This is a genomic window from Pseudomonas sp. HMSC063H08 (assembly GCF_001813645.1).
Taxonomy (GTDB): Bacteria; Pseudomonadota; Gammaproteobacteria; order Pseudomonadales; family Pseudomonadaceae; genus Pseudomonas; species Pseudomonas aeruginosa.
The window spans coordinates 37591-94649 of the sequence record NZ_KV813429.1 but is presented as its reverse complement, the minus strand read 5'-3'; the positions used below and the strand labels follow the sequence as shown (position 1 = coordinate 94649).

Sequence of the window (57059 nt, the reverse complement as noted above, 5' to 3'; positions counted from 1 at the left end):
GTAGAACTCGCCGTCGAAATCCACCGGTCCCGTGGCGGTCCAGATAGCACGCAGGGCTTGCAGGTATTCATCGGTACGGGCGTAGCGGCGGTCATGGTCGAGGTAGTCGCCATCGCGCGCGAGGTCCTCGTCGTTACCACCACTGACTACGTTCAGGGCCAGGCGGCCCTCGCTGAACTGATCCAGGGTGGCCAGTTGGCGTGCCGCCAGCGGCGCTGCGATCACCCCCGGGCGATAGGCCAGGAGAACGCCAAGGCGCCGGGTGGCAGCGGCGACGAAGGAACTGACCACCGCGCCCTCGGCGGCATTGCTGAAATACCCCACCAGCACCCGGTCGAAGCCGGCGTCCTCATGGGCCTGGGCGAAACGCCGGACGAAACCGGCGTCCACAGCCTCCCCCAACGGCTGGTCCACCTCGGAACTCGGTGTGGCGGTGATCATGCCGAGAATTTCCACGCTCACGCTGTTGCCCTCGCCTGGGCCGCTCGACTGATAAGGTTGGCGGCTGTCGTTATAAGAAAAACATCTGCATGGGTGCTTTTCTTAGAAGCTACAGGCTGAAACTACATGATGGAAATTCATTTTTGTCATATCTTAATATGCTAAACACGCATATTTAGCTTTTCCGTCTTTGCGTTTCCCAAGGCGGACACTATGCGTAGCCGCCCTCGCTCCCTCTTCCCTCTGAAGCGAAAAGGGGCTCGCAGGGGAATGTTGATCCCGACTGCAGCCCCTTCTCATTCACGCTCCCGTCTCCCGGGGATCTCCCGGCGCCGCTACTCAACCGGCTTGCATATCCAACCCCTCGGCCACCGCCCTGCCGAACAGCCGTGCCGGCGTCTCCAGATTGCCCAGCAGGCGCGGACGCACCAGCCAGAGCTGGATCAGCGGCTGGAAATCCTCCAATTGCAGCACCTGCAACTGATCGCGGTAGCGGCTACGCGCCAGGGCCGGCGCCGGCACCAGGCCGAGACCCCGGCCCGCGGCGACCAGGCCCAGTTGCAGCTCGCTGCCGAAAGTCTCGAGGTTCAGTTGCAGGCCCAGGCCCTGATCGGCCAGGGCCCGTTGCAGGCCGGCACGGAAGCCGCAGCCATCGGGGTTGAGCACCCAGCCATGGTGGTAGCAATCGAGCAGGCGTCGCGCCTGGATGGCACTGTCGCGGGCGACCACCACGCAGAGTTCCATGCGCCCTAGGGGCGTGGCGCCGAGTTCTTCGGGGAACACCTTGCTTGGCGGAAACAACACCACTGCCGCGTCCAGTTCGGCATTCTCCAGGCGCGCCAGCAAATGGCTGCCCCAGCCAGTGCCGACCTGCGCGCGCAGCTCCGGGTACTCGTCGGCCAGCCGCCGAAGGGCATCCAGCAACACCACCTCGCCGATACTCTGCGGCACGCCCAGGCGCAGCACGCCACTTGGTGTGGCGTCGCCGGCCACCAGTTCGCGCAGGCCATCCACCTCGCGCAGCACCCGCCGGCACTGTTCGTAGACCCGCAGTCCGCTGGCGGTGGGTTTGAGCGGCTTGGTATTGCGGTCCAGCAATGCCACTCCGAGGGACTCCTCCAGGCTCTGTACCCGCCGGGTGATCGCAGACTGGGTCAGGCCCAGGCTCTCGGCGGCCTGGCTCAGGGAAGCGTTGCGGATCACCGCGACGAAGGCGTCGATGTCATCGATTTTCATGGGGCCGGCACCAATTGCATTTCTCGCATATTAGCTTAGATTCAAAATGCATTTCAGGAATAAAAAAGCGTTTGCTACCGTACCGCCAGAACTTCCCGGAGTGAATCCCCGCATGTCATCCATCCTGCGCCTCGACCGCCTGCGCCAGTTCATCGGCGAGCTGGCGACACTGCTCGACAGCCGTCCCGACGAATCCACCCTGCTCGCCCAAGCCCACCCCCTGCTGGCCGAGCTGGTGCGCCAGGACGACTGGCTGCCGGAAGACTGCGCCCGCCCCGATCCACAGCGCTACCAACAGTACCTGCTGCATGTCGACTCACGGCAGCGCTTCTCGGTGGTCAGCTTCGTCTGGGGGCCGGGCCAGATCACACCGGTACACGATCATCGGGTCTGGGGCCTGATCGGCATGCTCCGCGGGGCCGAATACTCGCAGCCGTACGCCTTCGATGCGGGGGGGCGTCCGCATCCCAGCGGAGCCCGTCGACGCCTGGAGCCCGGCGAGGTCGAAGCGCTGTCGCCACGCATTGGCGACGTGCACCAGGTGAGCAACGCCTTCAGCGACCGCACATCCATCAGTATCCACGTCTACGGCGCCAATATCGGTGCGGTACGGCGTGCCGTGTTCAGCGCCGAAGGTGAGGAAAAACCCTTCATTTCCGGCTATTCCAACAGCCGCTTGCCCAATATCTGGGACCTGTCGAAAGAGAACCCCGCATGAGCCAGATCGCCGTACGTACCTTCCACGATATCCGCGCCGCTCTCCTCGCCCGCCGGGAGCTGGCGCTGCTCGACGTGCGCGAAGAGGACCCGTTCGCCCAGGCCCATCCCCTGTTCGCCGCCAACCTGCCGCTGTCCAGGCTGGAACTGGAGATCCATGCCCGGGTGCCGCGCCGCGACACGCCGATTACCGTCTACGACGACGGCGAAGGCCTGGCGCCGGTCGCCGCGCAACGCCTCCTCGACCTCGGCTACAGCGACGTGGCCTTGCTCGATGGCGGCCTGTCCGGTTGGCGCAACGCCGGCGGCGAGCTGTTCAGGGATGTGAACGTGCCGAGCAAGGCCTTCGGCGAACTGGTGGAGGCCGAGCGCCACACGCCATCGCTGGCCGCGGAGGAAGTACAGACTTTGCTCGACGCCAGGGCCGACGCGGTGATCCTGGATGCCCGTCGTTTCGACGAATACCAGACCATGAGTATCCCCGGCGGCATCAGCGTGCCCGGCGCCGAACTGGTGCTGCGCGTCGCCGAACTGGCGCCGGACCCGCGCACCCGGGTGATAGTCAACTGTGCCGGGCGCACTCGTAGCATCATCGGTACCCAGTCGCTGCTCAACGCCGGCATCCCCAACCCGGTGGCGGCATTACGCAACGGCACCATCGGCTGGACGCTGGCCGGTCAGCAACTGGAACACGGCCAGACGCGACGCTTCGGTGCGATCTCGCAGGACACTCGCAAGGCCGCCGCCCAGCGCGCCCGTGCCGTCGCCGACCGCGCCGGCGTCGAACGCCTCGACCTGGCCGGTCTGGCCCAATGGCAGGACGAGCACGACCGCACCACCTACCTGCTCGACGTACGCACGCCCGAGGAATACGAAGCCGGTCACCTGCCTGGCTCCCGCTCCACGCCCGGTGGCCAGCTGGTTCAGGAAACCGACCATGTCGCCAGCGTGCGCGGCGCGCGCCTGGTACTGGTGGACGACGATGGCGTACGCGCCAACATGAGCGCCTCCTGGCTGGCCCAGATGGGCTGGCAGGTCGCGGTACTGGACGGACTCTCCGACGCCGACTTCAGCGAGAGAGGCGCCTGGAGCGCGCCGCTGCCGAGGCAACCCCGGGCCGACACCATCGACCCGACCACCCTCGCCGACTGGCTGGGCGAACCGGGCCCCCGGGTGCTCGACTTCACCGCCAGCGCCAACTATGCGAAACGCCACATCCCCGGCGCCGCCTGGGTATTGCGCAGCCAGTTGAAGCAGGCACTGGAACGGCTGGGCACGGCCGAGCGCTACGTACTCACCTGCGGCAGCAGCCTGCTGGCGCGCTTCGCCGTGGCGGAAGTCCAGGCACTCAGCGGCAAGCCAGTGTTCCTTCTCGACGGCGGCACCAGCGCCTGGGTCGCCGCGGGCCTGCCGACGGAAGACGGCGAAAGCCTGTTGGCGTCGCCGCGCATCGACCGCTACCGCCGCCCCTACGAAGGTACCGACAATCCGCGCGAAGCGATGCAGGGCTACCTGGACTGGGAGTTCGGCCTGGTGGAGCAACTCGGTCGCGACGGAACCCACGGCTTCTTCGTGATCTGAAGCCATTACCCGACGAAATCGGAGAGTCATCGAATCGACGCCGGGCAGGCTGCGGAAACGATCCGGAAGTGCGGAAGAGCAGCGCCCCGAAAATGCAAAAGCCCCGCTCAGCGGGGCTTTTCAGTACGCGGATATGGCGGAGGCGGTGAGATTCGAACTCACGGAAGAGTCTCCCCTTCGACGGTTTTCAAGACCGTTGCCTTAAACCACTCGGCCACACCTCCGCATCGCGGGGCGCCATAGTACCGGATAGCAACACACTGTCAAACTCTATCGATTGGCCCTGGCAGAGGCTTTGCTATCATGCCCATCAGTACGTCATGGACCCGTTCCCGTTAAGGAGTACCCACACCATGCAAGAACAGCAATATCAGCTGAACTCCGCCGTCGCGGAACAGCGTGAAGTCAGCGGCGTTCTGCGCAATACCTACGGCCTGCTGGCACTCACCCTAGCCTTCAGCGGCCTGGTGGCCTACGTTTCGCAGCAGATGCGCCTGCCCTATCCGAACGTGTTCGTGGTGCTGATCGGCTTCTACGGCCTGTTCTTCCTCACCGTGAAGCTGCGCAACAGCGCCTGGGGCCTGGTCAGCACTTTCGCCCTGACCGGCTTCATGGGCTACACGCTCGGCCCGATCCTCAACATGTACCTCGGCCTGCCCAACGGCGGCAGCGTCATCACTTCGGCGTTCGCCATGACCGCCCTGGTGTTCTTCGGCCTGTCCGCCTATGTGCTGACCACCCGCAAGGACATGAGCTTCCTGTCCGGCTTCATCACCGCCGGCTTCTTCGTCCTGCTGGGCGCCGTGCTGGTATCGCTGTTCTTCCAGATCAGTGGCCTGCAACTGGCGATCAGCGCCGGCTTCGTCCTGTTCTCCTCGGCGATGATCCTCTACCAGACCAGCGCGATCATCCACGGCGGCGAACGCAACTACATCATGGCCACCATCAGCCTGTACGTGTCGATCTACAACCTGTTCATCAGCCTGTTGCAGATCTTCGGCATCGCCGGCGGCGACGACTGATAGAAAGCGCCTCCGGAAAAGCCCGTCCCCGCGACGGGCTTTTTCATTTGCGGACCGGCAAAACACAGGCATTGGTTTATCATTCGAAGAAATCCTTCGCGTATCGCAGCATGAAATTCGCCATCGCCCTATTCGACCCTCCCCACTCCCCCGCCGCCCGCCGCGCGCTGCGCTTCAGCGAAGCCGCGCTGGCCGGCGGGCACGAAATCGTCCGCCTGTTCTTCTACCAGGACGGCGTGCACAGCGCCTCGGCCAACGTCGTGAGCGGCCAGGACGAGTTCGACCTGCCCGCCGCCTGGCGCGAGTTGGTCGAGCGCAACGGCCTGGACGCCGTAGTCTGCATCGCCGCCGCCCTGCGCCGCGGCGTGCTGAACGCCGAGGAAGCCGAACGCTACGGCCGTCCCGGCGCCAACCTTGGCGCACCATGGGAACTGTCCGGACTCGGCCAGTTGCACGAGGCGGCGCAAAGCGCGGACCGCCTGGTCTGCTTCGGAGGCGACCGATGAGCCAGTCGCTGCTGATCATCAGCCGCCAGTCGCCCTGGTCCGGCCCGAGCGCCCGCGAGGCGCTGGACATAGCCCTGGCCGGCGGCGCCTTCGATCTACCGGTCGGCATGCTGTTCCTCGACGACGGCGCGTTCCAGCTGGCTCCCGGCCAGCATCCTGCGCACCTGCAGCAGAAGGACCTGCAGGCCAACCTGCAGGCCCTGCCGATGTTCGGCGTGGACGACCTCTACGTCTCGGCCCGCAGCCTGCGCGAGCGTGGCCTGGCGGAAGAGCGCCTGGCCCTCGCGGTCGAGGTGCTCGACGACCAGGCCCTGCGCGACCTGCTGCAACGCTACGACCAGGTGATTACCCTCTGATGGCCACGACCCTCCACGTACTGTCCCGCTCGCCGTTCAATGACGGCCGCCTGGGCAGTTGCCTGTACCTGCTCAACCCCGGCGACGGCCTGCTGCTCTGCGGCGACGCCGTGCACGCCTTGCTGGCCGGCAGCCACGCCTGCCAGGCCCTGGAACTGATGCCGGCGGAAATCGAACTGTTCGCCCTGCTGGAAGACCTCCAGGCGCGCGGTATCGAGGACGTCCCCGCTCGCCTGGTGGCGGTGGACTACCCCGGCTTCGTCGAACTCGCCACCCGCTTCGACAAGGTCAACAGTTGGCTATGACGCTCCTTACGCTGGAAGGCCGGGAAATCCGGCTGGACAAGGACGGCTACCTCGCCGCTCTCGACGATTGGTCGGAGCCGGTGGCGGAAGCCCTGGCCGCCCGCGAGGAGCTGGCCCTGACCGCCGAGCACTGGGAGATTCTCCAACTGCTCCGCGAGTTCTATGCGGAGTTCCAGCTGTCTCCGGCCAACCGCCCGCTGATCAAGTACGTCGCCCAGCGACTGGGTCCGGACAAGGGCAACAGCCTGCACCTCAACCACCTGTTCAAGGGCGCCCCGGCCAAGCTTGGCGCGAAGCTGGCCGGCCTGCCGAAACCGAGCAACTGTCTATGACTCTCTCGACTCCCGCCGAACATCCGTTCGCCCAGTTCGTCCGCATCCTCGGCAAAGGCAAGCGCGGAGCGCGCAGCCTGACCCGGGAGGAAGCCCGCGAGGCCCTCGGCATGATCCTCGACGGCAGGGTCGAGGACACCCAGCTGGGCGCCTTCCTCATGCTCCTGCGGCACAAGGAGGAAAGCAGCGAGGAACTGGCCGGTTTCACCGAGGCGGTGCGCGAGCGCCTGCAAGTCCCGTCCTTGCGCGTCGACCTCGACTGGCCGAGTTACGCCGGCAAGAAGCGCCACCTGCCCTGGTACCTGCTGGCCGCCAAGTGCCTGGCCGGCCATGGCGTGCGCATCCTCATGCACGGCGGCGGCGCGCATACCGCCGGACGCCTGTACAGCGAACAGTTGCTGGCGGCGCTGGAGATCCCGCTCTGCCACGACTGGCTGCAGGTAGAACAGGCCCTGGAGCGCGGCCACCTGGCGTTCATTCCGCTCGGCGCCTGGATGCCGGTGCTGCAACGCATGATCGATCTGCGCAATACCCTCGGCCTGCGCTCGCCGATCCATTCGCTGGTTCGCCTGCTCAACCCCCTGAATGCGGATTGCATCCTGCAGAGCATCTTCCACCCCGGTTACCAGGAAACCCACCGCGAGGCCAGCCGCCTGCTCGGCGACCGGGCCATCGTCATCAAGGGCGAAGGCGGCGAGATCGAAGTCAACCCGGACGTCGTCGCCCACCTGTATGGTTGCGACCAGGGCGAAGCCTGGGACGAGGAATGGCCGGCATTGTCGACGCACCGGCACATGAAGCCGGAACAGCTCGACCCGGGTTTCCTTCGGGCCGTCTGGGACGGCCGCGAAGGCGACGCCTATGGCCACCTGGCGGTGCTCTCCAGCATGGCCCTGGCGCTACGGGCCCTTGGCAAGAATCGCGAAGAAGCCTTCAAGGAAGCCGCGCACTACTGGGCGACCCGAAACGAATCGATCTGATCGATACGAATAGCCCTTTATTTATATAAATTTATCGATCGCCCGACACTAGACTGTTCCTCCAACGACGTATGGAGGAACCCGCTCATGGGACAGTTGATCGATGGCCGCTGGCACGACCAGTGGTATGACACACAGAAAGACGGCCGCTTCCAGCGCGAAAACGCCCAGCGCCGCCATTGGCTGGGCGAGCCGGCGTTCCCCGCCGAGGGCGGGCGCTACCATCTCTATGTCTCGCTGGCCTGCCCCTGGGCCCATCGGACCCTGATCGTGCGCAAGCTGAAGGGGCTGGAGTCGCTGGTGGATGTTTCGGTGGTCAGTTGGCTGATGCGCGAGAACGGCTGGACCTTCGACCCCGCCCACGGCTCCACCGGCGATCGCCTCGACGGCCTGGCCTTTCTGCACCAGCGCTATACCCGCGACGACCCGCACTACAGCGGCCGGGTCACGGTGCCGCTGCTGTGGGACAAGCGGGCGCAGAAGATCGTCAACAACGAATCAGCCGATATCGTCCGCATCTTCAACAGCGCCTTCGACGCCATCGGCGCCAACGCGCTGGACTTCTACCCGGAGCCGCTGCGCGAGGAGATCGAACGCCTCAACGGACGCATCTATCCTGCGGTCAACAACGGCGTGTACCGTGCCGGCTTCGCCACTCGCCAGGACGCCTACGAGGAGGCCTTCGTCCAGTTGTTCGAGGAACTGGACTACCTGGAAGGCTTGCTCGGCGAACGCCGCTACCTGGCCGGCGAATACCTGACCGAGGCCGATATCCGCCTGTTCACCACCCTGGTGCGCTTCGATGCGGTGTACCACGGACACTTCAAGTGCAACCTGCGGCGCATCGAAGACTACCCGAATCTCTCCGGCTGGCTGCGCGAACTGTACCAACGCCCGGGCATCGGCGAGACAGTGGACTTCGAACATATCAAGGGGCACTACTACGCCAGCCACCGCACCATCAACCCGACCGGGATAGTACCGCTGGGCCCGCGTCTCGACCTGGCGCGCGCGCCAGGCCGGGAACGACTTCCCGGCAAGGGCATCTGGGGAGAAGGCTGAAGGCTCAGGCGTCCTCGCGGGCGCCTTCGAACCAGGCCAACTTGTCGCGCAGTTGCACGACTTCGCCGACGATCACCAGGGTCGGCGCATGCACTTCGTGCTCGGCCACCAGCTGCGGCAGGTTTTCCAGGGTTCCGGTGAATACCCGCTGCTGGGCGGTGGTCCCCTGCTGGATCAGCGCCGCCGGGGTCTGGGCGGAGCGACCGTGGGCGACCAGTTGCTCGCAGATCACCGGCAATCCCACCAGGCCCATGTAGAACACCAGGGTCTGGCCAGGCGCTACCAGGTCCTGCCACGGCAGGTCGGTGGTGCCGTCCTTCAGATGACCGGTGACGAAACGAACCGATTGCGCATGATCGCGATGAGTCAGTGGAATCCCGGCGTAGGCCGCGCAGCCGCTGGCCGCGGTGATTCCCGGCACGACCTGGAAAGGTATGCCGTGGGCAGCCAGTTCGTCGATTTCCTCACCGCCGCGGCCGAAGATGAACGGGTCGCCACCCTTCAGGCGCAGCACGCGCTTGCCCTGGCTGGCCAGCTCCACCAGCAGGCGGTTGATCCGATCCTGCGGCACCGCATGTTCGGCACGGCGCTTGCCGACGTACAGGCGTTCGGCATCGCGGCGGCATAATTCGAGGATCGACGGCGCCACCAGGCGATCGTAGAGCACCACGTCGGCCTGCTGCATCAGGCGCAGGGCACGGAACGTCAGCAGGTCCGGATCCCCCGGCCCGGCCCCGACCAGATATACCTCGCCCGTGGCTATGTGCGCGAGGCCGCCGGCCAGGCGCTCTTCCAGGAGACGCTCGGCTTCCGCCGGACGGCCGGCCAGGACACGCTCGGCGATCTCGCCCTGGAACAGGTTTTCCCAGAACACCCGGCGCTGCTGCAGGTCGGGTAGCAATTCCTTGATCCGGTGGCGGAAGCGGCTGGCGAGTCCGGCCAGTTGCCCGTAGGTCGAGGGAATCCAGGTTTCCAGCTTGGCCCGGATCAGCCGCGCCAGCACGGGCGCATCGCCGCCGCTGGAGACCGCCACCACCAGCGGCGAACGGTCGACGATGGCCGGGAAGATCACGCTGCACAGGGCCGGCGCGTCCACCACGTTGACCGGTATCCCGCGCGCATTGGCCGCTCGCGACACCTCGGCGTTCAGCGGTTCGTCGTCGGTGGCGGCGATGATCAGGGCGCAGCCGGGCTGGTCGCCGTCCTGGTAGTCGCGTTCGAGCAGCTCACCGCCGCCCTGCTCCACCAGATGCCGCAGTTCGATGTGGATCTGCGGCGCGACCACGCGCAGGCGCGCGCCGGCGTCGGCCAGCAGGCGCGCCTTGCGCAGGGCGACTTCGCCGCCGCCGACCACCAGCGCGAGGCGCCCTTGCAAGGAGTGGAACAGCGGCAGGAAATCCATGTCAGCCGATCACCTCGATGCCAGCCATGTAGGGCTTGAGGACTTCCGGCACACGGATCGAGCCGTCCGCCTGCTGGTAGTTCTCCAGTACCGCCACCAGGGTGCGGCCGACGGCCAGGCCGGAGCCGTTGAGGGTGTGCACCAGCTCGGGCTTGCCGGTTTCCGGATTGCGGTAGCGGGCCTGCATGCGCCGGGCCTGGAAGTCGCCGCAGTTGGAGCAGGAGGAAATCTCGCGGTACTTGTCCTGGCTGGGAACCCAGACTTCCAGGTCGTAGGTCTTGGTCGCACCGAAGCCCATGTCGCCGGTGCACAGCGCCAGCACCCGATACGGCAACTCGAGCAGTTGCAGGACGCGCTCGGCGTTGGCGGTCAGGCCTTCCAGCGCCTCGTAGGAAGTGGCCGGATCGACGATCTGCACCATCTCCACCTTGTCGAACTGGTGCTGGCGGATCATGCCACGGGTATCGCGCCCGGAGGCGCCGGCCTCGCTGCGGAAGCACGGGGTATGGGCGACGAACTTCAGCGGCAACTGCTTGGCATCGAGGATCTGCCCGGAGACGATGTTGGTCAGCGAAACCTCGGCGGTCGGGATCAGGTAGAGGTCGGCTTCGCCGTCGCGGCCGATCTTGAACAGGTCCTCCTCGAACTTCGGCAACTGGCCGGTGCCCTGCAGCGCCGGAGCCTGGACGAGATAGGGGGTGTAGGCCTCCTCGTAGCCATGCTCGGCGGTATGCAGGTTGATCATGAACTGCGCCAGGGCGCGATGCAGGCGGGCGATCGGGCCGCGCATGAGGGCGAAGCGCGCGCCGGAAAGCTTGGCGGCGGTCTCGAAATCCAGCCAGCCGTGCCGTTCACCGAGGGCGACATGGTCCTTGACCTCGAAATCGAAGGTCTTCGGCGTGCCCCAGCGACGCACTTCGACGTTGGCGTCCTCGTCGGCACCGACCGGCACCGACTCGTGCGGCAGGTTGGGAATGCCCAGCAGCATGGCATCCAGTTCGCCCTGGATAGCGTCCAGCTGGCGCTTGCCTTCCTCCAGTTCGGAGCCCATGCGGTCGACATCGGCCAGCAGCGGCGCGATGTCCTCGCCACGCTGCTTGGCCTGGCCGATCGCCTTGGAACGCGCGTTGCGCTCGGCTTGCAGCTGCTCGGTACGGGTCTGTACCGACTTGCGCTGCTCTTCCAGCGCTTCGATGCGTGCGACATCCAGTTGGAAGCCACGGGTGGCCAGGCGGGCAGCCACTTCTTGCGGCTGGGTGCGTACCAGTTTGGGATCGAGCATGCTCTTTTCTCGTCTCGTGTCGGTTATCGGCGGTTCGTGGCCCGGTTGGCGCTTCGCCGGCCCCGGCGACGTCATCGACGCCGTCGCGGAAGCCTGGCTAGCTCCGCCGAGCCCATACCGCTCAGGATTTTCTGCGTTGGCGGGGACTGGTGCGATCCAGCTCGGCCAGGTGTTCCAGCTTGTCGCGGATCTTCAGTTCCAGGCCCCTCGGCACCGGTTGATAGTAACGCCGCGGCTCCAGATCCTCGGGGAAATAATCCTCTCCGGCGGCATAGGCATCCGGCTCGTCGTGGGCGTAGCGGTATTCCTCGCCATAGCCGAGGCTCTTCATCAATTTGGTCGGCGCGTTGCGCAAGTGCAATGGCACTTCCCGCGAGCCGCTTTCGGCGACGTCGCGCATCGCCGCGTTGAACGCGCTGTACACCGCATTGCTCTTCGGCGCACAGGCCAGGTAGACGATGGCCTGGGCCACCGCCAGCTCGCCTTCGGGGCTGCCCAGGCGCTCCTGCACGTCCCAGGCCGACAGGCACAGGCCGAGGGCGCGAGGATCGGCATTGCCAACCTCCTCGCTGGCCATGCGCACCACCCGCCGGGCGATGTACAGGGGATCGCAGCCGCCGTCGAGCATGCGCGCGAACCAATAGAGTGCCGCATCGGGATTGGAGCCGCGCACCGACTTGTGCAGCGCGCTGATCTGGTCGTAGAACGCCTCGCCGCCCTTGTCGAAACGTCGGCGGGTATCGCCGAGCAGATTCTGCAGCAGCTCGGGGCTGATCTCGCTGCCGTCCTCGGCGAGGTCGGCAGCGTTCTCCAGCAGGTTCAGCAGGCGCCGCCCATCGCCGTCGGCGGCGGCCAGGAGAACCTGGAAGCTCTCCTCCGGCAGCCTCAGCTTGCGCTTGCCGAGGCCCTTGTCCTCGTTCAGCGCGCGGCCCACCAGCTTGCGCAGGGCGGCTTCGTCGAGGCTCTTGAGGACATACACGCGAGCCCGCGAGAGCAGCGCATTGTTCAACTCGAAGGACGGGTTCTCGGTGGTCGCGCCAATGAAGATCAGCGTGCCGTCTTCCACATAGGGCAGGAAGGCATCCTGCTGGCTCTTGTTGAAGCGGTGCACCTCATCGACGAACAGGATGGTCCGGCGCCCGTATTGCGCGGCGTGCTGCTTGGCCACCTCGACCGCCTGGCGGATCTCCTTGACCCCGGACAGCACCGCGGAAATGGTCTCGAAATGGGCGTCCGACACCTGCGCCAGCAGCCGCGCCAGGGTGGTCTTGCCGACTCCCGGCGGGCCCCAGAAGATCATCGAGTGCAGCGCGCCCTGCTCCAGCGCCTCGCGCAAGGGCTTGCCGCGGGCCAGCAGGTGTTCCTGCCCCACGTACTCGTCCAGGTTTGCGGGCCTCAGCCGTGCCGCCAGGGGCTGCGCGACGGGCTCGCTGCGGAACAGATCCACGGCTTGCGCTTACTCCTGGATCACGTCGACGCCCGGCGGAACGTCGAAGGTGAATTGCTTGGCATCCAGCGCCTCGTTCATCTTCACGTCGAAGAACAGGATGTTGGTGCGCTGGCCGACGCCATCGATCATCTGCATGTCGTTCACCTTGCCGCTGCGGAACGACAGGCGCAAGGTGTCGAAGAGGGTGTCCTTGGTCTTCGGCTTGAGCACGAAATCGACTACGTTGCCGCCTTCCTTGTAGGTGATGGCGAAGCTTTCGCTGATCTTCGAGATGTCGCCGGAGAGCAGCAGCGCCGGCGTCTGGGTCAGGCGCTGATCGAGCTTCTGGATGGTCACCTGCTCCAGGTCCGGGTCGTACAGCCAGACCTTCTCGCCGTTGGAAATGAGCAATTGCTCGTTCGGCGCATCGGTATGCCAGCGGAACAGTCCCGGCCGCTTCAGGCTCAGTTGGCCGGCGGTTTCCTGCAGGCGCGTGCCGCTACCGTCCAGGGTCAGCTGGGAAAAACGCGCGGTCAGGGTCTGGGCCTTGTTCAGCAGGCCGGTCAGGCGCTGGACGGCGGCGCTGTCGTCGGCATGGGCCAGCGAAGCGCCCATGGCCAGGGCGGCAACGAACAACGTGCGGATCAGTCGCATCGGAATCCTCTAAAACCTGTCGGGTTCAATCACGAACCGGCGCCGGCGCGATGACTTCGCGGGAGCCGTTGGTATTCATCGGGGTGACCACGCCGGCCATCTCCATCGCCTCGATCATCCGCGCGGCGCGGTTGTAGCCAATTTTCAGCTTGCGTTGCACGGCGGAGATCGATGCCCGGCGACTCTCGGTGACGAAACGTACCGCCTCGTCGTAGAGCGGGTCGTCCTCGCTGCCTTCGCCGGAGCCGTCGCCGCCATCGAAGGAACCGCCACCGCCGCCGCCTTCGTCGACGCCAGCGAGGATGTCCTCGATGTAGTCGGGCGCGCCGCGCAGCTTCCAGGCCTCGACCACCCGGTGCACCTCGTCGTCGGAAACGAAGGCGCCATGTACGCGAATCGGCAGGCCTGTGCCCGGCGGCAGGTAGAGCATGTCGCCGTGGCCGAGCAGTTGCTCGGCGCCACCCTGGTCGAGGATGGTGCGCGAGTCGATCTTGCTGGAGACCTGGAAGGCGATCCGGGTCGGGATGTTGGCCTTGATCAGGCCGGTGATCACGTCCACCGACGGCCGCTGGGTCGCCAGGATCAGGTGGATACCGGCCGCCCGCGCCTTCTGCGCGATACGGGCGATAAGCTCCTCGACCTTCTTGCCGACGATCATCATCATGTCGGCGAATTCGTCGACCACCACCACGATGGTCGGCAGGGTGCTCAGCTGCGGCGGCTCGTCGTCCGGGCTTTCGCGACGGAACAGCGGGTCGGTCAGCGGCGTGCCGGCCTCCTCGGCGTCCTTCACCTTGCGGTTGAAGCCAGCCAGGTTGCGCACGCCCATGGCCGCCATCAGGCGGTAGCGCCGCTCCATCTCCGCCACGCTCCAGCGCAGGGCGTTGGCGGCTTCCTTCATGTCGGTGACCACCGGACAGAGCAGGTGCGGGATCCCTTCGTAGATCGACAGTTCGAGCATCTTCGGGTCGATCATGATCAGTCGCGCCTCGCTCGGCGTGGACTTGAACAGGATCGACAGGAGCATGGCGTTGACCCCCACCGACTTACCGGAGCCGGTGGTACCGGCCACCAGCAGGTGCGGCATCTTCGCCAGGTCGGTGATGATCGGCCGACCGCCGATGTCGTGGCCCAGGGCCAGCGGCACGGTGGACTTGTGCTCGTCGTACTCCGGCGACGACAGCACTTCGGAGAAGCGCACCATCTGCCGGTCTTCGTTGGGAATCTCGATGCCGACGGTGGTCTTGCCGGGAATCACTTCCACCACCCGCACGCTGATCACCGCCAGCGAGCGCGCCAGGTCCTTGGCCAGGTTGGAAATGCGGCTGACCTTGACCCCCGCCGCGGGCTGGATCTCGAAACGGGTGATCACGGGGCCCGGATGCACCGAATCCACGCTGACCTCGACTCCGAACTCCTTCAGCTTGATCTCCAGCAGGCGCGACATCGCCTCCAGCGACTCGGGCGAGTAGCTCTTCTGCTTCACTTCCGCCGGGTCGAGCAGCGACAGCGGCGGCAGGGTGCCCTCCACCGCCGTATCGACGAACAGCGGCGCCTGCTTCTCTTTCAGCACGCGCTTGCTCGGCTCCGGGGCCTTCGGCGGCGGTGGCGGATCGATCTTCGGCGGCGGGCGCTTCTCCCGCTCGCTCATGTGCTTGGCCAGGGCCTCTTCGCGTTCCAGCAGGCGCTCCTTGGCCTTGGACTGTTCGCGGCGGTCCGGCACGCTCGGCGCCACCACCTCGGCGACACGCTCGTCGACCTCGCGCAGTTGCGCGACCAGTTGCTTGCGCTCGGCGCGCGCGCCCATCCAGCGATTGAAGGCGTTCTGGATCAGTTCGAAGAAGTCCAGGGTGATCTTGCCGGTGACATCCATCACCTTGAACCAGGAGAGGTCGGCGAACACCGTCAGGCCGAAGAGGAACAGGGCGAAGAACACCAGCGTGCTGCCCTGCACGTTCAGCGCATCCACCGCGACGCGGCCCAGGCTCTGGCCGATGGCGCCGCCGGCCGAGGCGCTGGCCGGCATGTGGCCGCTGGCGTGGAAATGGATGTAGGCCAGTGCCGAGCCGGCCAGGATCAGGAAGATCAGCCCGACCAGGCGCCAGGAAAACAGCCAGGTGTTCCATTCCCACGGCAGGTTGCGGCGGCGGAATACCTGCCAGGTCTTGATGCCCAGCAACAGCGGAAAGAGGTAGGCGAAGTAGCCGAGCGTCATGAACAGGATATCGGCGGATACCGCACCGAGCCGACCGGCGGCATTCTGCACCTGGTCAACCTGGCTCGAGTGACTCCAGCTCGGATCGGCCGGGTCATAGGTGAGCAGAGCCATCCACAAGTAGAGGCAGAGCGCGCCCAGCGCGATCAGGACCCCTTCCTTCAGGCGGGAATGCAGTTGCTGACGCCATGCGGCGGCATGGCTCGCGGTGGTCGAATCCTTCAAATCGCTATTTTTCCTGCGCACGGCTGGTGCTTTAGAAGCTGTCTTGGTCAAAACGCGCCTATTGTACGGCTTTAGGGAAACTCTGAAAAATCACACCCGAAATCAGCGGCAATCCGTGCGTGGCTGATCCCGGCCCCGGGGTTTTGCCGGCCTTTTGCGGATAGGTGTAGCATAGCCGGCAGAACTCTTCAGGCGGCTCCATTGGAGCACGCATTTTCTTATGTGACAAAGGCTTATGGAGTCTTTTTATGAGTGAAGTCAAGCATTCGCGCCTCATCATCCTGGGCTCCGGTCCGGCCGGCTATACCGCCGCCGTGTACGCCGCACGCGCCAATCTCAAGCCAGTGGTGATCACCGGCATCCAGCCAGGCGGCCAGCTGACCACCACCACCGAAGTCGACAACTGGCCGGGCGACGTCGAAGGCCTTACCGGCCCGGCGCTGATGACCCGCATGCAGCAGCACGCCGAGCGTTTCGACACCGAGATCGTCTACGACCACATCCACACCGCCGAGTTGCAACAGCGCCCCTTCACACTGAAGGGCGATAGTGGCACTTATACCTGCGATGCATTGATCATTGCCACCGGTGCCTCCGCGCAATACCTGGGCATGTCGTCGGAAGAAGCCTTCATGGGCAAGGGCGTTTCCGCCTGCGCCACCTGCGACGGCTTCTTCTACCGCAACCAGGTGGTCTGCGTGGTCGGCGGCGGCAATACCGCCGTCGAGGAAGCGCTGTACCTGGCCAACATCGCCAAGGAAGTCCACCTGATCCACCGTCGCGACAAGCTGCGTTCGGAGAAAATCCTCCAGGACAAGCTGTTCGACAAGGCCGAGAACGGCAACGTGCGCCTGCACTGGAACACCACCCTGGACGAGGTGCTGGGCGACGCCAGCGGCGTCACCGGCGTACGCCTGAAGAGCACCATCGACGGCAGCACCAGCGAACTGTCGCTGGCCGGCGTGTTCATCGCCATCGGCCACAAGCCGAACACCGACCTGTTCCAGGGCCAACTGGAAATGCGCGACGGCTACCTGCGGATCCACGGCGGCAGCGAAGGCAACGCCACCCAGACCAGCATCGAAGGCGTGTTCGCCGCCGGCGACGTGGCCGACCACGTCTACCGCCAGGCCATCACTTCCGCCGGCGCCGGCTGCATGGCCGCGCTGGATGCCGAAAAATACCTCGACGACCATTGATCGGACCCGGGGGAGGCCCGCCCTCCCCTACCCCGCCATGCTGACCTGGCTTTCCCGCACCGACTTCGACTTTCCGCCCCTCGACAAGGCCCTGCAGGAGCCCAACGGGCTGCTCGCGGCCGGAGGCGACCTCAATCCGCAACGCCTGGTCGCAGCCTATCGCCACGGCTGCTTCCCCTGGTACCAGGATGGCCAGCCGATCCTCTGGTGGTCGCCCGACCCGCGCACCGTCCTGTTCCCCGACGAACTGCACGTTTCCCGCAGCCTGGCCAAGTGCCTGCGCCAGCAACGCTTCGAAGTCACTTTCAACCATGACTTCCGGGCGGTGATCCAGGCTTGTGCCGCGCCGCGTGACTACGCCGACGGCACCTGGATCACCACGCCGATGCAACTGGCCTACCAGGAGCTGCACCTGCGCGGAATTGCCCACTCCGTGGAAGTCTGGCAGGAGCGACAACTGGTCGGCGGCCTCTACGGCCTGGCCATGGGCAGGCTGTTCTTCGGCGAATCGATGTTCAGCCGCGCCGACAACGCTTCCAAGGTCGGCTTCGTCACGCTGGTCCGCCATCTGCGCGACGCCGGCTTCGTCCTCATCGACTGCCAGATGCCGACCCGCCACCTGCACAGCCTGGGCGCCCGCGCCATCAGCCGGGGGGAATTCGCCGACTACCTGCAACGCTATCGCGACCAGCCTCCTACCGGCGACCTGGATTTTTAGGCGAGTTTCCGTGCCTGGCATAAACTTGCTTATGGGTCCCTGCTGGAGTTCACCATGACCGAACTCGCCCGACTGAAGTTCTACGCGACGCAACCGCACCCGTGCAGCTACCTGCCCGAGGAGCAGGCAACCACCCTGTTCCTCGATCCCAGCCAGCCCATGGACACGCAGCTGTACGCCTCGCTGTCGGAAGTCGGCTTCCGCCGTAGCGGCGACCATCTCTATCGTCCGCACTGCCAGCATTGCACCGCCTGCATCGCCGCGCGCATACCGGTCGCCGACTTCAGCCCGAACCGCCAGCAGCGGCGCATCCTCAAGCGCAATGCGGAACTGCAGGTGATCCGCAAGCGACCGAGCTTCAACGAGGAGTACTACGACCTCTATCGGCGCTACATCGAGCAACGCCACGCCGACGGCGACATGTATCCGCCCAGCCGCGACCAGTTCGCCACCTTCCTGGTCCGCGACCTGCCCTTCTGCTGCTTCTTCGAGTTCCGCCTGCATGGCCGCCTGCTGGCCATAGCCGTGACGGACGTGCTGCCGAACGGACTCTCGGCCGTCTATACCTTCTACGATCCCGACGAAGAGCAGCGCAGCCTGGGACGCTACGCGATCCTCTGGCAGATCGCCGAGACCGAACGCCTGGGCCTGCAGGCCGTCTACCTGGGCTACTGGATCAAGAATTGCCGCAAGATGAACTACAAGACCCAGTACCGGCCCATCGAACTGTTCGTCAACCAGCGCTGGGTCGCCCTCACCTGATAGCCGTGTGGCGCTATTGTCGATTTTCTGGCACAATGCACGCCGCTTTTCACGGCCCACCTCTCATTGAAAGGGCCACCCATAGATACCGAGGGCTCTACTGCATGTCGAAAGAAGACAGCTTCGAAATGGAAGGTACTGTCGTCGACACCCTGCCCAACACCATGTTCCGTGTGGAGTTGGAAAATGGGCACGTCGTCACCGCGCACATCTCCGGCAAAATGCGCAAGAACTACATCCGCATCCTCACCGGCGACAAGGTCCGCGTGGAACTGACGCCCTACGACCTGAGCAAGGGCCGCATCACCTACCGCGCCCGCTGAGTCGACACGAGCCGCTGCGGCTCGCCGATTGCAAAAGAAAACGCCCGGCATCTGCCGGGCGTTTTCGTTGCCGCGCTCGGATCAGGCGGGCTCCGCCGCCGTGATCTCGAACTCGAAGGCCAGCTCGTCGCCCTTCAGGTCGACATGCACCAGGCCGCCATGCTCGGCCAGCTCGCCGAACAGGATCTCCTCGGCCAACGGCCGCTTGATCTTGTCCTGGATAAGCCGCGCCATCGGTCGCGCACCCATCTGCACGTCGTAGCCCTTCTCCGCCAGCCAGCCGCGCGCCGCATCGCTGACCTCGAGCTGGACGCGCTTGTCCTCCAGCTGCGCCTGCAGCTCGGTGAGGAACTTGTCGACCACGCTCTTGATCGTCTCGGTGCTCAGGCGGCCGAACTGGATGATGGTATCCAGGCGGTTGCGGAACTCCGGGGTGAAGCTCTTCTTGATCACTTCCATCGCATCGGTGGTGTGATCCTGCTGGTTGAAGCCGATCGACGCGCGCGCCGCCACTTCCGCGCCGGCGTTGGTGGTCATGATCAGGATGATGTTGCGGAAGTCCGCCTTGCGCCCGTTGTTGTCGGTCAGGGTGCCGTGGTCCATCACCTGCAGCAGCAGGTTGAAGACCTCCGGGTGAGCCTTCTCGATCTCGTCGAGCAGCAACACGCAGTGCGGGGTCTTGGTGATCGCCTCGGTGAGCAGGCCGCCCTGGTCGAAGCCGACGTAGCCCGGAGGCGCACCGATCAGCCGCGACACGGTATGCCGCTCCATGTACTCGGACATGTCGAAGCGCACCAGCTCCACGCCCAAGGCCTTCGCCAACTGCCGCGCCACCTCGGTCTTGCCCACGCCGGTGGGACCGGCGAAGAGGAACGAGCCGACCGGCTTGTCCGGCGCCTTGAGCCCGGCCCGGGACAGCTTGATCGCCGTGGACAGCGACTCGATGGCGTCGTCCTGGCCGAACACGGTCAGCTTGAGGTCGCGCTCGAGGTTGCGCAGCAACTCCTTGTCGGAGGTGGTGACGTGTTTCGGCGGGATCCGCGCGATCTTCGCCACGATATCCTCGACCTGCGCCACCTCGATGCGCTTCACGCGCTTCTCTTCCGGCTGCAGGCGCTGGTAGGCGCCCGCCTCGTCGATGACGTCGATGGCCTTGTCCGGCATGTGCCGGTCGTTGATATAGCGCGCCGCCAGCTCGGCCGCGGCGCGCAGCGCCTCGTCGCTGTACTCGATGTGGTGATGCTGCTCGAAGCGCCCCTTGAGGCCCTTGAGGATGCCATAGGTATCTTCCACCGACGGCTCGGTCACGTCGACCTTCTGGAAGCGCCGCGCCAAGGCCCGGTCCTTCTCGAAGATGCCGCGGAACTCCTGGAAGGTGGTCGAGCCGATGCAGCGGATCTCGCCCGAGGACAAGACCGGCTTGAGCAGGTTGGAGGCGTCCATTACCCCGCCGGATGCCGCACCGGCGCCGATGATGGTATGGATCTCGTCGATGAACAGCACCGCGTGCGGGCGCTTGCGCAACTCGTTGAGCAAGGCCTTGAAGCGCTTCTCGAAGTCGCCGCGGTACTTGGTACCCGCGAGCAAGGCACCCAGGTCGAGGGAGTAGACCACGCTGTCGGCCAGCAGGTCCGGCACCTGGCCATCGACGATGCGCTTGGCCAGGCCTTCGGCGATGGCAGTCTTGCCGACCCCCGCCTCGCCTACCAGCAGCGGGTTGTTCTTGCGCCGGCGGGCAAGGATCTGCGCCACCCGCTCGACTTCATGCTCGCGCCCCACCAGCGGGTCGATCCGCCCCTGGCGAGCCAGTTCGTTGAGGTTGCTGGCATAGGCGTCCAGCGGATGGTTGGACGTGGCCGACTCGCCACCTTCCTCATCCTGCATATCCTGCTCCCCATCCTGCGGATGTTCGGCATGCCCGGGCACCTTGGAGATGCCGTGGGCGATGTAGTTCACCACATCGATACGCGCGATGCTCTGCTGCTTGAGCAGGAACACCGCCTGGCTTTCCTGTTCGCTGAAGATCGCCACCAGGACATTGGCCCCGGTCACTTCGCGCTTGCCGGAACTCTGCACGTGGAACACCGCACGCTGCAGGACGCGCTGGAAGCCCAGCGTCGGCTGGGTTTCGCGCTCGTCGTCGTGCTGCGGGATCAGCGGCGTGGTGGAATCGATGAATTCCTGCAGGTCGCGCCGCAGCTTGTCCAGGTTGGCACCGCACGCACGCAATACCGTTGCCGCCGCCTCATTGTCCAGCAAGGCCAGCAGCAGGTGCTCAACCGTCATGAATTCATGGCGTTTGGCCCTCGCCTCCTTGAAGGCGAGATTGAGGGTGACTTCGAGCTCTCGATTCAACATGGCTTCACCTCGCTCCCAAACATCCGATCAACTGTCTTTCTCTATCTCGCAGAGCAATGGATGCTGGCTCTCCCGTGCATACTGATTGACCTGCATCGCCTTGGTTTCGGCCACGTCCCGGGTAAACAAGCCGCAGACCGCCTTACCCTGAGTATGTACCGTCAACATGATCTTGGTGGCTTTTTCCCGGTCCATGTTGAAGAACACTTCCAGCACTTCAACAACAAAGTCCATCGGCGTGTAATCGTCGTTGAACAGTACCACCTTATACAACGGTGGCGGCTGTAATACAGGCTTCGACTCCTGTACCGCGAGCCCCGCCCCTTCGTCCTCGTGTTCATGAGGCTCGGGATGGTCCTGATTGAATGTTAGTCGAATCTGGCTAGGTGCATGCATGAGGAAAAAAAGCTTTGCCTTTCTGGAAAGTTATGGACCGACATGATGTTGATCCGTTTCTCAGGCGTATGGTTCAGCGCCTTGACTAACTGCAAAAGGGTGTTACAAACAATGGAATACCCCTACAGGGTATCAGGGGTTCCGCACCCGTCTCGACCCAGGTCGGACGCGGGATCGTAGTGGATGATACTCCAGCGTTGGAGTCCTTTGCAGAGGGATATGAGCATGCTCAGCGGTAAGGTCAAGTGGTTCAACAACGCCAAGGGCTACGGGTTCATCCTGGCCGAGGGCCGAGATGAGGACCTGTTCGCCCATTACTCGGCCATTCAGATGGACGGTTACAAGACACTCAAGGCGGGCCAGCCGGTCAATTTCGAGATCATCCAGGGACCGAAGGGACTGCATGCCATCAACATCAGCCCCGCCACCGCGACAACCGCCGCACCCTCCGCCCCCGCCCCGCAGGAAGAGCCGCAGGCGACGCCCATCGAAGCCTGACCCCAACGCGGATGCGGAAATGAAAAAGGCCGGTGCGAACCGGCCTTTTTCTCGTTCGGGCGCTAGCCCTTCCTACATCTTGGCGATCATCGCGTCGCCGAACTCCGAGCAGGACAGCAGGGTCGCGCCGTCCATCAGGCGTTCGAAGTCATAGGTCACGGTCTTGGCGGCGATCGCCCCGTTGGTGCCCTTGATGATCAGGTCGGCCGCCTCGGTCCAGCCCATGTGGCGCAGCATCATCTCCGCGGAGAGGATCAGCGAACCCGGGTTGACCTTGTCCTGGCCGGCGTACTTCGGCGCGGTGCCGTGGGTCGCCTCGAACATGGCCACCGAATCGGACAGGTTGGCGCCGGGCGCGATGCCGATGCCGCCGACCTCGGCCGCCAGGGCGTCGGAGAGATAGTCGCCGTTCAGGTTCAGGGTGGCGATCACGTCGTACTCGGCGGGGCGCAGCAGGATCTGCTGCAACATGGCGTCGGCGATCACGTCCTTGACCACGACGTTCTTGCCGGTCTTCGGATTCTTGAACTGCATCCACGGACCGCCGTCCAGCAGCTCGGCGCCGAATTCATCGCGCGCGACTTCGTAGCCCCAATCCTTGAAGGCACCCTCGGTGAACTTCATGATGTTGCCCTTGTGCACCAGGGTCACCGAACTGCGGTCGTTGTCGACGGCGTATTGCAGGGCCTTGCGCACCAGGCGCTTGGTGCCTTCCTGGGAAACCGGCTTGATGCCGATGCCGCAGTTCTCGGTGAAGCGGATCTTCTTGACGCCCATTTCCTCGGTGAGGAACTTGATAACCTTCTCCGCCTCCGGCGAACCGGCCTTCCACTCGACGCCGGCATAGATGTCCTCGGAGTTCTCGCGGAAGATCACCATGTCCACGTCGCCAGGCTTCTTCACCGGGCTGGGCACGCCTTCGAACCAGCGTACCGGCCGCTGGCAGACGTAGAGATCGAGTTGCTGGCGCAGGGCCACGTTCAGGGAGCGGATGCCGCCACCGACCGGGGTGGTCAGCGGGCCCTTGATGGAAACCACGTAGTCGCGCACGGCGTCCAGGGTTTCCTGGGGCAGCCAGGTGTCCTGGTCATAGACCTGGGTGGCCTTCTCGCCGGCGTAGACTTCCATCCAGGCGATCTTGCGCTCGCCCTTGTATGCTTTTTCCACTGCAGCGTCGACAACCTTGATCATGACCGGGCTGATATCGACGCCGATGCCATCACCCTCGATGAACGGGATGATCGGGTTCTTCGGTACGCTCAAGGACATGTCGGCATTCACAGTGATTTTGTCACCGGTCGCCGGCACCTGGATCTTTTGGTATCCCATGCTGAACTCCGTGTTGTGGTTAAAACCCTGTTGCAGCCTTCTAGGGTAGCCCAGTTGTCCGCCCGGAAACCACATCTTCCTTAGTCTAAACAGGCGAGCGCATCAGCCCGGCGAGAGGGTGGTATACTGCGCGCCATGACTTCGCAGTCATCGAGGTCCGAGCAGTCTGGGACCAGACCCTCTCCCCTCGCAGCGTCGGGTTCGCCACCATGAGCCCGCCGTACAACGCTCTACTGGCGCCCCTATATCCCGCGGCATATCTCGATTTCGATTCAACCCGATGTTGAGCGAAGGCATCGCGTCCACCAACGCGTATCGAGACTCTGTGCGCGCCCAGCAAAAAAGAGAGTTACCGTAGATGTCCATCCGCTCGAAGATCACCTACACCTTCACCGACGAAGCACCCGCGCTCGCCACCTACTCGCTCCTCCCCATCGTCAAGGCCTTTGCCGCTTCCGCCGGCATCGACGTCGAGACCAGCGACATCTCTCTTGCAGGACGCATCCTGGCCAACTTCGCCGACCGCCTCGAAGCCGACCAGCGTATCGAAGACGACCTCGCCCGCCTGGCGGTCCTGGCCACCTCGCCCGACGCCAATATCATCAAGCTGCCCAACATCAGCGCCTCGGTGCCCCAGCTGAAAGGCGCGATCGCCGAGCTGCAGGGCCTGGGCTACAAGGTTCCCGACTTCCCGGAAGACCCGCAGACCGACGAAGAGAAAGAGGTTCGCGCACGCTACGCGAAGATCCTCGGCAGCGCCGTGAACCCGGTCCTGCGCGAAGGCAACTCCGACCGTCGCGCGCCTGCCGCGGTGAAGGCCTACGCCCGCAAGCACCCGCACTCCATGGGCAAGTGGAGCATGGCCTCGCGCTCCCACGCCGACTACATGCGCGGCGGCGACTTCTTCTCCAGCGAACAGTCCATCACCATGGCCAAGGCCGGTGACGTGCGCATCGAGTTCGTCGGCAAGGACGGCAAGGTCGAGGTCAAGAAGCAACTGAGCCTGCAGGAAGGCGAAGTGCTCGACAGCATGTTCATGAGCTGCGGCAAGCTGCGCGACTTCTTCGAGAAGACCCTGCAGGACTGCAAGGAAACCGGCGTCATGTGGTCCCTGCACGTCAAGGCGACCATGATGAAGATTTCCCACCCGATCGTCTTCGGACATGCGGTGAGCGTCTACTACAAGGACGTCTTCGACAAGTGGGGCCAACTCTTCGAAGAGCTCGGCGTGAACCCGAACAACGGTATCTCCAGCGTCTACGACAAGATCAAGTCGCTGCCCGCCTCCCAGCAGGAAGAGATCCTCCACGACATCCACGAGGTGTACAGCCACCGCCCGGAAATGGCGATGGTCGACTCCGTGAAAGGCATCACCAACCTGCACATTCCGAGCGACGTCATCGTCGACGCCTCGATGCCGGCGATGATCCGCAACTCCGGCCAGATGTGGGGCAAGGACGGCAAGCAGAAAGACACCAAGGCGGTAATGCCGGAAAGCACCTACGCCCGCATCTACCAGGAGATGATCAACTTCTGCAAGACCAACGGCGCCTTCGACCCGACCACCATGGGCAGCGTGCCGAACGTCGGCCTGATGGCGCAGAAGGCCGAGGAATACGGCTCCCACGACAAGACCTTCGAAATGACCGCCGACGGCACCATGCGCGTGGTCCTGGCCGACGGCAGCGTGCTGATGCAGCACGAGGTGGAGACCGGCGACATCTGGCGCGCCTGCCAGACCAAGGACGCGCCGATCCGCGACTGGGTCAAGCTGGCCGTCACCCGCGCCCGCCAGTCCGACACCCCGGCGATCTTCTGGCTGGACCCGGAGCGCGCCCACGACCGCGAACTGCGCAAGAAGGTCGAGCTGTACCTCAAGGACCACGACCTGACCGGCCTCGACATCAGCATCATGGGCTACAACGAGGCCATTCGCGTCAGCATGGAACGCCTGATCCGCGGCAAGGACACCATCTCGGTGACCGGCAACGTCCTGCGCGACTACCTGACCGACCTGTTCCCGATCATGGAACTGGGCACCTCGGCCAAGATGCTCTCCATCGTTCCGCTGATGGCGGGCGGCGGCATGTACGAAACCGGCGCCGGCGGCTCGGCACCCAAGCACGTCCAGCAACTGGTGGAAGAGAACTACCTGCGCTGGGACTCCCTGGGCGAGTTCCTGGCCCTGGCCGTGTCCCTGGAGGAAACCGGGATCAAGACCGGCAACGCCAAGGCCAAGCTGCTCGGCAAGGCGCTGGACGAAGCCACCGGCAAGCTGCTGGACAACAACAAGTCGCCGTCGCGCAAGGTCGGCGACATCGACAACCGCGGCAGCCACTTCTACCTGGCGATGTACTGGGCCCAGGCCCTGGCCGCCCAGGACGAAGACGCCGAACTGAAAGCGCACTTCGCACCGCTGGCCAAGGCCCTGACCGAGCAGGAAGCGACCATCGTCGCCGAACTCAATGCGGTCCAGGGCAAGCCGGCCGAGATCGGCGGCTACTATCGCTCCAACCCGGAGCTGACCAGCAAGGTGATGCGCCCCAGCGCCACCTTCAACGCAGCGATCGACAGCCTGGCCTGATGGCGTCACGCTGACGAAGCAGAAACCCCGGGCCTACGCTCGGGGTTTCTTTTTATCGAGGCCTTTTCCGTACCGAGGAGACATCCATGAGCTGGCATCCCCATGTCACCGTAGCGACCATCGTCGAGGACCAGGGCCGCTTCCTGCTGGTCGAGGAACAGGCCGACGGCCGCGAGGTGCTGAACCAGCCCGCCGGGCACCTGGAGCCCGCCGAAAGCCTGCTCGAGGCCGCCCTGCGCGAAACCCTCGAGGAAACCGGCTGGGAGGTCGAGCTGAGCGCCGTCACCGGCATCTACCTGTACACCGCCCCGTCCAACGGCGTCACCTACCAGCGCGTATGCTTCGCCGCCCGCCCCGTGCGCCACCATCCCGAACGCGCCCTCGACGACGGCATCATCGGCCCGCGCTGGCTGACCCGCGACGAACTGGCCGCCCAGCCGCAGCGCTGGCGCAGCCACCTGGTGCTGCGCTGCATCGACGACTACCTGGCCGGCGGCCGCTATCCCCTGGCGCTGATCCGCGACACCCACGTGTCGCCCTCCCTGCCCCAGGCCTGATAGAATCCGCGTTTTACGAATTCGCCCGTGACGCCTGATCGCTATGTCTGAATCCGCCCCCACCCCACGCCGCGAGCGCGTGATCGTCGGCATGTCCGGCGGCGTCGACTCGTCCGTCTCCGCCCTGCTCCTGTTGCAGCAGGGCTATCAGGTCGAAGGCCTGTTCATGAAGAACTGGGACGAGGACGACGGCACCGAATACTGTACCGCCCGCGAGGACCTGGCCGACGCCCAGGCCGTCTGCGACCGGATCGGCATCAAGCTGCACACGGCGAACTTCGCCGCGGAATACTGGGATAACGTGTTCGAGCATTTCCTTGCCGAGTACAAGGCAGGCCGTACGCCGAACCCGGACATCCTCTGCAACCGCGAAATCAAGTTCAAAGCGTTCCTCGACTACGCGCTGATGCTCGGCGCGGACCTGATCGCCACCGGCCACTATGTGCGGCGCCGCGACCGCGACGGGCGCACCGAGCTGCTCAAGGGCCTGGACCCGAACAAGGACCAGAGCTACTTCCTGCACGCGGTGGGCGGCGAGCAGATCGCCCGCAGCCTGTTCCCCGTCGGCGAACTGGAGAAGCCGGAAGTCCGCGCCATCGCCGAGAAGCATGGCCTCGCCACGGCGAAGAAGAAGGACTCCACGGGCATCTGCTTCATTGGCGAGCGACGCTTCACCGATTTCCTCAAGCAGTACCTGCCGGCCCAACCGGGCGACATCGAGACCACCGAAGGCAAGGTCATCGGTCGCCACAGCGGCCTGATGTACCACACCATCGGCCAGCGCCAGGGCCTCGGCATCGGCGGTCTCAAGGAAGCCGGCGACGATCCCTGGTACGTGCTCGGCAAGGACCTGCAACGCAACGTGCTGCTGGTCGGCCAGGGCAACGACCACCCGCTGCTGTTCTCCCGCGCCCTGCTGGCCTCGCGAATCTACTGGGTCAACCCGGTCGAACTGGAGCGGCCGCGCCGCCTGCGGGCCAAGGTGCGCTACCGGCAGAGCGACCAGGACTGCGTCCTGGAGAAAACCGCCGAAGGCTACCGCGCGGTGTTCGACGAACCGCAGCGCGCAGTGACCCCGGGGCAATCGGTGGTGTTCTACGACGGCGACGTCTGCCTCGGCGGCGGCGTGATCGAAACGGCGGAAGCCTGGGATTTCGGAGGACGCCCGTGAGCGATCCGCGACAGCAACTGATTGCCCTCGGCGCCGTCTTCGAATCCGCAGCCCTGGTCGACAAGCTGGCACGCACCGGGCAGATCAGCGAAGCCCCGCTGGGCTGCATGCTCGGCAGCCTGCTGGCGCGCAACCCGGCCAGCACCCTGGACGTCTACGGTGGCGACAGCCTCAACCTGCGCGACGGCTTCAAGGCCCTGGCCAGCGCCCTGGAGCGCAAGCCCGGCAGCCTGCAGCGCGAACCGCTGCGCTACGCCCTGGCGATGCTGACCCTGGAACGGCAACTGGACAAGCGCGGCGACATGCTCGACCTGATCGGCCAGCGCCTCGACCAGGTCGAACAGCAGGTCCAGCACTTCGGCCTGGTCCACGAGAACGTCATCGCATCGTTCGCCAGCATCTACCAGGACACCCTCAGCACCTTCCGCCAGCGCATCCAGGTACACGGCGACATGCGCCATCTGCAGGTCAGCAGCAACGCCGCGCGGATCCGCGCCCTGCTGCTCGCCGGCATCCGCTCGGCGCGGCTCTGGCGGCAACTGGGCGGCAGCCGCTGGCAGATGGTGTTCAGCCGGCGCCGGCTACTCAACGAACTCTATCCCCTGCTGCGCGGCTAGCCATGGCCGGGAGCCAGCCGCAACGGCGCAACAGCCCGACCCAGGGCGCCGCCATGCTGGCTCTTTCGGCGCTGTTCTTCGCCCTGATGGGCGGCCTGATCCGCGAGGCCTCCAGCACCGTCAACAACGAAACCGTGGTGTTCTTCCGCAACCTCGTCGGCGTGCTGTTCTTCCTGCCCCTGGCGCTGACTCGCGGCATCGGCCCGCTGCGCACCCGCCGCCCGCTATCGCACCTGCTGCGCACCACCTACGGCCTGGGCGGCATGTACTGCTACTTCTACGCCCTCGCCCACCTACCGCTGACCGACGCCATGCTGTTCAGCTATGCCGCGCCGGTGTTCACGCCGCTGATCGCACACCTGTGGATCAAGGAGCCGCTGACCCGCCGCATGATGGTCGCCACCCTGGTCGGCTTCCTCGGCGTGCTGCTGGTGGCCAGGCCCAGCGGCGCGGTAGTGGCGCCGATCGCCCTGGTCGGCATCGCCTCCAGCCTGATGGCCGCCTGTGCCTTCGTCTCGATCCGCGAAATGAGCGACAGCGAGCCGGCCTATCGCATCGTCTTCTACTTCGCCCTGTTCGGCACCCTGTTCTCCGCCGTGCCGCTGGCCTGGGCCTGGCAGCCGCTGAACGGCCAGGAACTGCTCCTGCTGCTCGGCGCCGGACTGTTCGCCAGCCTCGGCCAACTGACCATGTCGCAGGCCTATGCCCTGGCCTCCCCGGGAGTGATCGGACCGATCGCCTACATGGCCATCGTTTTCGCTGGGGTGATCGCCTGGCTGCGCTGGGACGAACTGCCCAGCCACACGTCGCTGCTCGGCGCCGCCCTGATCTTCGCCGCCAGCCTGATCCCCCTGCTGGGCAACCGCCCCGCCGAAAGGCCCCGCTGAATGCCCCACCGGGGCGCACCTTTCATGTATGATATGCGCCCCTTTTTCGTTGACTTCCAGCCACGAGAACGTCTCATGCAGCTTTCCTCGCTCACCGCGGTATCCCCCGTCGATGGCCGCTATGCCGGCAAAACCAGCAGCCTGCGTCCGATCTTCAGCGAATACGGCCTGATCCGTTTCCGCGTCATGGTGGAAGTCCGCTGGCTGCAGCGCCTCGCCGCCCACGCCGGGATTCCCGAGGTCGCGCCGTTCTCCGCCGAAGCCAACGCCCTGCTCGACAGCCTGGCCAGCGACTTCCAGCTGGAACACGCCGAACGCATCAAGGAAATCGAGCGCACCACCAACCACGACGTGAAAGCCGTGGAGTACCTGCTCAAGGAACAGGCCGCCAAGCTCCCGGAGCTGGCCGCGGTCAGCGAGTTCATCCACTTCGCCTGCACCTCCGAGGACATCAACAACCTGTCCCACGCCCTGATGCTCCGCGAGGGTCGCGACAGCGTGCTGCTGCCGCTGATGCGCCAGATCGCCGAGGCCATCCGCGAACTGGCGGTGAAATTCGCCGACGTGCCGATGCTCTCCCGCACCCACGGCCAGCCCGCCTCGCCGACCACCCTGGGCAAGGAACTGGCCAACGTCGTCTACCGCCTGGAGCGGCAGATCAAGCAGGTCGCCGGCATCGAGTTGCTGGGCAAGATCAACGGCGCCGTGGGCAACTACAACGCCCACCTGTCCGCCTATCCCGAAGTCGACTGGGAAGCCAACGCCCGCCAGTTCATCGAAGGCGACCTCGGCCTGACCTTCAACCCCTACACCACCCAGATCGAGCCGCACGACTACATCGCCGAGCTGTTCGATGCGATCGCCCGCTTCAACACCATCCTCATCGACTTCGACCGCGACGTCTGGGGCTACATCTCCCTCGGCTATTTCAAGCAGAAGACCGTGGCCGGCGAGATCGGCTCCTCGACCATGCCGCACAAGGTCAACCCGATCGACTTCGAGAACTCCGAGGGCAACCTCGGCATCGCCAACGCGCTGTTCCAGCACCTGGCCAGCAAGCTGCCGATCTCGCGCTGGCAGCGCGACCTGACCGACTCCACCGTGCTGCGCAACCTCGGTGTCGGCATCGCCCACAGCGTCATCGCCTACGAGGCCAGCCTGAAGGGCATCGGCAAGCTGGAGCTGAACGCCCAGCGCATCGCCGAGGACCTGGACGCCTGCTGGGAAGTCCTCGCCGAGCCGGTGCAGACCGTGATGCGTCGCTATGGTGTGGAAAACCCCTACGAGAAGCTGAAGGAACTGACCCGCGGCAAAGGCATCAGCGCCGAAGCCTTGCAGACTTTCATCGAAGAGCTGGCGATTCCCGCCGAGGCCAAGGTCGAGCTGAAGAAGCTGACCCCGGCCGGCTACGTCGGCAATGCCGCCGCCCAGGCCAAGCGCATCTGAGCACGCAACCCTTTTGCACGCCCGGCTGCGCCGGGCGTTTTTGTTTCAAGGACTTAACCATGAATGCTGATACTCCCCTGCAACTTCTGGGCGGACTGACCGCTGCCGAATTCCTCCGCGACTACTGGCAGCGCAAACCGCTGCTGGTCCGCCAGGCGATCCCGGACTTCGAAAGCCCGCTGTCCGCCGACGAGCTGGCCGGGCTGTCGCTGGAGGAGTCGGTGGAATCGCGCATCGTCCTCGAACACGGGAAAACCCCGTGGGAAATGCGCCGTGGCCCGTTCCAGGAGGAGGACTACCAGCACCTGCCGGAACAGGACTGGACCCTGCTGGTGCAGGCGGTCGACCAGTTCGTCCCGGAAGTCGCCCAACTGCTGGAGCAATTCCGCTTCCTGCCCAGCTGGCGGATCGACGACGTGATGATCAGCTACGCCGCTCCCGGCGGCGGCGTCGGTCCGCACTTCGACAACTACGACGTATTCCTGCTTCAGGGCCACGGACGCCGGCGCTGGAAAGTCGGACAGATGTGCAGCAGCGACAGCCCGCTGCGCGAGCACGCCGACCTGCGCATCCTCGCCGACTTCGAACAGAGCGACGAGTGGGTCCTGGAGCCCGGCGACATGCTCTACCTGCCCCCGCGCCTCGCCCACTACGGCATTGCCGAAGACGAGTGCATGACCTACTCGATCGGCTTCCGCGCGCCCAGCGCCGCCGAAGTGCTGACCCATTTCACCGACTTCCTCGGCCAGTTCCTCTCCGACGAGGAGCGCTACACCGATGCCGGCCTGCAACCGGTAGGCGACGATCCGCACCAGATCCAGCGCGACGCTCTGGAGCGCCTGCAGGGCCTGATCCAGGAGCACATGAGCGACGAGCGCCTGCTGCTGACCTGGTTCGGCCAGTTCATGACCGAGCCGCGCTATCCTGAACTGGTTGCCGGCGAGGATATCCCCGAAGAGGAGCTATTCGGCGCCCTCGAGGATGGCGCGCTGCTGGTGCGCAACCCCAGCGCCCGCCTGGCCTGGAGCGAGATCGACATCGGCCTGGTGCTGTTCGCCAGCGGCCAGAGCGTACTCCTGCCCGGCCAGCTCAAGGAACTGCTGAAGCTGGTCTGCTCGGCCGATGCGTTGCATCTGGAAAACCTCGGCCAATGGCTGGCCGACGACGATGCGCGTAAGCTGTTGGCGGAGTTGGTCAAACAGGGCAGTTTGGAGTTTGCAGATGAATAAGATCCGCGTACGCGTAGCCGACTGGCAGAAGGACAATGCCGAACTGCGCCGCATCCGCGAAGCGGTCTTCATTGCCGAACAGTCGGTTCCGCCGGAACTGGAGTGGGACGCCGAAGACGACGAAGCCGTGCATTTTCTCGCCTATGAAGGCGAATACGCGATCGGCACCGCGCGCCTGCTGGGCGACGGGCACATCGGCAGGGTCTCGGTACTCAAGGACTGGCGCGGCCTGAAGGTCGGCGACGCGCTGATGCGCGCGGCCATCGAGGAAGCCGAGCGACGCGGCCTGAAGCGCCAACTGCTGACCGCGCAGGTCTATGCCATTCCCTTCTACGAGCGACTGGGCTTCAAGGTCGACAGCGGCGAGTTCCTCGACGCCGGCCTGCCCCATGTCGACATGGTTCGCGACAGCGACTGAGGCCCGATGAGCGACGCCCCGGAGACCTCGCCGGCCGACCTGCCGGCCATCGAATTCAGCTCTCCGGGGCGCTTTGCGGTACGCAACCCGGCAAGCGCCGCACCACCCGCGGAACGCTGGGAACCAGCGCCATTCCGCCTCGGCGAACATGAGCCGCTGGAGCGCTTCGAGCATCCGCAGGAAGCCCGCGCCCATGCCCTGGCCCTCCTGCAGCAGGCCCGCCGCTCGCTCTGCCTGCACAGTCCCGACCTGGAAAGCTGGCTCTATCACCACAGCAGCATCCAGGAAGCCTGCACCCGTTTTCTCCTGGCCAATCCACGCAATCGCCTGCGTATCCTCGTTGGCGACAGCGCCCAGGCCGTGCGCAACGGCCACCGCCTGATCAACCTTTCGCGCCGCCTGTCGAGCAACTGCCTGATCCGCCGGCTCAACCCGGACTACCCTAAAGAGGACGACGCCTTCCTCCTGGCCGACGACCAGGGCCTGCTGCTGCGCCCGAAACCGGCGCAACCGGCGGGCTACGCCTGCTACCGTGCCGCCGGGCGGGTGCGTCAACTCCAGGCCCGCTTCGAGCAGGCCTGGGACACCAGTCTTTCCGACCCGGACCTGCGGAGCTTCCTCCTGTGACCCTGTTGCGCACCACCCTGCTCTCCTCGCTGTTGGCGACAGTCGTTCTCGGCGCCTCGGCCGCCCCGCGCACCGAAGTGATCCCGCTCAACTACCGCACCGCCGACGACGTGATGGCGGTGGCCCAGTCGGTCATCGGCAGCGAAGGCAAGGTCACCGCCTATGGCAACCAGTTGATCGTCAATGCCGAGCCGGCGAAGATCCGCGAGTTGCAATCGGTCCTGCAGCAGATCGACTCGCGCCCGCATCGCCTGCTGATCACCGTGGATACCAGCGAGAACCTGCAACAGGACAGCCGCGGCTATTCGGTGTATGGTTCGGCCAGCGCCGGCAACATCGAGATCCAGAGCGGCCGCGGCGAGGTCAACGGCAAGGATCGAGTCCGCATCATCCGTCGCTCCACCGACAGCCGTTCCGGCGGCAGCCAGCAGGTCCAGGCCACCGAGGGCTACCCGGCGCTGATCCAGGTCGGCCAGAGCGTCCCCATCACCAGCACCGCCACCGGTCCCTACGGGCAGATCTACAGCCAGACCGAATACCGCAACGTCAACCGCGGCTTCTACGTCACCGCGACGCTGACCGGCAACCTGGTGCACGTCACCATCAGCTCCAGCAATGACCGCCTCAGCCAGAGCCATCCCGGCGTCATCGATACCCAGAGCACCGACACCCGGGTCAGCGGCAAGCTCGGCGAGTGGATCACCCTGGGCGGCGTCAGCGAACAGAACCAGGCCGACCAGCGCGGCTTCGTGCGTCGCTACTCGACCCAGGGACGCGACGACACCAGCCTGCGCCTGAAAGTCGAAACCCTCGACTGACCGACGGCGCTCTTTCCAGCGCGAATTGCCTCCCGCTCCGGCAAAGCCGCGGGGCGCGGGCTCTTGCGGGCATTTTCGATGCAAACGGAAACATCTCGACCAGACAAGACCATCCGGTCACTCTTAGACCTTCGTGTAGTAGTCTTGAAAAAACACTACAAAACGTTTGACGACGGATTTTTTCCAGAGCATGATGGCCCCGCTCCCGCTAATCAGGGGCTCTGAAACGACGAGCTCCCGGTGCCTGCGCCGATACGCCCTCGGCCTCCACCGTGTTGATCTGCCCACAAGGCGGCTTGACGAGATTGCGACTGGAACGAAGTTGTCCTGAGGGACGGGGAAGCGTTTACGTATCAGCCAGATCGAAAGACTCGACAGCGAGTCGCCCACCGGCAACCACGAGCCGAACGGCACTTGAGCCAGTCGAGAAGCACGGTCCGCGAACTGTTCGTCTCCACCCCCTCCTCGGCGTCATTCTTCGCCACGGTCATTCTCTCGCCATGCAGCGGTGAGCCACCCGCAAGACAACCTTCACCAGCAGGTTTTGAGTGGGTCAGTCGGTGCTCAACCAATACATTTCTTGAAGGATTGACCATGTCCGCATATCAGAACGAGATCAAGGCAGTTGCCGCGCTGAAAGAGAAGAACGGCAGCAGCTGGAGCGCGATCAACCCCGAGTACGCAGCTCGCATGCGTATCCAGAACCGCTTCAAGACCGGCCTGGATATCGCCAAGTACACCGCGGCCATCATGCGCAAGGACATGGCCGAATACGATGCGGACTCCTCCGTCTACACCCAGTCGCTGGGTTGCTGGCACGGCTTCATCGGGCAGCAGAAGCTGATCTCGATCAAGAAGCACCTGAAGACCACCAACAAGCGCTACCTCTACCTGTCCGGTTGGATGGTCGCCGCGCTGCGCTCCGACTTCGGCCCGCTGCCGGACCAGTCCATGCACGAGAAAACCGCGGTTTCCGGCCTGATCGAAGAGCTGTACACCTTCCTGCGCCAGGCTGACGCCCGCGAGCTGGACCTGCTGTTCACCGGCCTGGACGCTGCCCGCGCCGCTGGCGACAAGGCCAAGGAAGCCGAGCTGCTGGCCCAGATCGACAACTTCGAAACCCACGTGGTGCCGATCATCGCCGACATCGACGCCGGCTTCGGCAACGCCGAGGCGACCTACCTGCTGGCCAAGAAGATGATCGAAGCCGGCGCCTGCTGCATCCAGATCGAGAACCAGGTGTCCGACGAGAAGCAGTGCGGCCACCAGGACGGCAAGGTCACCGTTCCGCACATCGACTTCCTCGCCAAGATCAATGCCGTACGCTACGCCTTCCTCGAGCTGGGCGTGGACGATGGCGTGATCGTCGCCCGTACCGACTCCCTGGGCGCCGGCCTGACCAAGCAGATCGCCGTGACCAACGAGCCGGGCGACCTGGGCGACCTGTACAACTCCTTCCTGGATTGCGAAGAGATCTCCGAGGCCGAGCTGGGCAACGGCGACGTCGTGATCAAGCGCGAAGGCAAGCTGCTGCGTCCGAAGCGCCTGGCTTCCAACCTGTTCCAGTTCCGCAAGGGCACCGGCGAAGATCGCTGCGTCCTGGACTGCATCACGTCGCTGCAGAACGGCGCCGACCTGCTCTGGATCGAAACCGAGAAGCCGCACGTCGGCCAGATCAAGGCAATGGTCGATCGCATCCGCGAAGTGATTCCGAACGCCAAGCTGGTCTACAACAACAGCCCGTCCTTCAACTGGACCCTGAACTTCCGCCAGCAGGTGTTCGATGCGTTCGTCGCCGAAGGCAAGGACGTTTCCGCCTACGACCGCAACAAGCTGATGAGCGTCGAGTACGACGACACCGAGCTGGCCAAGGTCGCCGACGAGAAGATCCGCACCTTCCAGCGCGATGGCTCGGCCCACGCCGGCATCTTCCACCACCTGATCACCCTGCCGACCTACCACACCGCCGCGCTGTCCACCGACAACCTGGCCAAGGGCTACTTCGCCGACGAAGGCATGCTGGCCTACGTGAAGGGCGTGCAGCGCCAGGAACTGCGCCAGGGCATCGCCTGCGTCAAGCACCAGAACATGGCGGGCTCCGACATCGGCGACAACCATAAAGAGTACTTCGCAGGCGAAGCCGCTCTGAAGGCCAGCGGCAAAGACAACACCATGAACCAGTTCCACTAAGGAACAGGGGCCAGCCGGGCAGCCACGATCTGCCCGGCCCGCCTCGCGAAAACCCCGGCTCCGGCCGGGGTTTTTCATTTCCGGATCATGGCAAAAGGCCTCGAGTGCCTGTCATCGTCCCGTCGCTTTCAGCGGTTAGCGTCAATGCTCCGTCGATCAGCCCACAAGGAGCACGTCCGTGAGCCTGGAGAAAAAAGATGCCATCCTGTTCGGTGATGGCGACGAGTTGCCCAGCAACCATTCGAACAACCCGCACATGAACGACCTGATCGCCGGCCTCGGCCGCCGCCAGGTCCTGGCCGGCGGCGCGGCGCTCGGCGCCCTCGCCTTCCTCGGCGTCACGCTCCCCGCCAGCGCCGCTCCCGCCGAAGCGCAGGCGCCCGCCGCGGAAGGCCTGCGTGGCTTGCCTTTCAAACGCCGCAACCGCTTACCCTTCGAAGCCATCGCCAGCGGCCGCGCCGATACCATCCGGGTGCCCGCCGGCTACAAGGCGACGCCCTTCATACCCTGGGGCACCCCGATCAGCGGCAGTTATCCGGGATTCCTCGACGACGCCAGCAACAGCGCCCAGGACCAGGCCGAACAGATCGGCATGCACCACGACGGCATGCACTTCTTCCCGATCGACGCGCAGTTCGGCTTCGGCGGCGGACACATCAGCAACCATGGCCTGCTGGTGCTCAACCATGAATACATCGACGCGCCGCTGCTGCACACCAATGGCCCGACCGTGGTCGATGGCAAGCGCACCGTCGCCGATGAAGTGCGCAAGGAAATCAACGCCCATGGCGTTTCCGTCGTGGAGATCCGTCGCAACGTGCGTGGCGAGTGGAATGTCGTGCCGTCGCAACGCAATCGGCGGATCACCGCCGCCACGCCGATGCGTATCGCCGGCCCGGCGCGCGGCCACGAACTGCTGCGCACCCGCCACAGTCCGGACGGCACCCGCACCCGCGGCACCCATAACAACTGTTCCAACGGTTTCACCCCCTGGGGCACCTACCTCACCTGCGAGGAGAACTGGGTCGGCTATTTCTCCACCCAGGACAGCGAACTGCCGCGCGAACTGACCCGCTACGGCATTCGCAACACCAGCCGTTTCGGCTGGGAAACCCTGGCGGGCGACGAGTTCGAGCGCTTCGACGCCACCCGCAAGGGCAAACAGGCTCAGGACGACTACCGCAACGAACCGAACAACTTCGGCTGGATCGTCGAGATCGACCCGTTCGACCCGCAATCGGTACCGGTCAAGCGCACCGCTCTCGGCCGCTTCGCCCACGAAGGCCTGGTCTTCGCCCCGGTCAAGCCGGGCCGCCAGGTAGTCTGCTACTCTGGCGACGACTCGCAGAACGAGTACATCTACAAGTACGTCAGCCGCGACAAGTTCCGTCCGGGTCGCAGCAACGCTCGCCTGCTCGACGAAGGCACCCTCTACGTCGCCCGCTTCAACGCCGATGGCAGCGGCCAGTGGCTGCCGCTGGACATCGCCGACGGCAACTTCCGCGCGGCCTGTCGCAAGGCCGGGGTGAGCTTCGCCGACCAGGGCGAAGTGCTGATCAACACCCGCCTGGCCGCCGATGTCCTCGGCGCGACCAAGATGGATCGCCCGGAGTGGGGCGCGGTCAACCCGGACAACGGTGACGTCTACTTCACCCTCACCAACAACACGTCGCGCACCGTCGCCGACGCGGCCAACCCACGGGTGAAGAACGCCTACGGCCATATCATCCGCTGGCGCGAACGCAGCCGCGACTATGCCGGGCAACGCTTCACCTGGGACCTGTTCATGCTCGCCGGTCCCGGCGAAGACAGCCGCGGCCCGGACGGCAAGCCGCTGAACCAGGACAATATCCTGGCCAGCCCCGACGGCCTCTGGTTCGACCCGGAAGGCCGCCTGTGGATCCAGACCGACATGAGCGGCAGCCAGTTGAGCAGCGGCCCGTTCGGCAACAACCAGATGCTGGTGGCCGACCCGCGCACCGGCGAACTGAAGCGCTTCCTCACCGGTCCGCTGGGTTGCGAGGTGACCGGCATTGCCGCGACGCCGGACTTCCGTACGCTGTTCATCAACATCCAGCACCCGGGGGAAGGCTCGACCGCCGATAACCTCCTCAGCACCTGGCCGGACGGGCCGGGCCGCCGGCCACGCTCGGCCACCGTGGTGATCACCCGCGAAGACGGCCGACGCCTGCTCTGACGCGCCACGACGACCTGCGTTGGCCGGAATGCCGGCGCAGGTCGCCGCTACAGCCGTGGGCAAGCCCGGGCAAAGCGGGTGGAATGCAGGCTCCCCTCTCTATGGAAGGACGCCAGCATGCCCAAGCGCAATCGTCTCAGCCGCGCCGTCGGCGCCATCAACCTCCTCCCCCGCCGCCTGCGCAGCCGCAGCCTGACGCTGCTGCTGGGCTCCCAGGTGCGCTTCGCCGGCACGGCGAGGGTGCGCATCCATGAACTGGGGCAGGAGCGCGCCATCCTCAGCCTGAAGAACCGTCGACCGGTGCAGAACCACATAAAAGGTATCCATGCCGCAGCGATGGCCTTGCTCGCCGAGTCGGCCAGCGGCTTCCTGATCGGAATGAACGTACCGGACGACAAGCTGCCGCTGATCAAGACCATGAAGATCGACTATCTCAAGCGCGCCCAGGGCGACCTGACCGCCATCGCGACGCTGGAGGCCGGACAGATCGAGCAGATCCGGCAACAGGACAAGGGCGAGGTCCGCGTGGCGGTGCTGGTCAGCGACGAGAACGGCAACCAGCCGATCGCCTGCGAGATGGTCTGGGCCTGGGTCGGCAAGAAACCCCGGGACGCTACCGCAGCCCCTAGGTAGCGCACCTCCAGAGCGACTACATCTGCGCTGCGAAGCGAACCGCCGCAAACCTTGCCCAGCGCCTTCGCATCCGTCACGAAGAACCGCGGGCGCAGCCCCAGGCGGCGCCACAGCCGGGTTGTCATGGTGCGGAAAGAAGAAAAACCGCCATGCGCCCGGCCCGGAAAATATTCCCGGTTTAATGCAATAACGGATTGATCGCGAGTAATTACCAATAAAAGGGTAAACAATAGTAACGCGGCGAAGAATATATGTAGCGAAGTTATACGGATGCGACATTGCAAACGATATTCATTATCGTTTGAGGTCTTGCAAAGAGCCCTCCCCCACGCTTCGCGGCAATACGACCAAAAGCCAGCCAGGCCGCGCCATTTCTCGCAGAGACAGCATTCACGAGGCTTTCGGGGATTAACCAAAGCGCTGGAAAAAGCAGAGAAGCGTCTGTTTGTGTTAGAAAAATTTACTTGTCCGGCGCTTTGGGCATAAAATCGGAAAGATACATACAACCCTTAGCTCACTACGCAGCGGGTTGCACAAGAAGTCGGGCATTGCGCCCAGAACCCACGATCTTATATATCCGGTACAGAAGGAGTATCAGCATGCCAAACCCAGCTGAACTTGCAGCTCATCACTGGGGATTCGCTGCCTTCCTTCTAGGGGTCGTTGGCCTTCTCGCCTTCATGCTAGGGGTTTCGTCCCTGCTTGGCAGCAAGGCATTTGGTCGCAGCAAGAACGAACCCTTCGAATCCGGGATCGTCCCCACCGGAGGCGCACGCCTGCGTCTCTCGGCAAAATTCTATCTGGTCGCGATGCTCTTCGTGATCTTCGACGTCGAAGCCCTCTTCCTCTTCGCCTGGTCGGTGTCGGTTCGCGAAAGCGGCTGGGCCGGCCTGATCGAGGCAACCATTTTCATAGCAATTCTGTTGGCGGGTCTTGTCTATCTTTGGCGGATCGGTGCGCTCGATTGGGCTCCCGAAAGCCGTCGCAAGCGGCAGGCGAAGCTAAAACAATGAGGCTTTGGCGATGCAATACAAACTTACCCGGATCGATCCCGATGCGGCCAACGACCAATACCCGATAGGCGAACGGGAAACCGTAGCCGACCCGCTGGTCGAGGGCCAGGTTCACAAGAACATCTTCATGGGCAAGCTCGAGGATGTGCTGAACTCCACCGTCAACTGGGGTCGCAAGAACTCGCTCTGGCCCTATAACTTCGGGCTGTCGTGCTGCTACGTGGAGATGACCACCGCCTTCACCGCGCCGCACGATATCGCCCGCTTCGGCGCCGAAGTGATCCGGGCGTCGCCGCGCCAGGCCGATTTCATGGTCATCGCCGGCACCTGCTTCATCAAGATGGCCCCGGTCATCCAGCGCCTCTACGAGCAGATGCTCGAACCCAAGTGGGTCATCTCCATGGGCTCGTGCGCCAATTCCGGCGGCATGTACGACATCTATTCGGTGGTCCAGGGGGTCGACAAGTTCCTCCCCGTGGACGTCTACATCCCCGGCTGCCCGCCCCGTCCGGAGGCGTTCCTGCAAGGCCTGATGCTGCTGCAGGAATCCATCGGCCAGGAGCGCCGCCCGTTGTCCTGGGTCGTTGGCGACCAGGGGGTCTACCGCGCCGAAATGCCGGCCCAGAAAGACCTGAAACGCGAGCAGCGCATCCAGGTGACCAACCTGCGCAGCCCCGACGAAGTGTGATCCGGAACTCCCGGCCAGCCCCGCTGGCCGGCCGAGACCAGCCGCGTTCACCCCACCGTTGACCGAAAGCGACCGAGACCATGACTGCAGACTCCGCTCTGTACATCCCGCCTTACAAGGCAGACGACCAGGATATCGTCGTCGAACTGAATTCCCGCTTTGGCGCCGAGACCTTCACCGTCCAGCCCACCGGTACCGGCATGCCGGTGCTCTGGGTCCCGCGCGAAAGACTGATCGAAGTCCTGACCTTCCTCCGTCAGGTACCCAAGCCCTACGTGATGCTCTACGACCTGCACGGCGTCGACGAGCGGCTGCGCACCCATCGCCGCGGCCTGCCGAGCGCCGACTTCAGCGTGTTCTACCACCTGATGTCGCTGGAGCGTAATAGTGACGTGATGATCAAGGTCGCCTTGTCCGAGCGCGACCTCAACCTGCCCACCGCCACCCGTATCTGGCCCAACGCCAATTGGTACGAGCGCGAAGTGTGGGACATGTACGGCATCACCTTCACCGGCCACCCGCACCTGACCCGCATGCTGATGCCGCCGACCTGGCAGGGCCATCCGCTGCGCAAGGACTATCCGGCGCGCGCCACCGAGTTCGATCCCTACTCCCTGTCCGCCGCCAAGCAGGACCTGGAGCAGGAGGCCCTGCGCTTCAAGCCGGAAGACTGGGGCATGAAGCGCCACGGCGAGAACGAGGACTACATGTTCCTCAACCTCGGCCCGAACCACCCGTCCGCCCACGGCGCGTTCCGCATCATCCTGCAACTGGACGGCGAGGAGATCATCGACTGCGTCCCGGAGATCGGCTACCACCACCGCGGCGCCGAGAAGATGGCCGAGCGCCAGTCCTGGCACAGTTTCATCCCCTACACCGACCGCATCGACTACCTCGGTGGGGTGATGAACAACCTGCCCTACGTACTCTCGGTGGAGAAGCTCGCCGGGATCAAGGTGCCGCAGCGGGTCGACGTGATCCGGATCATGATGGCGGAGTTCTTCCGTATCCTGAACCACCTGCTGTACCTGGGCACCTATATCCAGGACGTCGGCGCCATGACCCCGGTGTTCTTCACCTTCACCGACCGCCAGCGCGCCTACAAGGTGGTCGAGGCCATCACCGGCTTCCGCCTGCACCCGGCCTGGTACCGCATCGGCGGCGTCGCTCACGACCTGCCGCGCGGCTGGGACAAGCTGGTCCGCGAGTTCCTCGACTGGATGCCCAAGCGCCTCGACGAGTACGAGACCGCGGCCCTGAAGAACAGCATCCTGCGCGGCCGGACCATCGGCGTCGCCCAGTACAACACCAAGGAAGCCCTCGAGTGGGGCACCACCGGCGCCGGCCTGCGCGCCACCGGTTGCGACTTCGACCTGCGCAAGGCCCGCCCCTACTCCGGCTACGAGAACTTCGAGTTCGAGGTACCGCTGGCCCACAACGGCGACGCCTACGACCGCTGCATGGTCAAGATGGGCGAGATGCGCCAGAGCCTGCGGATCATCGAACAGTGCCTGAAGAACATGCCGGAAGGCCCGTACAAGGCCGACCATCCGCTGACCACGCCGCCGCCGAAAGAACGCACGCTGCAACACATCGAAACCCTGATCACCCACTTCCTGCAGGTTTCCTGGGGCCCGGTCATGCCGGCCAACGAAGCCTTCCAGATGATCGAGGCGACCAAGGGTATCAACAGCTACTACCTGACCAGCGACGGCAGCACCATGAGCTACCGCACGCGTATCCGGACGCCCAGCTTCGCGCACCTGCAACAGATCCCCTCGGTGATCAACGGCAGCATGATCGCGGACCTGATCGCCTACCTGGGTAGCATCGATTTCGTTATGGCTGACGTGGACCGCTGACATGAGCCAGAGCAACCTGATTCAGACCGACCGTTTCGTCCTCAGCGAAACCGAGCGCTCGTCCATCGAGCATGAAATGCATCACTACGAGGACCCGCGCGCGGCGTCCATCGAAGCCCTGAAGATCGTCCAGAAGCAGCGCGGCTGGGTGCCGGACGGCGCCATCCCGGCGATCGGCGAGGTGCTGGGGATCCCGGCCAGCGACGTCGAAGGCGTCGCCACCTTCTATAGTCAGATATTCCGCCAGCCGGTGGGCCGCCACATCATCCGCGTCTGCGACAGCATGGTCTGCTACATCGGCGGCCACGAGTCGGTGGTCGGCGAGATCCAGAAGCAACTCGGCATCGGTCTCGGCCAGACTACCGCCGACGGACGCTTCACCCTGCTCCCGGTCTGCTGCCTGGGCAACTGCGACAAGGCCCCGGCGCTGATGATCGACGACGACACCCATGGCGACGTGCGTCCCGACGGTGTCGCCAAACTGCTGGAGGCCTACGTATGACCCTTACCTCCATTGGTCCGGCCAACCGCATGACGCGTTCGGCGGAAACCCATCCGCTGACCTGGCGCCTGCGCGAAGACGCCCAGCCCGTCTGGCTCGAGGAATACCAGAGCAAGGACGGCTACGCCGCGGCGCGCAAGGCGCTGACCCAGATGGCCCAGGACGACATCGTCCAGACCGTCAAGGACTCCGGCCTCAAGGGCCGCGGCGGCGCGGGCTTCCCCACCGGCGTGAAGTGGGGCCTGATGCCGAAGGACGAGTCGCTGAACATCCGCTACCTGCTGTGCAACGCGGACGAGATGGAGCCGAACACCTGGAAGGACCGCATGCTCATGGAGCAGCTGCCGCACCTGCTGGTGGAAGGCATGCTGATTTCCGCGCGTGCGCTGAAGGCCTACCGCGGCTACATCTTCCTGCGCGGCGAATACGTCGACGCGGCGCGCAACCTCAACCGCGCCATCGACGAAGCCAAGGCCGCCGGCCTGCTCGGCAAGAACATCCTCGGCAGCGGCTTCGATTTCGAGCTGTTCGTCCACACCGGTGCCGGCCGCTACATCTGCGGCGAAGAGACCGCGCTGATCAACTCGCTGGAAGGCCGCCGCGCCAACCCGCGTTCCAAACCGCCCTTCCCTGCCGCCGTCGGCGTCTGGGGCAAGCCGACCTGCGTGAACAACGTGGAGACGCTGTGCAACGTGCCGGCCATCGTCGGCAACGGCGTGGACTGGTACAAGACCCTGGCCCGCCCCGGCAGCGAAGACATGGGCACCAAGCTGATGGGCTTCTCCGGCAAGGTGAAGAACCCCGGCCTGTGGGAACTGCCGTTCGGCGTCAGCGCCCGCGAGCTGTTCGAGGACTACGCCGGCGGCATGCGCGACGGCTTCCAGCTCAAGGCCTGGCAGCCCGGCGGCGCCGGTACCGGCTTCCTGCTCCCGGAGCACCTGGATGCGCAGATGTTCGCCGGCGGCATCGCCAAGGTCGGCACCCGGATGGGCACCGGCCTGGCCATGGCGGTGGACGACAGCATCAACATGGTTTCCCTGCTGCGCAACATGGAAGAGTTCTTCGCCCGCGAGTCCTGCGGCTGGTGCACCCCCTGCCGCGATGGCCTGCCGTGGAGCGTGAAGCTGCTGCGCGCCCTGGAGCGGGGCGAAGGCCAGCCCGGCGACCTCGAGACCCTCGAGCAGCTGGTCAACTTCCTCGGCCCAGGCAAGACCTTCTGCGCCCACGCGCCGGGAGCCGTCGAGCCGCTGGGCAGCGCCCTCAAGTATTTCCGTGCCGAATTCGAGGCGGGCATCTCCCGCCAGCCTTCGGCCGCGCCGCGCCCGGCAACGGTCGGCGCCTGATGCTTTGCAGCCGGACGGCCAGCCGTCCGGCGATGTTTCGTCGTCGTGCCGCGGCCCGGCCGCAGGCCCGACGGAACCGTGAGTTTCTATTAGCCACGCCCGCTGACAACGGGCCAACGAAGACTTGAACCATGGCCACTATCCACGTAGACGGCAAGACGCTCGAAGTCGATGGTGCAGACAACCTCCTGCAGGCCTGTCTGTCCCTCGGTCTCGACATTCCCTACTTCTGCTGGCACCCGGCGCTCGGTAGCGTCGGCGCCTGCCGCCAGTGCGCGGTGAAGCAGTACACCGACGAGAACGACAAGCGTGGTCGCCTCGTCATGTCCTGCATGACCCCCGCCACCGACAACACCTGGATCTCCATCGAAGACGAAGAGGCCAAGCAGTTCCGCGCCAGCGTCGTCGAATGGCTGATGACCAACCACCCGCACGACTGCCCGGTGTGCGAGGAAGGCGGTCACTGCCACCTGCAGGACATGACGGTGATGACCGGCCACAACGAGCGCCGGTACCGCTTCACCAAGCGCACCCACCAGAACCAGGAACTCGGCCCGTTCATCGCCCACGAGATGAACCGCTGCATCGCCTGCTACCGCTGCGTGCGCTACTACAAGGACTACGCCGGCGGCACCGACCTCGGCGTCTACGGCGCCCACGACAACGTCTACTTCGGACGGGTCGAGGACGGCGTGCTGGAAAGCGAGTTCTCCGGCAACCTCACCGAGGTCTGCCCCACCGGCGTGTTCACCGACAAGACCCACTCCGAGCGCTACAACCGCAAGTGGGACATGCAGTTCGCCCCGAGCATCTGCCACGGCTGCTCCAGCGGCTGCAACATCAGCCCCGGCGAGCGCTACGGCGAGATCCGCCGCATCGAGAACCGCTACAACGGCTCGGTCAACCACTACTTCCTCTGCGACCGCGGTCGCTTCGGCTACGGCTACGTCAACCGCGAAGACCGTCCGCGCCAGCCGCTGCTGGTGCTGAGCAAGCAGAAGCTGAGCCTGGACGGCGCCCTCGACCAGGCCGCCGCCCTGCTGAAGGAGCGCAAGGTGGTCGGCATCGGTTCGCCGCGCGCCAGCCTGGAAAGCAACTTCGCCCTGCGCGAGCTGGTTGGCGAAGGCAACTTCTACAGCGGCATCAACGAAGGCGAGCTCGACCGCCTGCGCCTGATCCTGCAGGTCATGCAGGAAGGCCCGCTGCCGGTGCCGAGCATCCGCGACATCGAGGACCACGACGCGGTCTTCGTCCTCGGCGAGGACCTGACCCAGACCGCCGCCCGCATCGCCCTGGCCCTGCGCCAGTCGGTGAAGGGCAAGGCCGTCGAGATGGCCGCCGACATGAAGGTCCAGCCGTGGCTCGACGCCGCGGTGAAGAACATCGCCCAGCATGCGCAGAACCCGCTGTTCATCGCCAGCGTCAGCGCGACCCGCCTCGACGACGTGGCCGAGGAAACCGTTCACGCCGCGCCGGACGATCTCGCTCGCCTCGGCTTCGCCGTGGCCCACGCGATCGACCCGAGCGCCCCGTCCGTGGCCGACCTCGACCCTCAGGCCCAGGCCTTCGCCCAGCGCATCGCCGATGCCCTGCTGGCGGCCAAGCGTCCGCTGGTAGTGTCCGGCAACTCGCTGGGCAACAAGGCATTGATCGAAGCCGCGGCGAACATCGCCAAGGCCCTCAAGCAGCGCGAGAAGAACGGTTCCATCAGCCTGGTGGTCGGCGAAGCCAACAGCCTCGGCCTGGCGCTCTTCGGCGGCGACTCCGTGGAAGCCGCGCTCGAGCGACTGACCTCCGGACAGGCCGACGCCGTGGTGGTGCTGGAGAACGATCTCTATCGCCGCACCGACGCCGCCCGTGTCGACGCGGCCCTGGCGGCGGCCAGGGTGGTGATCGTCGCCGATCACCAGCAGACCGCCACCACCGCCAAGGCGCACCTGGTGCTGCCGGCGGCCAGCTTCGCCGAAGGCGACGGCACCCTGGTCAGCCAGGAAGGCCGCGCCCAGCGCTTCTTCCAGGTGTTCGACCCGACCTACTACGACGCCAGGAACATGGTCCGCGAGGGCTGGCGCTGGCTGCATGCGATCCACAGCACCCTGCAAGGCAAGCGCGTCGACTGGACCCAGTTGGACCACGTCACCGAAGCCGTGGCCGAGGCCAAGCCGATCCTGGCCGGCATCCGCGACGCCGCACCGGCCGCCTCGTTCCGCATCAAGGGCCTCAAGCTGGCCCGCGAACCGCACCGCTACAGCGGGCGCACCGCCATGCGCGCCAATATCAGCGTGCACGAGCCGCGCACCCCGCAGGACATCGACTCGGCGTTCGCCTTCTCCATGGAAGGCTACTCCGGCAGCCAGGAAGACCGTCAGCAGATCCCGTTCGCCTGGTCGCCGGGCTGGAACTCGCCGCAGGCCTGGAACAAGTTCCAGGACGAGGTCGGCGGCCACCTGCGCGCCGGCGACCCCGGCGTGCGCCTGATCGAACCGAAGGGCGAAGGCCTCGACTGGTTCCAGGCCGTGCCGGTGCCGTTCAGCGCCAAGGCCGACAGCTGGAAGGTAGTGCCGCTGTACCACCTGTTCGGCAGCGAGGAAAACAGCTCGCGGGCCGCGCCGATCCAGCAGCGCATCCCGGAGACCTACGTCGCCCTGTCCAAGGAAGACGCGGACCGCCTCGGCGTCAACGACGGCGCGACCCTCGGCTTCCAGCTCAAGGGCCAGGCCCTGCGCCTGCCGCTGCGCATCGATGAACAACTCGGCGCCGGCCTGATCGGCCTGCCGGTCGGCTTCGCCGGCATCCCGGCGGCGATCGCCGGCTGCTCCGTGGAAGGTCTGCAGGAGGCTGCACAATGAGTTGGCTGACTCCCGCTCTGGTCACCATCATCCTCACCGTGGTCAAGGCCATCGTGGTGCTGCTCGCCGTGGTCATCTGCGGCGCCCTGCTAAGCTGGGTCGAGCGCCGCCTGCTCGGCCTCTGGCAGGACCGCTACGGCCCCAACCGGGTCGGTCCGTTCGGTGCGTTCCAGCTCGGCGCGGACATGGTCAAGATGTTCTTCAAGGAGGACTGGACCCCGCCGTTCGCCGACAAGATGATCTTCACCCTGGCCCCGGTGATCGCGATGGGCGCCCTGCTCGTCGCCTTCGCCATCGTGCCGATCACCCCCACCTGGGGCGTGGCGGACCTGAACATCGGCATCCTGTTCTTCTTCGCCATGGCCGGCCTGACGGTGTACGCCGTGCTGTTCGCCGGCTGGTCGAGCAACAACAAGTTCGCCCTGCTCGGCAGCCTGCGCGCCTCGGCCCAGACCATCTCCTACGAGGTGTTCCTGGCCCTGTCGCTGATGGGCATCGTCGCCCAGGTCGGCTCGTTCAACATGCGCGACATCGTCCAGTACCAGATCGATAACGTCTGGTTCATCATTCCGCAGTTCTTCGGCTTCTGCACCTTCATCATCGCCGGCGTCGCCGTGACCCACCGTCACCCGTTCGACCAGCCGGAAGCGGAGCAGGAACTGGCGGACGGCTACCACATCGAGTACGCCGGGATGAAATGGGGCATGTTCTTCGTCGGCGAGTACATCGGCATCGTGCTGGTCTCGGCGCTGCTGGCGACCCTGTTCTTCGGCGGCTGGCACGGTCCGTTCCTGGACACCCTGCCCTGGCTGTCGTTCTTCTACTTCGCCGCCAAGACCGGCTTCTTCATCATGCTCTTCATCCTGATCCGCGCCTCGCTGCCGCGTCCGCGCTATGACCAGGTGATGGCGTTCAGCTGGAAGGTGTGCCTGCCGCTGACCCTGATCAACCTGCTGGTGACCGGCGCGCTCGTGCTGGCCGCGGCCCAGTAAGGAGAACCACCGTGATCAAAGAAATCATCAACGTCGTGCATGGCACCTTCACCCAGCTTCGCAGCCTGGTGATGATCTTCGGCCATGCCTTCCGCAAGCGCGATACCCTGCAATACCCCGAAGAGCCGGTCTACCTGCCACCGCGCTATCGTGGCCGGATCGTCCTGACCCGCGACCCCGACGGCGAGGAACGCTGCGTAGCCTGCAACCTGTGCGCCGTGGCCTGTCCGGTTGGCTGCATCTCCCTGCAGAAGGCCGAGACCGAGGACGGTCGCTGGTATCCGGAGTTCTTCCGCATCAACTTCTCGCGCTGCATCTTCTGCGGCCTGTGCGAGGAAGCCTGCCCGACCACCGCGATCCAGCTCACCCCGGACTTCGAGATGGGCGAGTTCAAGCGCCAGGACCTGGTCTACGAGAAGCACGACCTGCTGATCTCCGGGCCGGGCAAGAACCCGGACTACAACTACTACCGCGTTGCGGGGATGGCGATCGCCGGCAAGCCGAAAGGCGCCGCGCAGAACGAAGCCGAACCGATCAACGTGAAAAGCCTGCTGCCATAAGGAGACGTCGCGTGGAATTCGCTTTCTATTTCGCTGCCGGCGTCGCCGTACTGGCCACGCTGCGGGTCATCACCAACAGCAACCCGGTGCATGCCCTGCTCTACCTGATCATTTCCCTGCTGGCCATCTCGATGACCTTCTTCAGCCTCGGCGCACCCTTCGCCGGAGCCCTGGAGATCATCGTCTACGCTGGCGCCATCATGGTTCTGTTCGTCTTCGTGGTGATGATGCTCAACCTCGGCCCGGCCGTGGTCGAGCAGGAGCGCAAGTGGCTCACGCCCGGCATCTGGGTCGGGCCTTCGGCCCTGGCCCTGGTCCTGCTGGTGGAACTGCTGGTGGTCCTCGCCCGCACCCCGAGCGGTGCCGGCATCGGCCATACCACGGTAGACGCCAAGGCGGTCGGCATCAGCCTCTACGGCCCGTACCTGCTGGTGGTCGAACTGGCCTCCATGCTGTTGCTCGCGGCCCTGGTCGCTGCCTATCACCTGGGTCGTCAAGACGCCAAACAATAAAGGTTCGGCGGGCGCCCTGCGCCCGCCCCAAGGGAACGTAACGCTATGAACGCAATACCACTGGAACACGGCCTGGCCCTCGCCAGCGTCCTGTTCGCCCTCGGACTGGTCGGCTTGATGGTGCGACGCAACATCCTGTTCGTACTGATGAGCCTGGAAGTGATGATGAACGCCGCCGCCCTCGCCTTCGTGGTCGCCGGCAGCCGCTGGGGCCAACCCGACGGCCAGGTGATGTTCATCCTGGTGCTGAGCCTCGCGGCCGCCGAAGCGAGCATCGGCCTGGCGATCCTGCTGCAACTGTATCGCCGCTTCCACACCCTCGATATCGACGCTGCCAGCGAGATGCGCGGATGAACCTTCTACCTCTTACCTTCCTGTTCCCCCTGGTCGGCTTCCTGCTGCTGTCGTTCTCCCGCGGCAGGTGGTCGGAAAACCTTTCGGCGCTGGTCGGCGTCGGCTCGGTCGGCCTCTCCGCCCTGAGCGCGGCCTGGGCCATCTTCAGCTTCCACAGCAGTCCGCCGGAAGGCGGCGCCTACAGCCTGGTGCTGTGGCAGTGGATGGCGGCCGGCGACTTCAGCACCAACTTCACCCTGTACCTGGACGGCCTCTCGGTAACCATGCTCGGCGTGGTTACCGGCGTCGGCTTCCTGATCCACCTGTTCGCCTCCTGGTACATGCGTGGCGAAACCGGCTATTCGCGCTTCTTCGCCTACACCAACCTGTTCATTGCCAGCATGCTGTTCCTGGTGCTGGGCGACAACCTGCTGTTCCTCTACTTCGGCTGGGAAGGCGTGGGCCTGTGCAGCTACCTGCTGATCGGCTTCTACTACAGCAATCGCAACAACGGTAACGCGGCGCTCAAGGCATTCATCGTCACCCGCGTCGGCGACGTGTTCATGGCCTTCGGCCTGTTCATCCTGTTCCAGCAGTTCGGCACCCTGAACATCCAGGAGCTGCTGGTGCTGGCGCCGCAGAAGTTCCCGGAAGGCAACCTCTGGCTGACCCTGGCGACCCTGGCCCTGCTCGGCGGCGCGGTCGGCAAGTCCGCCCAACTGCCGCTGCAGACCTGGCTGGCCGACGCCATGGCCGGCCCGACCCCGGTCTCCGCGCTGATCCACGCCGCCACCATGGTGACCGCCGGCGTCTACCTGATCGCCCGTTGCCACGGCCTGTTCACCCTGGCCCCGGACATCCTCGAACTGGTCGGCATCGTCGGCGCGGTGACCCTGGTCCTGGCCGGCTTCGCCGCCCTGGTGCAGACCGATATCAAGCGCATCCTCGCCTACTCGACCATGAGCCAGATCGGCTACATGTTCCTCGCCCTCGGCGTCGGCGCCTGGGACGCGGCGATCTTCCACCTGATGACCCACGCCTTCTTCAAGGCCCTGCTGTTCCTCGCCTCGGGCGCGGTGATCATCGCCTGCCACCACGAGCAGAACATCTTCAAGATGGGCGGCTTGTGGAAGAAGCTGCCGCTGGCCTACGCCAGCTTCGTGGTCGGCGGTGCGGCGCTGGCCGCCCTGCCCTTCCTCACCGCGGGCTTCTACTCCAAGGACGAGATCCTCTGGGAGGCCTTCGCCAGCGGCCATCGCGAACTGCTGATCGCCGGCCTGGTGGGTGCGTTCCTGACCTCGATCTACACCTTCCGCCTGATCTTCGTCGCCTTCCACGGCGAGCCGAAGACCGAAGCCCACGCCGGCCACGGGATTTCCCACTGGTTGCCGCTCAGCGTGCTGATCGTCCTGTCGACCTTCGTCGGCGCCCTGATCACCCCGCCGCTGGCTGGCGTCCTGCCGGAAAGCGTCGGCCACGCCGGTGGCGAAGCCAAGCACAGCCTGGAACTGGCCTCGGGCGCCATCGCCATCGCCGGCATCCTGCTGGCCGGCCTGCTGTTCCTCGGCCAGCGCCGCTTCGTCAGCGCCCTGGCGAAGAGCGCCCCGGGTCGCTTCTTCGGTACCTGGTGGTACCACGCCTGGGGCTTCGACTGGCTGTACGACAAGCTGTTCGTGAAACCCTACCTGCTGCTCTGCCAACTGCTGGGGCGCGACCCCATCGACCGTACCCTGGGCGTCGTTCCGTTCAGCGTGCGCGGCGGACACAACCTCCTCAGCCTCACCGAGAACGGCCGCCTGCGCTGGTACGCCGCTTCCCTGGTGGGTGGCGCCGCCATACTGCTCGGCGCGCTGCTGCTGGCCTAACGAATTCACGGAGAGACTGAGCCTGTCATGATTCTGCCCTGGCTAATCCTGATCCCCTTCATCGGCGGTTTCCTCTGCTGGATCGCCGAACACAGCAGCAAGACCCTGCCCCGCTGGATCGCGCTGCTTTCGATGACCCTGGTCCTGATCCTGAGCCTGTGGATCTGGGCCACCGGCGACTTCCAGCTGGCGCCCGCGCCCGGCGGCGAGCCGGAATGGACCCTGCAATTCAAGGTGCTGTGGATCGAGCGTCTCGGCATCAGCGTCCACCTGGCGATGGATGGCCTGTCGCTGCTGATGGTCGCCCTCACCGGCCTGCTCGGCGTGCTCTCGGTCCTCTGCTCGTGGAACGAGATCCAGCGCCGCATCGGCTTCTTCCATCTGAACCTGCTGTGGATCCTGGGCGGTGTGATCGGCGTGTTCCTCGCCATCGACCTGTTCCTGTTCTTCTTCTTCTGGGAAATGATGCTGGTGCCGATGTACTTCCTCATCGCGCTGTGGGGACACAGTTCCGATGACGGCAAGAAGACCCGCATCTACGCCGCCACCAAGTTCTTCATCTTCACCCAGGCCAGCGGCCTGGTGATGCTGGTGGCGATCCTCGGCCTGGTGTTCGTCAACTTCAATGCCACCGGCGTGATCACCTTCGACTACGCCACCCTGCTGAAGACCCAGCTGAGCCCCCACGTGGAATGGCTGCTGATGCTCGGCTTCTTCGTCGCCTTCGCGGTGAAGATGCCAGTGGTGCCGGTGCATTCCTGGCTGCCGGACGCCCACGCCCAGGCGCCCACCGCCGGCTCCGTGGACCTCGCCGGCATCCTCCTGAAGACCGCCGCCTACGGCCTGATCCGCTTCGCCCTGCCGCTGTTCCCCAACGCCTCGGCGGAATTCGCGCCGATCGCCATGTGGCTCGGCATCATCGGCATCTTCTACGGTGCCCTGCTGTCCTTCGCGCAGACCGACATCAAGCGCCTGGTCGCCTACTCCAGCGTTTCGCACATGGGCTTCGTGATGATCGGCATCTACTCCGGCAGCCAGGTCGCGCTGCAGGGCGTGGTGGTACAGATGATCGCCCACGGCCTCTCCGCCGCGGCGCTGTTCATCCTCTGCGGCCAGCTCTACGAGCGCCTGCATACCCGCGACATGCGCAAGATGGGCGGCCTGTGGTCGCGCATGCCCTACCTGCCGGCGATCAGCCTGTTCTTCGCCTCGGCGTCGCTGGGCCTGCCCGGCACCGGCAACTTCGTCGGCGAGTTCCTGATCCTGATCGGCGCCTTCAAGGTGGTCCCGGTGATCATCGTGATCGCCACCTTCGGCCTGGTCTTCGCCTCGGTCTACTCGCTGATCATGATCCACCGCGCCTACTTCGGACCCAGCCAGTCCGACGAGCCGATCCTCGGCCTCGACGCCCGCGAACTGAGCATGGTGCTCGGCCTAGCGGTCCTGCTGGTCCTGCTCGGGGTCTACCCGCAGCCGGTGCTGGACATCTCCGCGGCCAGCATGCACGGCGTGCAGCAATGGCTGGGCGCAGCCCTTTCCACCCTTGCAGGACGGTAGTCGCGAAATGACCTTTACGATCCAACACTTCATCGCGCTCCTGCCACTGCTGATCACCAGCGCCACCCTGGTGGTGGTGATGCTGGCGGTAGCCTGGAAACGCAATCACTCGTTCACCGCCACTCTCTCGGTGATCGGCCTCAACCTGGCCCTGCTGTCGCTGCTGCCGGTCCTCGGCGTCACCCCGATCGAGGTGACCCCGCTGGTGCTGGTGGACAACTACGCCTGCTTCTACATGGCCCTGGTGCTGGTCTCCGCCCTGGCCTGCGTGACCCTCGCCCACGCCTACATGGAAAGCTATCCGGGTAACCGCGAAGAGCTGTACCTGCTCCTGCTGCTGGCCACCGCCGGCGGCCTGGTGCTGGTCAGCGCGCAGCACCTGGCCAGCCTGTTCATCGGCCTGGAGCTGCTCTCGGTCCCGGTCTACGGGATGGTCGCCTACGCCTTCTTCAACAAGCGCTCGCTGGAAGCCGGCATCAAGTACACCGTGCTCTCGGCCGCCGGCTCCGCCTTCCTGCTGTTCGGCATGGCCCTGCTCTACGCCGAGTCCGGTACCCTGGGCTTCGCCGGCCTTGGCGCCAAGGTCGCCGAGCACGTGCTGAGCGGTCCGCTGGTCAGCGTTGGCGTCGGCATGATGCTGGTCGGCCTGGGCTTCAAGCTGTCGCTGGTGCCCTTCCACCTGTGGACCCCGGACGTCTACGAAGGCGCCCCGGCGCCGGTCTCGGCGTTCCTCGCCACCGCCAGCAAGGTCGCGGTGTTCGCCGTGCTGCTGCGGCTGTTCCAGATCGCCCCGGCGGCCCTGGACAACCAACTGCTGAACATCTCCCTGAGCGTCATCGCGGTCGCCTCGATCCTCTTCGGCAACCTGCTGGCACTGACCCAGAGCAACATCAAGCGCCTGCTCGGCTACTCGTCCATCGCCCACCTGGGCTACCTGCTGGTCGCCCTGATCGCCAGCAAGGGCATGGCCGTGGAAGCGGTCGGCGTCTACCTGGCCACCTACGTACTGACCTCCCTCGGCGCGTTCGGCGTGATCACCCTGATGTCCACCCCGTACAGCGGCCGCGACGCCGATGCACTGTTCGAGTACCGCGGCCTGTTCTGGCGCCGGCCGGTGCTGACCGCGGTGATGACCGTGATGATGCTGTCGCTGGCAGGCATCCCGCTGACCGCCGGCTTCATCGGCAAGTTCTACGTGATCGCGGTCGGCGTCGAGTCGCACCTGTGGTGGCTGATCGGCGCCCTGGTGCTGGGCAGCGCCATCGGCCTGTACTACTACCTGCGGGTCATGGTCACCCTGTTCCTGGTCGAGCCCGGCATCCGCCAGCACGACGCACCGTTCAACTGGGGCCAGCGCGCCGGCGGCATCATGCTGGTGGCCATCGCCCTGCTGGCGTTCTTCCTCGGCGTCTACCCGCAGCCGCTGCTGGAAATCCTCCAGCATTCCGGCCTGGCCCTCGCCGGCTGAGTCGCCCGCTCCACGAAAACCCCGCCTCGGCGGGGTTTTTCTTTGGCCCGCCCCACGCACCCTGCCCCGCTGCCGTGGCATGCTCCGCGCTCCATGGATGAACCCGGAGGCCTCATGCCCACCTTCCACGATATCGACGTCCTGCGACACAACAGCGCCAGTTGGGACGCCCAGGCCGCCCGTGACTGCGAATGGTCGCGACCGGTCAGCGCCGAAGAGGTCGCCGCCGCACGCCGCGGCGACTGGGCGGTGAAGCTGACCCCGGGCGCGTTACCCGCTCACTGGCTGGGCGACGTACGCGGCCGCGAGATCCTCTGCCTGGCCTCGGCCGGCGGCCAGCAGGCGCCGATCCTTGCCGCCGCCGGCGCACGGGTCACGCTGTTCGACGCCTCGGCGGGACAGCTGGACAAGGACCGCCAGGTCGCCGCCCGCGACCGCCTCGAACTGGCCTGCGTGCAGGGCGACATGCGCGACCTCTCGACCTTCGCCGATGTCTCCTTCGACCTGGTCTTCAATCCCATCTCCAATCTCTACGTCGACGATGTCCTGCCGGTCTGGCGCGAATGCGCGCGGGTGCTGCGGCCGGGCGGCAAGCTGCTGGCGAGCTTCTACAACCCGGCGCTGTTCATCGAGGACCGCTCGCCGGAACTGGCAGAGCAGGGCCTGATCCGGCCGCGACATCGCCTGCCCTACTCCGACCTGGAAAGCCTCTCCGCCGAAGCCCTCGCGGCGAAGCGCGAGAAAGGCGAAGCCCTGGTGTTCGGCCATAGCCTGACCCAGCAGATCGCCGGCCAGCTCGCCGCCGGCCTGCTGCTGCAGGATTTCTACGAAGACTGGCAACCGCACCCGCGCTTCGTCATCGACCGCTTCATGCCGACCTTCCTCGCCACCTGCGCGCTCAAGCCGAGGTCCGCCGCCGGTTGACAGCGGCGAGCCCTGAGGAGTGCCGGCAAGCGCTGCTCCATGTCCAGTTGCGCAACGGTCGCGATGTACCGGGTTCGACGCACTGTTAGCCGAAGGCCCCAGGCACTGCCTGGAGCGGCTCAGCCACGACAGCGCCGTCCATGATGCTTCAAGGCCTGAAACGAACAAGCCCCGCATTCGCGGGGCTTGTCTGCCACGGGCGCGACTCAGGCCTGTGGTTCTTCCTCGCGGCCAGTGAACAGGTCCCAGCTGGCCATGAACAGCGCAGCGATCAGCGGGCCGATGACGAAGCCGTTGAGGCCGAACAAGGCCATGCCGCCGAGGGTGGAGATCAGCACCACGTAGTCCGGCATCTTGGTGTCCTTGCCGACCAGGATCGGGCGCAGGATGTTGTCCACCAGGCCGATCACCACCACGCAGAACAGGATCAGCACTACACCCTGCCAGATCGCCCCGGTGAGCAGGAAGTAGGCCGCCACCGGCGCCCAGATCAGCGCCGCACCGATGGCCGGCAGCAGCGACAGGAAGGCCATCAGGGTGCCCCAGAGCAAGGCGCCCTCGATGCCCAGCACCCAGAAGATCAGGCCGCCGAGAGCGCCCTGGGTGGCAGCCACGGCGATGTTGCCCTTCACCGTGGCGCGGATCACCGTGGTGAACTTGGCGAACAGGTGGTGCTTGTGTTCCTGGCTCAGCGGCACCGCCTGCTTGATCCGCCGGCCGAGCACGCGACCGTCGCGAAGGAGGAAGAACAGCAGGTAGAGCATGATGCCGAAGCTGATGACGAAGTCGAGGGTGTTCTGGCCGATGCTGAACGCCTTGGTCGCCACCACCTGGCTGGCCTGCATCGCCACCGAGGAGAGCTTCTCCTGCAGGCTCGAGAGATTGGCCAGGTCGAAGCGCTCCAGCCACTGGTGCACCGATGGCGGCAAGGCGGCCACCGCCTGCTGCAGGTAGGCGGCGAAGTTCAGTTCGCCGGACTTGACCCGCTGGTAGACGCTCGCGCCTTCCTGCACCAGCGAACCGGCGATGAAGATCACCGGGATGATCACGATCAGCACGCAGATCAGCAGGGTGATCAGCGCGGCGAGGTTCTTCCGATCCCTCAGGCGCACCTGCAGGCGGCGTTGCACCGGGGCGAAGATGATCGCCAGGATGGTGCCCCAGAACACCGCGCCGTAGAACGGCAGCAAGAGCCAGCCGAAGGCGAGCGTGACCACCGCCAGCAACAGGAGAAAAGTCCGGGATTCCAGTTTCGTGTCGAGCATGTCCAATCCATCTGGCAGTGGGAAGCAAAGCATTAGTCAGCCGGCGGAGGTGGATCGTTCACGACTGCCGGCCGACTCCGCCGAATAATGACAGGAAGGCTCTGTGGCGCACCACTGCCGGCTGGCTCTTTTGCCGGCAGCGGTCGCGCGGGGGAAGGGTCAGATGCGGAACTGACCGACCAGCCGGCCCAGGCCCTGGCCCAGTTGCGCCAGGCTGCGGGCGGTCTGCGCGCCCTGCTGGGCCTCGTCGGCGACGCTGTCCACCGCGCCGGCGATCTGGTGCACGCTGCGGTTGATCTCCTCGGCCACCGCGGTCTGTTCCTCGGCGGCGCTGGCGATCTGCGCGTTCATCGCGTTGATGGTGGCAATCAACTGGGCGATGGCGTCCAGCGAATCGCCGGCCTGGTTGGCCTGGTTGCTGGTGCCCTCGCCGGCCTCGCCGGAACGGCGCATGGCGTCGACCGCGGCGTTGGTGCCCTGCTGCAGGCGATCGATCATGCCCTGGATTTCCTGGGTGCTCTGCTGGGTGCGGCTGGCCAGCGCCCGCACTTCGTCGGCGACCACCGCGAAGCCACGTCCGGCCTCGCCGGCACGGGCCGCCTCGATGGCCGCGTTGAGCGCCAG

The 57059-nt window shown here is 65.3% G+C and carries 53 protein-coding genes and 1 tRNA gene (1 of these 54 running past the window's edge); 41 read left to right on the top strand and 13 right to left on the bottom strand.

Going from position 1 to position 57059, the window contains the following annotated elements; translation table 11 throughout:
- On the bottom strand, positions 1-441 hold the 5' portion of the coding sequence (locus HMPREF2924_RS12465) for an LLM class flavin-dependent oxidoreductase (RefSeq protein ID WP_003130938.1). 627 nt of this gene lie to the left of the window's left edge; the window shows 441 of its 1068 coding nt (coding positions 1-441); the start codon lies at positions 439-441; its stop codon lies beyond the left edge, outside the window.
- A gap of 339 nt (positions 442-780) precedes the next feature.
- Complete coding sequence (locus HMPREF2924_RS12460) at positions 781-1677, bottom strand: LysR family transcriptional regulator (RefSeq protein ID WP_003090383.1); 897 nt, start codon at positions 1675-1677, stop codon at positions 781-783.
- A gap of 112 nt (positions 1678-1789) precedes the next feature.
- Here HMPREF2924_RS12460 and HMPREF2924_RS12455 point away from each other — a divergent pair, with 112 nt between their 5' ends.
- Positions 1790-2395 (top strand): 3-mercaptopropionate dioxygenase, encoded by a 606-nt coding sequence (locus HMPREF2924_RS12455; RefSeq protein ID WP_003097613.1) that lies wholly within the window; start codon positions 1790-1792, stop codon positions 2393-2395.
- On the top strand, positions 2392-3975 hold the full coding sequence (locus HMPREF2924_RS12450) for a rhodanese-related sulfurtransferase (protein WP_003130935.1): 1584 nt from the start codon (positions 2392-2394) through the stop codon (positions 3973-3975). The genes HMPREF2924_RS12455 and HMPREF2924_RS12450 overlap by 4 nt, the downstream gene beginning before the upstream one ends.
- A gap of 134 nt (positions 3976-4109) precedes the next feature.
- On the opposite strand, the gene HMPREF2924_RS12445 is transcribed toward HMPREF2924_RS12450, so the two are convergent.
- A tRNA-Ser gene (locus HMPREF2924_RS12445) sits at positions 4110-4199 on the bottom strand.
- A gap of 129 nt (positions 4200-4328) precedes the next feature.
- Here HMPREF2924_RS12445 and HMPREF2924_RS12440 point away from each other — a divergent pair.
- The 7 genes from HMPREF2924_RS12440 (at position 4329) to HMPREF2924_RS12410 (ending at position 8538) form a co-directional block, all read left to right on the top strand.
- Positions 4329-4997 (top strand): Bax inhibitor-1/YccA family protein, encoded by a 669-nt coding sequence (locus HMPREF2924_RS12440; protein ID WP_003090386.1) that lies wholly within the window; start codon positions 4329-4331, stop codon positions 4995-4997.
- A gap of 110 nt (positions 4998-5107) precedes the next feature.
- A complete protein-coding gene (gene tusD / locus HMPREF2924_RS12435; RefSeq protein ID WP_003090387.1) occupies positions 5108-5503 on the top strand; it encodes a sulfurtransferase complex subunit TusD in 396 nt (131 codons plus the stop codon).
- Positions 5500-5859, top strand: a complete 360-nt coding sequence (gene tusC, locus HMPREF2924_RS12430; protein ID WP_003090389.1) for a sulfurtransferase complex subunit TusC — start codon at positions 5500-5502, stop codon at positions 5857-5859. The genes tusD and tusC overlap by 4 nt, the downstream gene beginning before the upstream one ends.
- Positions 5859-6164 carry a sulfurtransferase complex subunit TusB gene (gene tusB / locus HMPREF2924_RS12425; RefSeq protein WP_003090391.1) on the top strand — a complete coding sequence of 102 codons (306 nt, stop codon included), beginning with the start codon at positions 5859-5861 and terminating at the stop codon, positions 6162-6164. Before tusC ends, tusB begins: the two co-directional genes overlap by 1 nt.
- Entirely contained in the window at positions 6161-6496 is a 336-nt protein-coding gene (locus HMPREF2924_RS12420) for a TusE/DsrC/DsvC family sulfur relay protein (protein WP_003090393.1), read from the top strand. Before tusB ends, HMPREF2924_RS12420 begins: the two co-directional genes overlap by 4 nt.
- Entirely contained in the window at positions 6493-7476 is a 984-nt protein-coding gene (locus HMPREF2924_RS12415) for a glycosyl transferase family protein (RefSeq protein ID WP_003108776.1), read from the top strand. The genes HMPREF2924_RS12420 and HMPREF2924_RS12415 overlap by 4 nt, the downstream gene beginning before the upstream one ends.
- Before the next feature lie 87 nt (positions 7477-7563).
- Positions 7564-8538 carry a glutathione S-transferase family protein gene (locus HMPREF2924_RS12410; protein ID WP_003108775.1) on the top strand — a complete coding sequence of 325 codons (975 nt, stop codon included), beginning with the start codon at positions 7564-7566 and terminating at the stop codon, positions 8536-8538.
- Between the two features lie 4 nt (positions 8539-8542).
- Here HMPREF2924_RS12410 and cysG read toward each other — a convergent pair whose 3' ends face one another.
- The 5 genes from cysG to ftsK all read right to left on the bottom strand — a co-directional run bounded on the left by cysG (position 8543) and on the right by ftsK (position 15766).
- Positions 8543-9940 carry a siroheme synthase CysG gene (cysG, locus tag HMPREF2924_RS12405; protein WP_003131135.1) on the bottom strand — a complete coding sequence of 466 codons (1398 nt, stop codon included), beginning with the start codon at positions 9938-9940 and terminating at the stop codon, positions 8543-8545.
- 1 nt (position 9941) lies between these two features.
- The gene (serS, locus tag HMPREF2924_RS12400; protein ID WP_003097631.1) at positions 9942-11222 is read right to left on the bottom strand and encodes a serine--tRNA ligase; all 1281 of its coding nucleotides are present in this window, start codon (positions 11220-11222) and stop codon (positions 9942-9944) included.
- 121 nt (positions 11223-11343) lie between these two features.
- On the bottom strand, positions 11344-12669 hold the full coding sequence (locus HMPREF2924_RS12395) for a replication-associated recombination protein A (protein ID WP_003097632.1): 1326 nt from the start codon (positions 12667-12669) through the stop codon (positions 11344-11346).
- Positions 12670-12678: 9 nt separating this feature from the next.
- Positions 12679-13305 carry an outer membrane lipoprotein periplasmic chaperone LolA gene (gene lolA / locus HMPREF2924_RS12390; protein WP_003090414.1) on the bottom strand — a complete coding sequence of 209 codons (627 nt, stop codon included), beginning with the start codon at positions 13303-13305 and terminating at the stop codon, positions 12679-12681.
- 25 nt (positions 13306-13330) lie between these two features.
- Positions 13331-15766: a DNA translocase FtsK gene (gene ftsK / locus HMPREF2924_RS12385; RefSeq protein ID WP_003131123.1), complete on the bottom strand. Its 2436-nt coding sequence runs from the start codon at positions 15764-15766 to the stop codon at positions 13331-13333.
- A 227-nt stretch (positions 15767-15993) separates the two neighbouring features.
- Here ftsK and trxB point away from each other — a divergent pair, with 227 nt between their 5' ends.
- From trxB to infA, 4 genes are all read left to right on the top strand, one after another.
- Complete coding sequence (trxB, locus tag HMPREF2924_RS12380) at positions 15994-16944, top strand: thioredoxin-disulfide reductase (RefSeq protein ID WP_003090421.1); 951 nt, start codon at positions 15994-15996, stop codon at positions 16942-16944.
- 37 nt (positions 16945-16981) lie between these two features.
- A complete protein-coding gene (gene aat / locus HMPREF2924_RS12375) occupies positions 16982-17662 on the top strand; it encodes a leucyl/phenylalanyl-tRNA--protein transferase (protein ID WP_003131120.1) in 681 nt (226 codons plus the stop codon).
- A 54-nt stretch (positions 17663-17716) separates the two neighbouring features.
- Positions 17717-18424: an arginyltransferase gene (locus tag HMPREF2924_RS12370; protein ID WP_003108766.1), complete on the top strand. Its 708-nt coding sequence runs from the start codon at positions 17717-17719 to the stop codon at positions 18422-18424.
- A 104-nt stretch (positions 18425-18528) separates the two neighbouring features.
- Entirely contained in the window at positions 18529-18747 is a 219-nt protein-coding gene (infA, locus tag HMPREF2924_RS12365; protein WP_002553999.1) for a translation initiation factor IF-1, read from the top strand.
- A gap of 81 nt (positions 18748-18828) precedes the next feature.
- Here infA and clpA read toward each other — a convergent pair whose 3' ends face one another.
- Together clpA and clpS are read right to left on the bottom strand one after the other, a co-directional pair.
- Positions 18829-21105 carry an ATP-dependent Clp protease ATP-binding subunit ClpA gene (clpA, locus tag HMPREF2924_RS12360; RefSeq protein WP_003090432.1) on the bottom strand — a complete coding sequence of 759 codons (2277 nt, stop codon included), beginning with the start codon at positions 21103-21105 and terminating at the stop codon, positions 18829-18831.
- 27 nt (positions 21106-21132) lie between these two features.
- The gene (clpS, locus tag HMPREF2924_RS12355) at positions 21133-21501 is read right to left on the bottom strand and encodes an ATP-dependent Clp protease adapter ClpS (RefSeq protein ID WP_003097649.1); all 369 of its coding nucleotides are present in this window, start codon (positions 21499-21501) and stop codon (positions 21133-21135) included.
- Positions 21502-21726: 225 nt separating this feature from the next.
- Here clpS and cspD point away from each other — a divergent pair, with 225 nt between their 5' ends.
- On the top strand, positions 21727-21999 hold the full coding sequence (cspD, locus tag HMPREF2924_RS12350; protein WP_003090435.1) for a cold shock domain-containing protein CspD: 273 nt from the start codon (positions 21727-21729) through the stop codon (positions 21997-21999).
- Positions 22000-22071: 72 nt separating this feature from the next.
- Here cspD and icd read toward each other — a convergent pair whose 3' ends face one another.
- On the bottom strand, positions 22072-23328 hold the full coding sequence (gene icd / locus HMPREF2924_RS12345; RefSeq protein ID WP_003090436.1) for an NADP-dependent isocitrate dehydrogenase: 1257 nt from the start codon (positions 23326-23328) through the stop codon (positions 22072-22074).
- Positions 23329-23686: 358 nt separating this feature from the next.
- Between icd and HMPREF2924_RS12340 the strand changes: the two genes are divergently transcribed.
- From HMPREF2924_RS12340 to HMPREF2924_RS12210, 27 genes are all read left to right on the top strand, one after another.
- Positions 23687-25912, top strand: a complete 2226-nt coding sequence (locus tag HMPREF2924_RS12340) for an NADP-dependent isocitrate dehydrogenase (protein ID WP_003122606.1) — start codon at positions 23687-23689, stop codon at positions 25910-25912.
- Between the two features lie 86 nt (positions 25913-25998).
- Positions 25999-26469, top strand: a complete 471-nt coding sequence (locus HMPREF2924_RS12335) for an NUDIX hydrolase (protein ID WP_003097654.1) — start codon at positions 25999-26001, stop codon at positions 26467-26469.
- A 43-nt stretch (positions 26470-26512) separates the two neighbouring features.
- The gene (gene mnmA, locus HMPREF2924_RS12330; protein ID WP_003131114.1) at positions 26513-27640 is read left to right on the top strand and encodes a tRNA 2-thiouridine(34) synthase MnmA; all 1128 of its coding nucleotides are present in this window, start codon (positions 26513-26515) and stop codon (positions 27638-27640) included.
- Entirely contained in the window at positions 27637-28257 is a 621-nt protein-coding gene (hflD, locus tag HMPREF2924_RS12325) for a high frequency lysogenization protein HflD (RefSeq protein WP_003090440.1), read from the top strand. The genes mnmA and hflD overlap by 4 nt, the downstream gene beginning before the upstream one ends.
- A 2-nt stretch (positions 28258-28259) precedes the next feature.
- On the top strand, positions 28260-29144 hold the full coding sequence (locus HMPREF2924_RS12320) for a DMT family transporter (protein ID WP_003090441.1): 885 nt from the start codon (positions 28260-28262) through the stop codon (positions 29142-29144).
- Between the two features lie 75 nt (positions 29145-29219).
- Positions 29220-30590, top strand: coding sequence for an adenylosuccinate lyase (gene purB / locus HMPREF2924_RS12315; protein ID WP_003090442.1), 1371 nt, complete (start codon positions 29220-29222; stop codon positions 30588-30590).
- Between the two features lie 59 nt (positions 30591-30649).
- Positions 30650-31819, top strand: a complete 1170-nt coding sequence (locus HMPREF2924_RS12310; RefSeq protein WP_003090443.1) for a ribosomal protein uL16 3-hydroxylase — start codon at positions 30650-30652, stop codon at positions 31817-31819.
- Positions 31812-32237, top strand: a complete 426-nt coding sequence (locus HMPREF2924_RS12305; RefSeq protein ID WP_003090444.1) for a GNAT family N-acetyltransferase — start codon at positions 31812-31814, stop codon at positions 32235-32237. Before HMPREF2924_RS12310 ends, HMPREF2924_RS12305 begins: the two co-directional genes overlap by 8 nt.
- 6 nt (positions 32238-32243) lie before the next feature.
- Positions 32244-32864, top strand: a complete 621-nt coding sequence (locus HMPREF2924_RS12300) for a DUF7931 domain-containing protein (protein WP_003131112.1) — start codon at positions 32244-32246, stop codon at positions 32862-32864.
- A complete protein-coding gene (locus HMPREF2924_RS12295) occupies positions 32861-33682 on the top strand; it encodes a secretin N-terminal domain-containing protein (RefSeq protein WP_003131110.1) in 822 nt (273 codons plus the stop codon). Before HMPREF2924_RS12300 ends, HMPREF2924_RS12295 begins: the two co-directional genes overlap by 4 nt.
- Before the next feature lie 594 nt (positions 33683-34276).
- Positions 34277-35872, top strand: coding sequence for an isocitrate lyase (locus HMPREF2924_RS12290; RefSeq protein WP_003090447.1), 1596 nt, complete (start codon positions 34277-34279; stop codon positions 35870-35872).
- Positions 35873-36050: 178 nt separating this feature from the next.
- Complete coding sequence (locus tag HMPREF2924_RS12285; protein ID WP_003131101.1) at positions 36051-38069, top strand: PhoX family protein; 2019 nt, start codon at positions 36051-36053, stop codon at positions 38067-38069.
- A gap of 78 nt (positions 38070-38147) precedes the next feature.
- Complete coding sequence (locus HMPREF2924_RS12280) at positions 38148-38702, top strand: DUF4442 domain-containing protein (RefSeq protein ID WP_003131100.1); 555 nt, start codon at positions 38148-38150, stop codon at positions 38700-38702.
- A gap of 599 nt (positions 38703-39301) precedes the next feature.
- Positions 39302-39715 carry an NADH-quinone oxidoreductase subunit A gene (locus HMPREF2924_RS12275; protein WP_003090452.1) on the top strand — a complete coding sequence of 138 codons (414 nt, stop codon included), beginning with the start codon at positions 39302-39304 and terminating at the stop codon, positions 39713-39715.
- A 10-nt stretch (positions 39716-39725) separates the two neighbouring features.
- Positions 39726-40403 (top strand): NuoB/complex I 20 kDa subunit family protein, encoded by a 678-nt coding sequence (locus HMPREF2924_RS12270; RefSeq protein ID WP_003090455.1) that lies wholly within the window; start codon positions 39726-39728, stop codon positions 40401-40403.
- An 80-nt stretch (positions 40404-40483) separates the two neighbouring features.
- Entirely contained in the window at positions 40484-42265 is a 1782-nt protein-coding gene (nuoC, locus tag HMPREF2924_RS12265; RefSeq protein WP_003131099.1) for an NADH-quinone oxidoreductase subunit C/D, read from the top strand.
- A gap of 1 nt (position 42266) precedes the next feature.
- Entirely contained in the window at positions 42267-42767 is a 501-nt protein-coding gene (gene nuoE, locus HMPREF2924_RS12260) for an NADH-quinone oxidoreductase subunit NuoE (RefSeq protein WP_003090460.1), read from the top strand.
- Positions 42764-44110 (top strand): NADH-quinone oxidoreductase subunit NuoF, encoded by a 1347-nt coding sequence (gene nuoF, locus HMPREF2924_RS12255; RefSeq protein ID WP_003090462.1) that lies wholly within the window; start codon positions 42764-42766, stop codon positions 44108-44110. Before nuoE ends, nuoF begins: the two co-directional genes overlap by 4 nt.
- Before the next feature lie 131 nt (positions 44111-44241).
- On the top strand, positions 44242-46959 hold the full coding sequence (nuoG, locus tag HMPREF2924_RS12250; RefSeq protein ID WP_003131098.1) for an NADH-quinone oxidoreductase subunit NuoG: 2718 nt from the start codon (positions 44242-44244) through the stop codon (positions 46957-46959).
- Positions 46956-47951, top strand: coding sequence for an NADH-quinone oxidoreductase subunit NuoH (gene nuoH, locus HMPREF2924_RS12245; protein ID WP_003090465.1), 996 nt, complete (start codon positions 46956-46958; stop codon positions 47949-47951). Before nuoG ends, nuoH begins: the two co-directional genes overlap by 4 nt.
- 11 nt (positions 47952-47962) lie before the next feature.
- Positions 47963-48511: an NADH-quinone oxidoreductase subunit NuoI gene (gene nuoI / locus HMPREF2924_RS12240; protein ID WP_003090467.1), complete on the top strand. Its 549-nt coding sequence runs from the start codon at positions 47963-47965 to the stop codon at positions 48509-48511.
- Positions 48512-48522: 11 nt separating this feature from the next.
- Complete coding sequence (gene nuoJ, locus HMPREF2924_RS12235) at positions 48523-49023, top strand: NADH-quinone oxidoreductase subunit J (RefSeq protein ID WP_003090473.1); 501 nt, start codon at positions 48523-48525, stop codon at positions 49021-49023.
- A gap of 45 nt (positions 49024-49068) precedes the next feature.
- The gene (gene nuoK, locus HMPREF2924_RS12230; protein ID WP_003090475.1) at positions 49069-49377 is read left to right on the top strand and encodes an NADH-quinone oxidoreductase subunit NuoK; all 309 of its coding nucleotides are present in this window, start codon (positions 49069-49071) and stop codon (positions 49375-49377) included.
- On the top strand, positions 49374-51221 hold the full coding sequence (gene nuoL, locus HMPREF2924_RS12225; RefSeq protein ID WP_003090477.1) for an NADH-quinone oxidoreductase subunit L: 1848 nt from the start codon (positions 49374-49376) through the stop codon (positions 51219-51221). Before nuoK ends, nuoL begins: the two co-directional genes overlap by 4 nt.
- A gap of 27 nt (positions 51222-51248) precedes the next feature.
- Positions 51249-52778, top strand: coding sequence for an NADH-quinone oxidoreductase subunit M (gene nuoM, locus HMPREF2924_RS12220; RefSeq protein ID WP_003090479.1), 1530 nt, complete (start codon positions 51249-51251; stop codon positions 52776-52778).
- Positions 52779-52785: 7 nt separating this feature from the next.
- The gene (gene nuoN, locus HMPREF2924_RS12215; protein WP_003090482.1) at positions 52786-54246 is read left to right on the top strand and encodes an NADH-quinone oxidoreductase subunit NuoN; all 1461 of its coding nucleotides are present in this window, start codon (positions 52786-52788) and stop codon (positions 54244-54246) included.
- A gap of 114 nt (positions 54247-54360) precedes the next feature.
- Positions 54361-55170 carry a class I SAM-dependent methyltransferase gene (locus tag HMPREF2924_RS12210; protein ID WP_003090485.1) on the top strand — a complete coding sequence of 270 codons (810 nt, stop codon included), beginning with the start codon at positions 54361-54363 and terminating at the stop codon, positions 55168-55170.
- 206 nt (positions 55171-55376) lie between these two features.
- Here HMPREF2924_RS12210 and HMPREF2924_RS12205 read toward each other — a convergent pair whose 3' ends face one another.
- Positions 55377-56435: an AI-2E family transporter gene (locus HMPREF2924_RS12205; RefSeq protein ID WP_003090487.1), complete on the bottom strand. Its 1059-nt coding sequence runs from the start codon at positions 56433-56435 to the stop codon at positions 55377-55379.
- A 159-nt stretch (positions 56436-56594) separates the two neighbouring features.
- Positions 56595-57059, bottom strand: a 465-nt coding sequence (locus HMPREF2924_RS12200; protein WP_049263184.1) for a methyl-accepting chemotaxis protein, incomplete at its 5' end; no start/stop codon positions are given.

Excerpts from the sequence above, each read along its gene's own strand:
- nuoH (WP_003090465.1), top strand. The coding sequence starts at position 46,956 with ATGAGTTGGCTGACTCCCGCTCTGGTCACCATCATCCTCACCGTGGTC.
- HMPREF2924_RS12340 (WP_003122606.1), top strand. The coding sequence starts at position 23,687 with ATGTCCATCCGCTCGAAGATCACCTACACCTTCACCGACGAAGCACCC.
- HMPREF2924_RS12205 (WP_003090487.1), bottom strand. The coding sequence starts at position 56,435 with ATGCTCGACACGAAACTGGAATCCCGGACTTTTCTCCTGTTGCTGGCG.
- HMPREF2924_RS12370 (WP_003108766.1), top strand. The coding sequence starts at position 17,717 with ATGACCGAACTCGCCCGACTGAAGTTCTACGCGACGCAACCGCACCCG.
- nuoM (WP_003090479.1), top strand. The coding sequence starts at position 51,249 with ATGATTCTGCCCTGGCTAATCCTGATCCCCTTCATCGGCGGTTTCCTC.
- HMPREF2924_RS12210 (WP_003090485.1), top strand. The coding sequence starts at position 54,361 with ATGCCCACCTTCCACGATATCGACGTCCTGCGACACAACAGCGCCAGT.
- tusB (WP_003090391.1), top strand. The coding sequence starts at position 5,859 with ATGGCCACGACCCTCCACGTACTGTCCCGCTCGCCGTTCAATGACGGC.
- icd (WP_003090436.1), bottom strand. The coding sequence starts at position 23,328 with ATGGGATACCAAAAGATCCAGGTGCCGGCGACCGGTGACAAAATCACT.
- HMPREF2924_RS12290 (WP_003090447.1), top strand. The coding sequence starts at position 34,277 with ATGTCCGCATATCAGAACGAGATCAAGGCAGTTGCCGCGCTGAAAGAG.
- clpA (WP_003090432.1), bottom strand. The coding sequence starts at position 21,105 with ATGTTGAATCGAGAGCTCGAAGTCACCCTCAATCTCGCCTTCAAGGAG.
- HMPREF2924_RS12440 (WP_003090386.1), top strand. The coding sequence starts at position 4,329 with ATGCAAGAACAGCAATATCAGCTGAACTCCGCCGTCGCGGAACAGCGT.
- HMPREF2924_RS12320 (WP_003090441.1), top strand. The coding sequence starts at position 28,260 with ATGGCCGGGAGCCAGCCGCAACGGCGCAACAGCCCGACCCAGGGCGCC.
- HMPREF2924_RS12270 (WP_003090455.1), top strand. The coding sequence starts at position 39,726 with ATGCAATACAAACTTACCCGGATCGATCCCGATGCGGCCAACGACCAA.
- nuoN (WP_003090482.1), top strand. The coding sequence starts at position 52,786 with ATGACCTTTACGATCCAACACTTCATCGCGCTCCTGCCACTGCTGATC.
- trxB (WP_003090421.1), top strand. The coding sequence starts at position 15,994 with ATGAGTGAAGTCAAGCATTCGCGCCTCATCATCCTGGGCTCCGGTCCG.
- infA (WP_002553999.1), top strand. The coding sequence starts at position 18,529 with ATGTCGAAAGAAGACAGCTTCGAAATGGAAGGTACTGTCGTCGACACC.
- HMPREF2924_RS12460 (WP_003090383.1), bottom strand. The coding sequence starts at position 1,677 with ATGAAAATCGATGACATCGACGCCTTCGTCGCGGTGATCCGCAACGCT.
- serS (WP_003097631.1), bottom strand. The coding sequence starts at position 11,222 with ATGCTCGATCCCAAACTGGTACGCACCCAGCCGCAAGAAGTGGCTGCC.
- HMPREF2924_RS12450 (WP_003130935.1), top strand. The coding sequence starts at position 2,392 with ATGAGCCAGATCGCCGTACGTACCTTCCACGATATCCGCGCCGCTCTC.
- mnmA (WP_003131114.1), top strand. The coding sequence starts at position 26,513 with ATGTCTGAATCCGCCCCCACCCCACGCCGCGAGCGCGTGATCGTCGGC.
- HMPREF2924_RS12310 (WP_003090443.1), top strand. The coding sequence starts at position 30,650 with ATGAATGCTGATACTCCCCTGCAACTTCTGGGCGGACTGACCGCTGCC.
- nuoK (WP_003090475.1), top strand. The coding sequence starts at position 49,069 with ATGAACGCAATACCACTGGAACACGGCCTGGCCCTCGCCAGCGTCCTG.
- lolA (WP_003090414.1), bottom strand. The coding sequence starts at position 13,305 with ATGCGACTGATCCGCACGTTGTTCGTTGCCGCCCTGGCCATGGGCGCT.
- tusC (WP_003090389.1), top strand. The coding sequence starts at position 5,500 with ATGAGCCAGTCGCTGCTGATCATCAGCCGCCAGTCGCCCTGGTCCGGC.
- HMPREF2924_RS12420 (WP_003090393.1), top strand. The coding sequence starts at position 6,161 with ATGACGCTCCTTACGCTGGAAGGCCGGGAAATCCGGCTGGACAAGGAC.
- nuoE (WP_003090460.1), top strand. The coding sequence starts at position 42,267 with ATGAGCCAGAGCAACCTGATTCAGACCGACCGTTTCGTCCTCAGCGAA.
- HMPREF2924_RS12275 (WP_003090452.1), top strand. The coding sequence starts at position 39,302 with ATGCCAAACCCAGCTGAACTTGCAGCTCATCACTGGGGATTCGCTGCC.
- nuoG (WP_003131098.1), top strand. The coding sequence starts at position 44,242 with ATGGCCACTATCCACGTAGACGGCAAGACGCTCGAAGTCGATGGTGCA.
- HMPREF2924_RS12415 (WP_003108776.1), top strand. The coding sequence starts at position 6,493 with ATGACTCTCTCGACTCCCGCCGAACATCCGTTCGCCCAGTTCGTCCGC.
- cysG (WP_003131135.1), bottom strand. The coding sequence starts at position 9,940 with ATGGATTTCCTGCCGCTGTTCCACTCCTTGCAAGGGCGCCTCGCGCTG.
- nuoC (WP_003131099.1), top strand. The coding sequence starts at position 40,484 with ATGACTGCAGACTCCGCTCTGTACATCCCGCCTTACAAGGCAGACGAC.
- HMPREF2924_RS12335 (WP_003097654.1), top strand. The coding sequence starts at position 25,999 with ATGAGCTGGCATCCCCATGTCACCGTAGCGACCATCGTCGAGGACCAG.
- clpS (WP_003097649.1), bottom strand. The coding sequence starts at position 21,501 with ATGCATGCACCTAGCCAGATTCGACTAACATTCAATCAGGACCATCCC.
- HMPREF2924_RS12455 (WP_003097613.1), top strand. The coding sequence starts at position 1,790 with ATGTCATCCATCCTGCGCCTCGACCGCCTGCGCCAGTTCATCGGCGAG.
- HMPREF2924_RS12410 (WP_003108775.1), top strand. The coding sequence starts at position 7,564 with ATGGGACAGTTGATCGATGGCCGCTGGCACGACCAGTGGTATGACACA.
- purB (WP_003090442.1), top strand. The coding sequence starts at position 29,220 with ATGCAGCTTTCCTCGCTCACCGCGGTATCCCCCGTCGATGGCCGCTAT.
- aat (WP_003131120.1), top strand. The coding sequence starts at position 16,982 with ATGCTGACCTGGCTTTCCCGCACCGACTTCGACTTTCCGCCCCTCGAC.
- nuoF (WP_003090462.1), top strand. The coding sequence starts at position 42,764 with ATGACCCTTACCTCCATTGGTCCGGCCAACCGCATGACGCGTTCGGCG.
- nuoL (WP_003090477.1), top strand. The coding sequence starts at position 49,374 with ATGAACCTTCTACCTCTTACCTTCCTGTTCCCCCTGGTCGGCTTCCTG.
- tusD (WP_003090387.1), top strand. The coding sequence starts at position 5,108 with ATGAAATTCGCCATCGCCCTATTCGACCCTCCCCACTCCCCCGCCGCC.
- HMPREF2924_RS12300 (WP_003131112.1), top strand. The coding sequence starts at position 32,244 with ATGAGCGACGCCCCGGAGACCTCGCCGGCCGACCTGCCGGCCATCGAA.
- HMPREF2924_RS12305 (WP_003090444.1), top strand. The coding sequence starts at position 31,812 with ATGAATAAGATCCGCGTACGCGTAGCCGACTGGCAGAAGGACAATGCC.
- cspD (WP_003090435.1), top strand. The coding sequence starts at position 21,727 with ATGCTCAGCGGTAAGGTCAAGTGGTTCAACAACGCCAAGGGCTACGGG.